Here is a 57671-nt window from a genome sequence, read left to right as displayed (position 1 = left end):
AAACTGCAACAAGCCAAAGCGGACTGGCAAAACAAGCTGTTCCCAAAAGTACCTGGAGACGATACGTACATTCCATTTCCATAGGAAATAGACAGACACCTTTATTTTAATGCATTACTTTTCAACATACTGTAAAATCATTTGACTTTTTGGCTTATCTTCGGGTTTGTAAAAAAACTAACTACGAATTGAAAACTACCATTTATCCGTTTTTAAACGACAACAAACGACTAATAAATGATTTTATAGTTGATTTTAAATCAATTAGTAGTTTTATTGAAATAAAAAATTAACATTTTAAAATATGCATATGACGCACAAAGTGCGTCATATGCACTTGTTGTATGCAATTTGAGAAACAAAAAAAATAATGAAAAACATTTGGCAATTATCAACCAAACCATTTGAAGTAATAAGTGAAAATAAGCTTATTTTTTTTACCTGGTTTTTATTCACAATACTAGCAGGACAAATTGGAGTTATCTCAAATTTTATTATTAGAGTAATTAACGGAAATTTAAGCTTCTCACAATCTTTATTTCTAGATAGTATAAATGGAAGTTTCTATACTTATTCAATAGCTTTACTTGCTTCTGTTTTAGGTCCTTTATTTGTTAACCTAATCGAAAATCATCCAACAAAATTTAAATCCATTAAAATTCTAACAATTATTGTTTCAATCTTTACATTATTTTTTGCTGGTGTTTTTTATTCTAGTTCACCTAATGACATAAATATTGAGAAATTAAAGAATCTTACTTACAATATCGATTGGTGGCAATTAACATTCTTATTACTTTCAATAATTATTTCTGTTTATTCCTTTAGTGTAATAAGATTGGAAAATAATTATGATAAATATAAAGAGTTAGATGACAATTTTGCTTCAAAAGATGATGCAAAAGTTGACGAAATGAACAACAAAACAGAAGATTTAAAAACCGATTCTAAAGGAAATAAAATATGATAGTAGCACCTTACATAGAAATAAATCAACCTATTGGGAGCTTCTATTTTAGTAAAATGAAAGCTACTGATTTAGGACAATTAGTACACGTCACACCTAGGTCTGCTAGTCCTAGTGCAATTCAGAGAGATGAATCAAGTCAAAGAATTAATGAAATAGCAAAATATTGTTCTGACCCTGATGCTACTTTTCCAACACCAATAATCATTAGCGTTTATGAAGATGCTAATATTACGCTAAACAACAATAACTTCGAGATACCCTTGAATAATAATAAAAAAATTGGGGAAGTTATTGATGGTCAACATAGATTAAAAGGAATTTTAAAATCTGATTTTAAAGATAGGTTTGAACTTCCTATAATTCTTATGTTCAACTTAACAGAAGAAGAAAAAGCTTATGTTTTTTCTATTATTAATAGTAAGCAAACAAAGGTTAGTATGAGTCTTATATATGATTTGTTTGCTTTATCAAAACATAGAAGTCCTCAAAAGACTGCACACGAAATTGCACGTGCTTTAAATAAAAATACTGAATCACCTTTTTACAATAGATTGAAAATGTTAGGTAAAAAGGAAGAAAGTCAAGATTTAGCAACTTTATCTCAAGGTACTTTTGTAAAGCATCTAATATTCTTGTTAACTAAAGATCCTGATTTGGACTATAGATTATCAAAAAGAAATGAAGAACTTCCTCAAGTTCCTTCACTTCCATTGAGGACATATTTTTTAAATAATGAAGACAGTGTAATTTTAAAGATATTTTTAAACGTATTTAATTCTTTAAGAGATACATTTCCTGAATATTGGGAATCACCTTTGGAGAATATTTTATGGAAAACAACTGGCTATGTTGCTATTTTAAATTCTTTCAATGCAATGTATGATTTAGGAGATAAACATAATGACTTGACATATAATCATTTTAAAAAATGTTTCACAAGCTTTAAAAACTATTTAGAAAAAGAAAATCTTGAATTAACTAGTAAAGATTTTCCTTCTAATGCTCAGCAACAAAACAGATTGAGTAAAATGATAATAGAATCAATAAAAACTGCATACAACAATGGCTATAAGTAATTGCTTGTTCTCGCCTACTTCTGAAAATCCTCGCGGATTTTCAGTTTGGTGTGTACTTGCAAAGTTAAGTGATAAACCACGCAACTACTCATAGCCGAGACCGTTAGGCACAATATCTTAATCAATGAAAAAATATCAGGTATTCGTTAGTTCAACTTATCAAGATTTAAAAAATGAAAGGAAAGAAGTAATTCAGGCTCTTTTAGAGTTAGATTGCATACCTGTTGGAATGGAACTCTTTCCGGCTACAGATGATGACCAATGGACACTCATTAAAGAACTTATTGACGAATCAGACTACTATATTTTAATAATCGGTGGAAGATATGGTTCTCTAAACTCAGAAGGTATCAGTTACACACAAATGGAATATGAATATGCTTTAAAAATTGGTATTCCAATTATTTCCTTTTTAATAAAATCAGTAGATGACATATCCGTTTCCAAAACAGATAAAAACGAAGAAAAAGCAAAACAACTTTTAACTTTTAGAGAATTAGCATCTAAAAAGCATATTAAATTTTGGCAAACTCCTGAGGAGTTAGGCTCGGTAGTTAGTAGAAGTCTTGTAAAATTGATAAAAACTAAACCAAGAACAGGTTGGGTCAAAGCTGATAGAATCAGCTCGACAGCAGCTAACGTCGAAATATTGAAATTAAAAGAAAAAATTAAAGAGTTAGAAGATGAGTTAAAGACCAGTGCTATTACAGATACTGATTCTTTATCTCAAGGAGACGATACATATAATGTTCAATACACTTATAAGAAAACTGAATATGGCGAACTATATAGAGACAGCTTAAAATTAACTTGGAATGAAATATTCTCGAAAACAGCAACTATATTAATCGACGAAGCTCCTGAAGAAGATTATCAAACTCAAATTAGTGATTACCTATATCACTTGCTTTCAAAAGAAGCGAGTCGTAAGCCAATAGGAGTAAGAATTATTATAGATAATTTTCGGTCTATCTTAATACAATTAAAAGCGTTAGGTTTAATTGAAAAAAGTATTAAAAAAAGATCCCTAAAAGACAATAATACATATTGGAAATTAACCCCCAAAGGAGATGATTTAATAACTAATTTACGAGCAATCAGAAAAAAAGAAAAAAAATAAAGTGCCTAACAAAGAACTGTGCTAAAAACCCAGTTATTTCCAATATTTTTTATGCTTTAAGGGCAAAAAATATTAGAATAACTGCTCAAGAGCTATATTCCTAATTTACTTCTATATGATTGATCAAATGGTATACCTGACTTTGCTATTGCAAATGCTTGTTTTAATAACTTATTACATATAGCAATCAATGCTAACTTTTTACTCTTTCCTTTTGCTACTATTCTGTCATACATCTGTTTGCATGATTTATTATGCTTGCAAGCAGTAAAGCTGCACATGAAGAGTAAATTTCTGAGTTTCCTGTTACCTACTTTACTTATTCGTGACTTACCTCTAACACTGCTCCCTGATTGCCTTATAGTAGGTGTTAAACCTGAATAACAGCATAATTGCTTGGCATTATCAAATCGATTAAACCCATCAGTTAGTACAATTAACATCATAGAAGTTTTACGCCCCATACCGGGTATGCTTTCTAATAATGTCAATAACTCTTGATGTTCACTTTTTACTAATTCAGTTAGTCTAGCCTCTAACTCTTTGATGAGCTTTTCTATATTTCTTTTGCTTTGTTGAAGTGACTTCATCACTAAACTACTTGGCTTTCCCAATACGTTCTCTCCATGAATTTTATTTTTTACTGCTGTGCTTTGTTTGAAGTATAAATCTAATAATCTGCTAATTTGCAGGCATTCCACTTGATTCTTAGAGTGACCCTCCCATAACCTCATTTCTACTTTTTGCGCATACTCGCATATCATTTTTGCATCTGATTTATCCGTCTTTACTTTTGATAACTTCATCTGTATAAAACGCTTTATTGATAGTGGATTTTCTACCGATACCTTTACTGCTGATTCTAATAAATAGTAGGCTAACTGATAATGATAATAACCTGTAGCCTCCATAACGCAATGAGAGTTGACACTCAGAGTTTTTACAAACTGCTTAAACCCCTTTACGTTATTCTCGTATTGAGAACTTTCTCCTGTACTATCGCAAACATCAAATACATCTTTGCTGATGTCTATACCATAATATTTTATATCTTTATTCATAATAAATTAGTTTTGGAAAGGACATTCTACTTTTAAATCAACAACTTAAAAACGAGATCTGTAGTCTCAAAGAACTGTACGAATTTTAAGTAGAGAAGAGAGGGGATTTTCAATGTTGACGAGATCTAGGTCTCTGCGTATATAATAACCTTAATCCTCTCTTTGTTCTTTCTATTAAATAATGTAAGTTAATTAAAGTACAAGCTTAAGTTGCAGGAATTGCAGACTTATTAGGTGCCTTGGGATTGATACTTCTTGCAGCATTACGCATTCAGCCAAAACTAACGACTCTTGCAGCTTACGGAGGTATTCTTCTTATGCTAGCAGGAATAGTCTTCCATCTATCAAGAGGTGAGGCAAATGTGATTGGCCTAAACTTCTTGTTAATCGCACTACTAAGTTTTGTTGTATGGGGACGCACAAAAAAAGTTCCTATTGAAGTCAAGTCTTAAAATAAATCTAAAACATGAACAGAAAAAACTTTCTAAAACACTCATTAATAATTGGTGGAGGACTATCTTTTGGTGGAGTTTACGCATTAAATCATATGAACAAATTAGCAGATCTTAAAAAGTACACAGATCTTTTACCCAAGCAAAGTAAAAAAATGCCTGTACTCTTTACTTCTCATGGAAATCCAATGGATATTCCTGTTGGCCGGGAGGAACGAGCATTTTGGATGAAATTATACCAATTGGGAAAGGAGTTGAAAGAAACATACGAAGTGAAGGCAGCGTTGGTCGTTTCTGCCCATTGGTGCACCAACAATCAAACATTAGTCAACAACTCTGTTCAACAAAAGCAGATTTATGATTACTATGGCTTTCCTGAACATTACTACGACCCCAAGTACAATGCACATGGTTCACCAGAAACAGCAAAAGAAATTAGTAAGTTAGTTACTACAATCGAAGAAACAGATGAGTGGGGTTTAGATCATGGCGCATGGCCAATGCTTATGCATTTGTTTCCAAAGGCTGATGTTCCTGTTTTTCAAATGAGCATTAATTATAATGCACAACCAGAATATCATTTTAATCTTGGTCGGCAGCTGAAATCTTTAAGAGAAAAGGGAGTTCTTGTAATTGGTAGCGGCTCATTGATTCACAATTTGAATCTTGTAATGCAAAAAATGCATTCGGGAGACAGATCAATCTTTGGTTGGGAAATTGAATATGATGCATGGCTTAAACAACAATTGGAGTCAAGAAACTTTAAAAACTTAACGAACTATTTAACAAGCCATAAACTTGGCAAAATGGCCTCACCTACTCCTGATCATTATGTGCCATTGCTCTATAGTTTAGGCATGATGGATTCTAAAGACCGACTCGAGTTCTTTTATGAGGAGGCACCATCTATACCTGCTTTTAGTGAACGAAGTTTTATAATAACACCAGAAAAAATTTAATAATGAAAATATTAATTATCGGTGCCTCAGGTATGATTGCACAAGAAACAATTAATGAATTAGCTAAAGCTGGAAATGAACTACGATTGTTCTCAAGAAATATTAAAGCAGAAAATTATCCAAACCACGATGTTACACCAGGTGATGTACTTAAAAAATCTGATCTTGAAAAAGCTATGAATGGCTACGATGCAGTACATATTACCATTAACACTCCTGATGAGTCAAAAGCTGTTGACAACATTGTGAGTATTGCGCAATCGCACAACATTAAACGAATAAGTTATGTAAGTGGAGCAACCGTTACAAAAAATAATAGTTGGTTCGAAATGGTAGGGAATAAATACAAGGCCGAACAAGTGCTTAAATCTAGTGGCATTCCATACATGATTTTTAGACCTACCTGGTTCATGGAATCCTTAGAGATGATGATTCAAAATGGAAAGGCAAACATTATGGGCAAACAACCACTGAAACTGCATTGGATTAGCTCAAAAGATTTTGCAAAACAATTAAGTAGAGCCTATGGTATGAATGAATCCCTGAATAAAGAATTCTACTCATATGGACCAGAATCTTTAACGCTAAAAGAAGCTTTAGAACAATATGTTCGGGTAAATCATCCTTATATTAAAAAAGTTGGGAATGCTCCATTTGGACTACTTAAATTCATTGCATTTATTAGCGGAAATAAGGAGTTAAAAAGCATAATTCCAATGTTTGAATACTTTGAAAAAACACCAGAAGCCGGAGATGCAAATGACATCAATAATCTTCTTGGAGCACCAAGTACAACATTGCGCGACTGGTTGAATTTAAAAGTGTAAAATCTAAGCACTCCATACTGCATTGTTAATTTTGAATAATGCAGTATGGTAAGTTTCTTCCTAATCTTCAATAATCTGTTTGTATACTTCGAAATAAACGATAAATCACAAAGTCACTTCGCGGCCTATTTCATTTATAAACAATATTCATGCTTTGTATAAACTCCTTGGTTGATTGGAAGATTTATCTTTTCGCAATTTAAATTTTTGGGTTAATTTAAAAAGTTAAATCCACTAAAATCACTCTTAATGAGCTCAATCCATCAATCAAGCATTATTTATGCTCATACATCATTAATTCTAAATAGTAAATATTATTATTTTATGAAATTGGTAAGCTAAAGACGATGGTCTACAGGCTAAAAATCAAAACAAATACTCTAAAAGATTGTAAACAATTCTTTTTGTGTTTTTAATAAAAAAGACAGATTTCTACTAACCGTTTCTTATCCAACCACCATCCTATACCCTACACCTCTTACGTTTATGATTTTGATACTGGAATCGGCTTCTAACTTTTTACGCAGTTTAGAGATAAAAACATCTAACGTTCTTCCTACATAATCACCCTCGTCGCCCCAAACAACTTTAAGAATATACTCTCTTTCTAGAGTTTCATTTTCATTGGTATACAGCAAATAAAGTAAATCCGTTTCTTTACTTGACAGTTCTATTGATTGGGCTTTAAGGTTCAACTTCATTCCTTTTTGATCAAATTGAAACTGACCGATTGTGATTAGATGATTATCAGCCTGAAGTCTCTTACGTCTTCTCCACCAGACCAATAAAAGGGTCAAGCCCACCACTCCTATTGGCACCATCCACCATACGCTGTTATTTTCTTCAGTGGTTGCATGAGAGGTTGAATTTTCTACTAGAGTAAAATAAAACACATAGCAGGCTATTGGAAGTGCTCGCATTTTGCAAGCAATACTCTCCTTATCTTTAAGAAGATTCGCTTCAAAGCTATGAATCACAATTGAGGTATCACATGATTCCACCTCTACAATGTATTGATCTATAATTTCAAATTCTTCCATCACTTTATAAGTCGAAAGAAACAAATTATCAGGCTCAAAAGAAAAGGACCTACCAAATTTTAAGGCATAGCGATTACCTACTTTTTCAATTGGCAATACAAGCGAAGTATCGTCATTAAGCTGCATTAAAAATTCATGCCCGATGCCTCGCAAGATGACTTTAAGTTGCTGTTCTTTAGTTTCAGCTGAAACTTGAATGGAAGCTATCAGTGAAAATAGCAGTAAAAAGAAAGTTTGAATCCGGTTCATGAAACAAATCTATTCGAATAGATGCGGTATTAAAATGGTTTTAGCAATAAATTACATCGATTTTACATTAATTTACATTAATTAAACCATTGCTTTAGTCCCTCCATTTACTTTTATGACCACAATCACAAAATACGAAAACATGAAAACTAAAGCATTAAATGGAATTGGAGCAATTGGCCTAGTCGTTTTGCTAGCATGCTCACCCAACAACAAAACCGCCAATAATCAAGAAGTAGAAAAAGTAAAGCCGGCTATTAAGAAAGTGAAAGTCCCATCTCACAGATATGGTGGATGGTATTGCCCAGATAATCTAAAAGGTTTTCCACCTGTTAATTTAGCCGATTGGAGAGATGTACCAGTAATCAATGGAAGGTTGGCAACAAAAGAAGAAACTCAAACCGAAGCTTCACTTATATTAGTAGATACTGAGAAATACCCTAATGCTAAACCATTGGATATAAAAATGCCGAGATTAGCAACATTTCAGAGTCCATACAGTAAAAGAGAAGAACTCATCATTGTCATCCAAGCATTAAATATTGACAATGACTCGGTGGTTGGTTTCCGATACTTAAATGGCGGAAATGGAAGTGCTCGTTTAGATGAAATTACTTTAATATCAGATGAAGAAACGACCAACTTAGAGGAAGCAAAATTTTATACACAGACCGTCAGTATTGATGCCTCTGCAGATGTAGTTAAAAAAATATTAATCAAGCCAGAGAATGTGATTCAATTTCAAAGCATATTAGAAAAATCCCTTCCTTTAAAATCAAATTGGAGAAACACGACCAACGTCAACTATCATTATCCTCATGCAGGAAAATTAACGGCTACCTATGCCGATGATTTATTTGGAAATTATTATGTACAAAACGATTATAGCCAATCCAATTTTACTGAAAAATTCCTAGTGTTGAGTAAAGAAGACTCCTCAACTACTGAACTACAAATCATGTGTGGTCCTTTTATAGAAGATTATGATACACAAAAGCTATTGCTAGACAATTGGGTAAAACAATTGAAAGTATTGAGCGAAAACGGTTAAACAATCATTCATTAATCTTCTTTTTTTCAAACGGCTGCAGTAAATACTTCAGCCGTTTTTTATTTGCTTTATCCTAACTTTGAGCAGAATTGATTATTTCAACTTATGCCTCATCGTCACTTCATCGTTAATAAGCCAGCGGGAATGATTAGCCAGTTTATCAACAACAGAACCCGTAAAAAGAAGCTGTTGAATGAATTACATGACTTCCCAAATGGCACTATGGCTATCGGTCGTTTAGATAGTAAGACAGAAGGACTATTATTACTCACCACCGATGGTAGAGAAAGCGCAAGAATTACAGGAGCTTCTATTGAAAAAGAATACTGGGCTCAATTAGATGGCATTATCACAGATGAGGCCATAGAAAGGTTAGAAAAAGGGGTTACAATAGGAATAGAAGGCACTCTGTACTCCACTAAAACTGCTAAAGCCAAGAGAATTTCAGACAGCAGTCAAATCCCCCATTCAGAATTCAAAATTAGATCAGAAAGGCATGGACCTACCTCATGGATAGCGATAACATTAACAGAAGGAAAATTTAAACAGGTGAGAAAGATGACCGCTGCAGTCGGTTTTCCCACTCTTCGATTAGTGAGAGTGAGAATTGGGAAATTGCATTTAGGAGATTTAAATGTAGGAGCAACACTTGAAGTGAATCAGTTAAAAGTTTAAATTAGCAATAATGCTGTATAAAGAAGTACAAAGGTTTACACAATGGTGGTTGTGGCTGATATTACTATCGATAGCTACTATTCCATTCATGGGGATATACCAACAGACTATTTTGGATCAATCCTTTGGAGATCAACCCATGAGTGATGGAGGACTGGTAACATTTGCCATTCTTACCCTCCTTTTACTCCTTTTTTTCGCCTTTATCCGCCTAACTACAACTATTACAGCAAAAGAAATCCAAATAAATTTTTCACCTTTCGTAAATAAGTCCATCAAATGGGAAGCCATTGAAAAAGTGGAAGTCCTTGATTATGGATTTGTTGGTGGTTGGGGAATTCGGCTGTTTACCTCATACGGTACTGTCTATAATATTAGAGGCCGTAAGGGCTTGGCCATAACATTAAAAAATGGCAATAAAATCTTAGTGGGTACTCAGCAACCTCAAGCTCTTAGTAATGCCGTTCACAAAATCGCATTCAAAAAATAATCGCTTTTCTAATATATTCTACAGCCTGTCCAATTGATTCAACGGTTTGCAACCAATAAGCACGCCCTATCCTACTATTTTCGTTTTGGAACATTCTTTTCTTTATCAAGGGAAACTAAAAAACGAAAACAAAATGAAAAATTTAAGCGAAAAGAAAGTAGCCATCCTTGTTACAGATGGTTTCGAACAATCCGAATTTACAGAACCAAAAAAAGCAGTAGAAACTGCAGGAGCAAAAGTTCATGTAGTAAGTTTAGAAAACGGTCCTATTAAATCATGGATCGATGGGAATTGGGGAAGTGAATTTCAAGTAGATAAAACACTAGATGAAGTTTCTGCATCAGATTACGATTCTTTAATTCTTCCTGGAGGAGTAATTAACCCAGACAAATTAAGGAGAAACAGCAAAGCAGTAAATTTTGTAAAGAGTTTCGTTGAACAAGAAAAACCTGTATCAGCAATTTGTCATGGCCCATGGCTTCTTGCAGAGGCTGGTGTACTCAAAGGGCGAAAAATCACCTCCTTCTCGAGCATTAAAACTGACTTAATAAACGCAGGAGCCCATTGGGTCGATGAAGAAGTAGTAGTAGATCATGGATTGACTACTTCAAGATCTCCAAATGATTTACCAGCATTCTGCAAAAAAGTAGTAGAAGAAATTGCAGAAGGTAAACATGCAAAAATGTCTGAATCAGCTTAATCAGCTACTGTATACAAAAAATACAACACATTATTAATTAAAACAATAGAAATCATGGAAACGATAAAAACATTAAATAACCTTTTAAGTAGAAATTACGATGCAGAAAAAGGGTTTCAGTTAGTGGCAGAAAAAACGAAAAACCCGGTATTGAAAAACTACTTTGAAAAGAACAGCAGAATGCACAATAAATTTGGTCATGAGCTGAAACAAGAAATTACTCATTTAGGTGGTAAAATCGACAAAGGAACTTCAATTGAAGGTGATTTGCACCGAGGATGGTTGAGTGTTAAGGCAGCAGTAGCTGGAAATACAGATGAGGCCTTAATTGAAGAGTGTGAAAGAGGTCAAACTACAGCCCTAGAAGATTATCAAAGTGCAGTAAATGAATTAAAAAGCAATCCATTATCAAGTAAACTAGCTACTCATAAGGCTGAAATTGTGGACGTGGTAAACGAACTAAAAACATTGGAGTTGACTGCATAAGTCTATCCATTAAAAATCAAAAGGAGAGTGGTGACATTCTCCTTTTTTTATGCTCATCTTTTCCATCTACGATTAGCACACATTGTTTAGATTTTATCAAATGTTTGTGAGACTTTCGTTCACATCAAACAAGCATCGCCCAACTGGATAAAATTAAGTTCAGTTAATCTATAATGTATAATTTTGGGGCTTTAAAAGAAAAATTATGGAAAATTCGAAAACCCTTCAATATATTCAAGATTTAATTCAAAACTTACCGACCGGCTGGTTGAATATTACCACACACCGATTAGACATATATAATGAAGAACTGGCAAAAACTGAATTTTTAGACCAGCTTGAGGGTTTATACCAAAAAAATGTAGTGACAGCTGAAGCCTTGAATGGACTGCCAACAGCATATGATTATATCCGTTTAGGTCACCCTCTTTCTTGTGTATTGGAATGGGGAATTGCAAAATTAAATGATATTCCTGCTAAAAATGTAATTGCGTTTTCTTCTCAGACAATGCCAATTATGGCGATACTCCGGACAAATGCGATGGAAAACAAAAACACTCAAATCTATTTTAACGGAGAACTTCCTGATAGCTTTGATCCAGATTTAATCCAAAAAATTTATGGATACCCATTTGAATTAATACAAGTTGATTCCTTGTCTTCGATTAAGCCATCCGAATTGAACAGCACCGTTTTTATCACGAACAGCGAAAAGATTGGTTGCTTTGATCTCAATCATCCAAATGCTCCCCATATTGACTTTTTTATCAGTCTGCACTGCGGCAATTATACAGGGGATTTAGGGAGTGTCCTTTTAGTTAATGGAGAAAAAAACGAAAGATATATCTCTAATATTCAACATGTCAGAAGAAGAGAGACCATTGCAATGACTCCTGCAAACAGCTTGACTGCCTTACAATTGCTTGTAAATACTCCTTACGAAATTTCAAACACTGATGACAAAAGAGAAAACAAAATCAAGGTTCAAAATCTAATTAATCTGATTACAGGAACCACTACCAAGTCGCTAGTTGCCTCTAGCGGACTATCTATACAATATGCTATATTGATGGGACTCATCCACGATGCAAAGGAAAAACATCAAGGAAAAGCGATTAAAATAATAGTTCCACCGAATTGTTATGGAGGTACAAACGATCAAGCTAGGCGTGTAGCTGCTTGTACTGAAAATGTATCCATCGTTGATTTACCAGTGGATGGTGGAAATGATATGGTGAAAAGTATTGATCAAGTACTGACAAAAATTGCATCAGAAGATGCGATACCATATATCATTGCAGAAATTCCAACTAACCCAAGAGTAGAAGTACCTAATCTTAATCAGTTAAAGGCTGTACTGAGTCAAGAGCGCAAAACTACTGGTGGACAAATTGCGATAGACCCTGTCTTTATTTTAGACCAAACTTTCTGTCCGAATGTACATTTCTTAGGCGAAGGAGAAGCGCTTTCAGCAATTAGAACCATTTCATTTGCAAGTGGCTCTAAGTTTCCTAGTGGTGGAAAATGTACCGCTGGCTATTGTGTTGGAAATAAAAATACTGTCAATTTGATGGATAAAATTGAGTTACATCTACACTTGTGTGACAATGAAGCTACGGAATTGCAATACGCCATTTTGGCAGAGCAATTACCATCAATGACCCAACGAATTATAGATGCATACAAAAACACTAGAGAATTCGTAAACTATATACATTCAACACTGCCTGATGCAAAAATTAACTTTGTTTCAGAAGAATTAGCGGCTCAAGGTTTCACTCCTTCTGTATTTTCATTGGATCTGCCTACACGAGGAAACACAGATGAAGAAAGGGAAATGTATAAACGTGCCCTTAACCTAAAGTTGATTAACCTCATGATTACTGAAATCCCAGAAGAAAGTAAATTCTGTGTGAGTTACGGTCAATTAAAAGGTTGTTATTGGACTATTCCTGCCACTTCTACGCAAGGAACTACAAAAGAAGGCGATAAAGATTATATCGTTAGGGCTTCACTTTCTGCAAATATGGATTTAGAAAAACATAAAAAAGTCTTTTTAGATTTTGTGAATAGTATTTAATAATAAGGGCGGTCAATATTGACCGCCCTTATTGTTTGCTCTCCTATTCTTTCTCAATTTGACTTATTGAAACCTCAATTCCATCAAATTAGATTTTTCTATCGCTGTAAATATATCTTCTACCATTTTAGTTTTGGAAGCAGCAATACTTGTTGAGTTCACTTCATAAAAACTAGAAACTTTTATGGTAGTTGGATTTATTTGAGTCACTGAGAAATTATAAATTCCATATTCATTTTCAATGTTTACGTTACTCTCGACTGAAGTCAATTGAACATCTTTAGAAAACTGGAAATAATAAACATAAGAATCTTTTGATTTAAAGTCTGCATAAAAGTCTAGCTGTCTGTCCTTCGCTTGAAAGTTCTCGTATATCACATGATTAAACCAGTTCTTCATATTTATCGTATAGTCATCTCCATCCTTTTTCATTAAATGCGCCCCAGAGTATTGAGCATTAATATTGGCTTGAAAAGGAAATTGGTTGTCCTTCATCACAAACTTTTCACTTTGAACTTCAATGTCCTTATCAAAGGACCAGAGTTTTTCATTATAAATTTTATTGACGTATTGGTTTTTTACGTTTTTTTGATAAATCCCTCTCGTAATAGTTGAAAATTGTCCTGTTAAATCAATTTTAGCTTGAAAAGCTAAACTTGATTTATCCAAATCAACTTTTACCAAAACATTTGCTCTTCTGATATTTTCATTTTCTGTACTTGAAAATATTCGAACTTCCTTTGCTTCTTCTTCTATCTGCCGATTCACCACCAAATAATCCAATGGCTGAATAAGTCTAGACTTCGCATTTTCAAAATAGAATGGAATTTCATTGATGTAATAACCAAAATTTGAATTCTTTGGATAAATGTATTGCAAATGATAATCCTTTAAAACTACAGCAATCAGATAATCACTGTGCAACATTGGGGTATAGAAATTTCCACTCAGCTCCCCAGTCCTAACATCACATAAATAGGAAGTGAAATAATGCAATCCTAACTTTCTGGTGATTGCTACATAATTAGAGTACCGATTGATTTCTCTTACAACGCCCTGGTCAATAAAGGCTCCTAACCGATCCTTTCGATTATCTATTCCGAATAAACTTTCTTTATCATTGTCATAGGTAAAACGATCTGTAATATCTGTATGAATTGATTTTAAAGATTGATATCCATTTTCATCATCGGGAAATTTACTAGAATGAGAATCAATGTAACTATAAAGCTTTCCCAAATCAGCGGTTCTCAACCCCTGATCAATTGACATTTTTGTAGTCATATGGGCATTTTCTCTTCTACTAGCAAAAAAGGCGTAGGTAGGAATGTATTTCTCTTTGAAAGAATCGGGCACTTTGTAGTATAAATCAATGGGTAAAATAGCCATCACAATAAATGGTAGTTGAGTATAAGCTCTCCCTCCTACCTCATCAATGCATCCTTTAAGATTTTTGCGACTCCATCTATAGGTATATTGATTCTCCAATTCATAAATACTATCTGGACTAGCACCATTCTTCTCTTCTACATTAATATTCAAAGATGGATGATGCGCCAATTCCAATGTATACTCCTTAATATCAATATTTTTATGAAAAAATATTCTGAACGAAATAAAATTGTAAAAATTGATGTCGAAGGGGACTGTATAAGAATAAACAATTTCTATTTCATCGCCTATATTAATTTCTGTGGTGGTATAGTCCCATAAATCATAACCTCCCGCTTGATCATCTCCCCTTTCCATCACAATTGCACGGTACTTATCTTTATAGTTGATTGGCAATTTAACCCCTGACTTAGTAATCTTATTGGCGCTAAATGAAAGTATTTTCACCTCAGACAATGCGTATTGATAATTCCTTATTTTAGAAAAATGCGCAAAATAAGTAGGATCAAATGTTTCTGGTAAGGAAATTTTAGAAAAACGTTCAACTCCTTTTAAATCGTTAATCTTTATCCTTACTTTCTTTGTAATTGAGATGGTTATAAAATTGGACTTCTTTCCAACTACGTCAATTCGATTCTCCTCTTTAAGTATGAAAGTTTCAGATAGGGATGTAGAAAAAAGTGGCGTTGTTAAACAAACAGCAAGCACCACAAGTATGCTGAATTGAATTCTTTTCATAAGTAGCTAATAGTTCAGAGATTAAAAATCCCCTAAACTACACCATTTTATTCTTATTTTATTATTTCGGAAAAAAAATAATCAACAAAATAAAAAGACATTTATATCATTACTAACCTTTTGCTCCAATTACATAACCAATTCAATGGTCATGCTCCCTACCTTTGATGGTTTTTCCTTGGAATTGTTCTTCTAATTCTTTGGCCTCTTTTTCCATCTGAGCAATATCTCTTTCTGACAATAATAATTCGTCTAAATCAGGTTCTCCAGCATTTACCCATGCCGTATACCACAGACTTCCAACAGCTATCACTGCTTTTCGCATTCTGCGCTCAACCATTCCGTCCAGCATCCTATTGTACTCCATCGAATAATTGGTAGAATATTGCTTCATAATAGAAGCTCCCCTATTTTCGTAAGTATATTTTTGATCTGTCGGAAATCTACTGTTCAACTCTCGTTCAAAAGACAACACGGAGTCTACTCCTGCGTGACTTGCCTTTACAGTTTCCCAGGCCAAATCAAGTGCACTTTTAACAAATACCGCACGTCCAACAAAATAGTCGTATTCATCCGCAGTTAACTCAGGAATTCGTGATTCCCAAAACCCGTGAATTCCACGTTGTCCTGTCATTTGTCCATTGTAATTCTTCGTCGTGTGCAAGGGAACATGTGCATCACCGATATAGTGTCCTAAATCAGCAGACAAGTATAAGATGCGTTCCGTATTCTTTTCTTTGAAGGCATCCGTCAAACGATACACCATCCGATTGATATGCCATGGTACAATACCATATGCTTGTAAAGTGTCTTCAGAATACTTGGCCACAGCATCGTTCCATCTTTTTGGAACTGCCTCAAAAGGATCAATGCTATCGTTTCCATAATGATCGATATCAATATAATGTCTTGGAGCTTCTACTGCTGAAGCATACCTTCGTTTATCTGGATCTACTGCATGTTCTGAAATGTAGTCGATGTAACGTTTGTAGAATCCAATCATTTCAGGTGGCAAAGTAAAAACTGCCATTTTATTGATCCGTATATGTCCAAAAAATCCCCATGAGTTGAGTGTTTGAATTGGAAAAACCAACAGCACACTAAATAACACTCCCCATATGGTAATCTTTGATTTCATCTATTATTTTACTGTTAATGCATTTCCCACTAATTCGGGCACATTAGAACTAATGTCTCGTTGGAGGCAATAAGCAATATCTTTTTCCAAATTTAAACGTGCTAATCGTCTTCTGTGCGATGTATTCTTTAAGTATTCATTAAGATCATCTTTCGCCACTTGGTATAAATGCATACTTGCGGTCGCACTATCTGCCAAATTTCCAAATAAAGGATCTTCAATTAATCCTTCTACCACTGCACCCGCAAATAAAGTATCTTCCATGTTAAACCTATCTCTCCACCCAGCACACAAGAGTAAAACGTCTTTTTTCTGCTCACGTAAATAATTGATTACCGCAGTTAAATTTAAAAAAGAACCAACAATCACTCGATCTGCTGCCTTCGCTCTATTCAAAGCTTTAGTCCCATTAGTCGTGGTTAAAACTACTGTTTGCCCTTTCAACTGATCTTGCATATAGCTAAATGGTGAATTACCGAAGTCAAACCCTTCAATAATTTCGCCTTTTCGCTCTGCTCCTACGAAGTAACCTTTCTCTTTGTATTCTTTAGCTTCTTCAATAGAACTTACAGGAATAATTTCCTTTATTCCATTATCGAAAGCCGTTACAATGGCAGAAGTAGCTCGAAAAACATCGATTACTACTACCACACAATTCTTATTGCTATAATATACTGGAAAAAGTGCAGGTGATAAACACACCTCCACTTTTCTTAAATGTGCTGCATCTGGATTTTCCAATCGCTAAAAATTTAAATTCTATTTATAAAAATGGAGTTTTGGTAACTACCGCTTTAGCTGCCTTATTTCTGATGTCAATATAGATTTCTGTATCGGCCTTTGCAAATTCAGTCTTAACATAAGCTAAACCCAAACCAACTTTCAATGAAGGAGAGCTCGTTCCCGATGTTACTTCACCAATCTCATTTCCATCAGCGTCCATTACCTTATAATGCTGACGAGGAATTCCCCTATCTTCCATTTTAAAGCCTACTAATTTCCTAGCAACGCCTTCTTCTTTTTGCTTTTTAAATGTTTCTGCATCGATAAAGTCTTTGGTGAACTTAGTTACCCATCCTAAACCTGCTTCTATCGGAGAAGTGGTATCGTCGATATCATTACCATATAGGCAAAAACCTTTTTCTAGTCTTAAAGTATCTCTACAACCTAATCCTGCTGGCACAATTCCTTCTCCGGCACCTGCTTTAAAAATGGCGTCCCAAACCTTATCTGCATGTTCGTTATCAAAATATAACTCAAAACCACCCGAACCTGTATATCCTGTTGCTGAAACAATGACATTATCACAACCTGCGAACTTTCCACGCTCAAAGGTGTAATAGACCATTTCAGACAGATTAATATCCGTCAATGACTGCAGAGCTGCTGCTGCTTTAGGACCTTGAACGGCCAACAATGTAGTTTTTTCTGAAATATCAATCATTTCTGCTCCAAAAGTATTTTGAGCCGAAATCCACTGCCAATCTTTCTCAATGTTAGAAGCATTTACGACTAGCAAATAGCTATCATCGCTTAACATATAGATCAATAAATCATCTACTATTCCACCTTTCCCATTGGGCATGCATGAATACTGTACTTTACCAGGTACTAACTTAGCCGCATCGTTAGTAGAAATTTTTTGGATCAACTCTAACGCTCCACTTCCTCTTACAATAAATTCTCCCATGTGAGACACGTCGAAAACGCCTACACTATTTCTTACTGCTAAATGCTCATCTGTCAGCCCAGTATACTGTAATGGCATATTATATCCTGCAAAAGGAACCATCTTAGCTCCTAATTCTATGTGTTTTTGTGTTAAAGCTGTTGTCTTCATTTATCTATTTTTTGTTCAGTTAGTTCATTAAAATAATTTAAGTAATTCAGTTGATAAGCCTTAACAGAGTAGCGTTGTTCTATCGTTTTCCGTGCTTCTTTACCTATCTGATTTCTCAAATCTTCATTTTCGATGAGCAAAGATAATGTTCTCATCCAATCTTCTGAAGTTTCTGCTAAAAAGCCGTTCTTTTCGTGTTCTATAATTTCTTTATTTACACCAACAGGTGATAAAATAGCAGCTGATTCCATGGCCATGTATTGCAAACCTTTGAATCCACACTTCCCTAAACTCCAAGCATCTTCGGTCAAAGGCATTACACCTATATCAATGGTATTCAACTGATCAATTTCTTTGGTCTTATTCCACTTTTCATTGACCAAATCAATTCCTTCAAGACTCCATGGTTGATCACAAATGATTTTAAAATAAATTTTGCGACCATACTTTTTCTGTAGCTCAATAAATATTGGTTTCAATGGGTCCAAGTATTTCAAAGTCGTTTGAGTTCCTGTCCAACCTATGCATATCCGATCTGAAGGGTTTTGGCTCTTCCGGATGTGATACGCCGTGTCTATCGTTGTTGGAATCACTTTTACATTCCGACAGTAATGTTTTGCAAATTTGGCCAAGTATGGGTTTCCTGCAAAAACCATATCTGCAAATCCAATGATAGATTCGGTTTTGGACGGCTTCTTTAATATTTGAAGCGCTTTATTTCCAGCTGATACATTAGGTAACCATATAGCATCATCAAAGTCAAAAATAACTTTTGCTTTTGATTGTCCAAATCGCTTTTCAAAATAGGAACTTCCAGTTAACAATGCTTCTCTAAACACAAAAATAAGATCGAAATCATCTGCTCTTTTGGCATCTTTCCATCGTTTCCACCACGATTTAAAAGCGATTAATGCTTTTTGAAAATACTTTCCTTTCTGATAAAGTATTTTATCGTCTTTTTCTGAAATGATATTTGACAGTTCCCAATCGTATCCATTTGCTTTTAAAAAATCTAAATACTGTTCAAAGCGAAATCGCTGACCAGGCGACCGATCCAAACGATGATTTGCGATAAACAATACTCTTTTTCTCATAACTGTCTATTACTTTTTCTGAGCTACGACATGCCAATAGGGCTCCCCTTCAGAAAATTGAAAATTATGCATTCCTGCTAGCTCTAGCATATCAGTAATCTGTTGCTTGGAAAAGCGTTGTTCCAATGGTGTTCCAAAGCGATCCAATGCATCATTTCGGATGATATTCCAACTTTTATCGCGGTAATAGGCCAAAGGTATTTTCATATACATTTTCCCTGGTATCAGCGCTTTGACCAATTTTGAAAGTCCGACAAAAGGTAAATAAATAAAAATAGCTAACAAATCGCACACAAAGTGTTTCAATCCTTTAGGAAGTGCTGAAACGACTCTACGAATTAATGTGCTTAGATTAAATATTAATCGGTATAAAAACCCTCGATTATCTAATGCGTAATACAAATAAATTAAGGCGAAGCCACCTGTTTTAACCTTCTTCATTAGCGTTGCCAAGGCCTTTGCAGTATCAGGTATATGGTGCAAAACACCTAATGAAATCACAAAATCAAAACTTTCATCTGCAAAAGGAATCGTATCAACGCCTGCTTGAGAAAAACGAACGTTCGGCAAATCGCCATAAACAGCCGCAGCACTAAAAACAGCCTCACTTGGATCTACTGCTTCTATAAAACCTGCTTTGTCGGCCATGTATTTGGTCCATCGTCCTGACCCACAACCTAAATCCAGCACTTTAGAACTAGAATTCAACATTTTACTACTAACAATATCGAAATACTGGTCTCCAGCATTTTTGATTTCTTCTGCTGAAAAAGCGTCAAACTTGAGCCATTCATCTCCAAAAGAAGCAACTGTAACAGTATCTATATTTTCTGTCCCTGCTCCGAAACAGGCAATGGGTTTTCCATTAATTTCTTTGGTTGTTTCAGCTTGCCGATTGTAGGGAACCATAGGGATGAATTTGGTGCAAAAAAACTAAAGATTTTTATAAACTGAATGATACTTTTCCACTGCTTTGTCAAGAGCAAAGTATTCGTTGGCTGCTGCACGAATAGTTGCTGCATTAGTAGTAAAACTCAACAACTCTTCTGCACTGTTTTTTAAAGATTGATCTGAATAATCTGGAGGAACAATTCCAGTATTTGTTTCCTTTAAAATCGTATCCGAATCACCCAAATTTGCATTGCATACTATAGGCAGACCTAAGCTCATAATTTCGCCTTGCTTGGTTGGACTGACTGCCTTTCCAGAAAATGAAGTTACAATAAAAAAAATGGATGCCTGACTAACAGCGATATAATTGGGTATTTCTCCATACGAGCAACTATCAATTATGATTTTATTGGTATTAATTTTTAGTTCATCGCAATATTTATAAATCTGAGAAGTATCACTTTTGGTAATAAATAAAAACTTAGACTTAGGCTCTAAAGTAAGTAAGTGCTTAAAAAACTGCAACATTTCCTTTAAACGGTATCGTGTTCCTAACGAGCCTACATAACTCAAAACAAAATCATCTGGTTGTACCCCCCATTTGGTTTTCAAATCACTTATCAGTGTCTGATTTAAATGATCGGGGTTAAAATGATCCAAATCTACCGCACATGGGACTACTTGGAAATTCTCCTTGGTTTTGAAGTGCTCTAAAACATGATTTTTAGCGTTCTCTGTCAAGGTAATAACTGCATCTGCTGTTTTAAAAAATTCCTTTTCCTTCTTTTTAAAATAGGTGTAAATGGCGTTGTACAATTTATTATCCAATTTCCATAAACCACCTTCAACCCGCTCGTCTGCCCAAAATCCTCTGATATCAAAAATGAGTTTTCCACCCAACTTTTTACGGACACTATCGCCTACCATAGTTGCTAAAATAGAACGACAATGAATAATATCAAAAGACTGTTTTTTAGCCAAATGAAAAGCCATTTTTCGCATACGTCTAACGCCAAAAGCTGTAGATACAACTGGAGGTTTATTGGAATAAAAGGTAAATTTCCACTGAATGTTGGCGGCTTCTAACTTCTCTTCCACTACCGCTTTATTCTCATGATAATTTTGTGGCTTTTCGTTGCTCAAAATCGTAATTCGGTAGCCTTTGTTAGAGAGTCCTGATAAATAGGGAATAATCTGAGATTGACCTAGCGGATCGGTTAATCCATCATATGAAATATATAAAACGCGTTTATGAGCCAACGAATAAGGTTTTAAAGCCTACAAAGATAGAATTCTAGAAGGAATCTGAAAGTAAAATAATATGGAGGTATATAGAATTAATCAGAAAATGAAAAGTGCAGTCCATTATGAATTGCATCTAAAATAAAACTATCCCTTTTAAACGGCTACAAAAACTTGGCATGCCTTCACGTTAAAAACTCCATTTGTCGGCGTACATCCCGAAAACATAGTCTAATTCAAATTTTGCGACAAAGTCTTCATCCTTGTCATATTCCTGATTAACATTGTATACATATACTTTAATTTCATTCTTTCTTAACTCTTCTAATAATTTCTCATTTGAGAGTATAAATTTTCTTGAAACCGCAGCATACCTAATTCCTGCTTGCTTCCATTTTATAACATCTTCTAATTTCAAGTTTTGTACGACGGTTTGGGAGGGCATTACCGAAAGTAGTCCTGCTTTTAATCCTTCACTTACAGATGTAGAATCAAACAACTCCATAATTAAGCGAGATCGATCAATAAAAAGACTAGAAAATGCTAATGGTTCGTTAACCTTATCGCTAACCAAAATAGCTTCAGGGTGATTTTGAAACCATAAGTTCACACTATCCATATCTAAAGGAGTAAAAATATCATAAATGGGGTGAGCTAGAAATTCTGAATGTGTAGGAGGAATAGTTCCAGTGTACTTGGCATGTTTTGCCCAGCTCTCCCAGTCATGAGCTGCAACGAATTTGTTATCCGAAGTTTTTAAGAAATCCAATTCAAACATCCTAAATCCCTTTTTATAAGATTGATCTAAAGCTTCTTTAGAATTGGTATAAAAATATCCGTTTATCTTCCCTCCTGCATGAGCGATAAATCGCATTGTATCTTTCTTATATTCTTCATACCGTTCTGATATTTTATGCGTTGACTTGTCTCCATATCGATAAATTCCATTTGTATTGATTTGAGTGATTAAATCCACATTTCTTTTTAAATATTCATTTTTATCCTCATCATGAGGAATATAATCAGAAAGAAACTTTAAATTATTCTCAACCTCTGCTCCATTTAGAATAATTCTTGGTAAATCAATTTGGTAAAGTTCATTTGTGGTATCAATCTTCAATTTTCTCTTTGAAGCGTTAGTTATTAAATACAATTCCCTTTTTCCTGTTCCATTAAACATTCTGGGATTACCCATCTTTAGGTGATCAGGAAATAGATATACCACCGTATTTTCTAAAACTCCTTCTTCCTCCAAAAAATCTATAAATTCAGCAATCATGTAATCCAAAGCAGCTACCATAAACTCTAATTCTGAGTCCTTTTCTCCAATTATACCTTCAAATCGATCATCATAAATCCCGTTTGGAAAATGGGTGTCTGTGGTTGAAATAATCAAGGCAAATGGCTCCTCTTCTTGCTTTAATTCCTTCACTTCATTTTTAGCTAAATCAAACAAATCCTTATCTCGCAACCCATAAAAACTAAACGTATGGTTACCCTCACTATTCTGTCGATCTATTACTTTATCGATATTTAAAGTGTTGAGTATTTCTTTTACACCAGAGTGATTAGCATCCCCATTCATATAGGTCATTGTATAATCTGCCTTCTCTAAAGCATAAGTAATGCTATTGATGTCAGACTTATATGCGGTCTCAAAAATTTCGTTAGCGTGTCCTCCAAAAAAAGCCGGAAACCCCGTTAAATAGGTATAAAGTGACCCACTAGTCCACTCACTGCCAAAATTTTGTTGTACAGGATAGAAATTCCAATACTTCATCAAACGTTGAAGATTCGGTGTTAAAGAAGCGAATTTTCCTTTAAGAAATCCCATTTCCAAAGATTCCATGGAAATAATAATAATATTCTTACCTTGTTTGGCTATGGTTTGGTCGGGTGTGATATAACCTTGAAAGTCATTTTTCTTCATGACTTCAGCAAATGAACTTTCTCTTGCCTTTAATATAGAAAGTAAGGGTTTGCTATCTGTTAAAAAACTACTTTTATTTAGCACTATAAACAATAATACAATCGACAAAAGGATTGCGTATAATTTTAAGTACTTAATTTTCAACTTTCTTAACCAATTATTTGATTGAATATAAGTGTAGACTGAAAAAATAAAAAGGACAACAGCAAGACTAATGTGAGCAATGAAAAATCCTTTAAAACCCTGAACTCCCCTAACATTGAAGTGCACAAAAAATTGATAACCAATAAAGGTTTGTGTGATGTAAAGCGAAGAAAGTTGCAGAATCAGGAATAATGAGGTAGTTATTGCAGTGATGGACCGAACTATTTTGGAAGAAATACTAGCATTCAGAAATAGAAAAGCTGTGTAGAACAAAAGGATATAGAATAGATTATAATTATCTCCAAACTGATCTATAAAAAAAGTAATTCTCTCAATCATTTATTTTAACTAAAAGTTGTGTGGTATAGAAAGTCTAAAAACTGAAAAATGCCAAAATAAGAGTATCCTGGCCTTTTAATTTTTAAAACAAGGGGACAAAGATAACTAAACTTGCCCATCTAGCTAATAACTACAAAAGCATACATGATAGCTATAAATGACTCACTTTTTTCCTGATCGAAAACCTTTAAACTGGTTTGACTATGATACTATATATCCCCATTGTATTGAGAAGTCTTTTTAATTGTCAAATTACCATTCAATTGTGTTGATAAAACAGATTTAACACTATTAAAAAGCCCTACAAGTATTTGTACTTGTAGGGCCAAACATTATCAAAGCAAATAAGATCTATTTCAATGGATTATAGGAAGACATTACCGAATTATATAATGGTTTTTTTGTAAGAGTATCCACCTTGTAAGAAGCTCCTCCACCTGGTACATAATTTTGAGGTTGAATGATTCCTTCAGTTGAATTACCTGAAAACTTATTCATACCAAATGTTGCCTGAGATCCGGATTTCATAGCAGTTTGATCTAAAAATTGGAACACGCAACGACCTACAAAATTTCCACTTGGAGAGGTATTGTTCAATTGATCCAAAACGTAATCAGCTTGCTCTTTTTCTGTGGTGACAGATGAGCCTGCCAAAATATCTATTCCCATTTCTGAAAAGAAAAAATAAGTATCAGGAAAAGCTTGAGGGAATGTATTGGCAATGTAATTATTAACAAAAGACCCACTGTTATTTGGATTTGTTGAAGCTACAAATCGTGTTTGCCAAAATGATTTACCAAGTTTAGAACTTGCTTCAATGGCAGTCTTTAGTGCTTTAACTCCCTCAATACCTGGCCCACTAGCACCTTTAAGCACTGCGAAAGAAACAGGAGATGTAACCGGTAGCAAATTAGCGGATTCTATTTTTTGTAATTTTTCAGCATCTACCAAATATTCCATTGCTGTCACCACATCGTCAACACCAAATTCAGACGAGGGAGCTAAATCATACTCATTTCCAATTCCCCACATTGCCGCTCCACCATAAGGAGTGGTGCCTCCATTATAGGCCTCATTCACCATTGCTGCAATTTGAGTTTTAACAGTTGAACCATTACCACTATGGATTTGCTCTAAAAAGTAATTAGAAATAGGAATAAACACATTAATCCCTTCATCGCCACACTTCTTCAGAAAAGTAGTATGAGATCGTTGATAACTACCTAAAGCTGCACCAGGTGCTGGAGGAACACTCCAATTGTACAAATGGATAAAATTAACACCCATGCTTGCTAGGTTCTTAATATCTCCTCTCCCACTATTTGCATCGTCCCAAAGTAACGGGAAACAAGAATTGGTAAAATCTGTATCGAAAAATTTTTGTGGTGGAGCAGGCGCATCATCGGATGGTGCTGGTGAGTAACAGATTCCTTTAATGTTTTTAAGACCTGGAATATTGTCTATTGCGTGTTTTGTTGACATAGCTTTAAGTTTAATTGATAGTTAATATTTTGATCAAAGCTAGACTCTATGAATTCGTAAAGAAATAGTACAAATACCCGTTTTAGTGAAAAGGGTATAAACACCTGATGGATAAAAATGAAGATAGTTAGATGTTTTTGGTTGAAGTTGAACTCAATCTCTAAACTAAAAAATCAGGAGAAGATAATCCTGATATAGACGCAAACAGACTACAAGTCCGATCGAATAGGTGCCATCCAATTGATTGAATACCGATAATAACCATCGATTAAAGATAATCACTCATTCTAAAAAAACTAATTTGATGGAGTTGCCGATCTTTTCCTAATTTCCTCTTCAACTTCATTCATAAGACCTTGATCCAACTTCGGTTTTACTTTGTCGCTATATGAAAATTCAATTCCTTCTAATAAATCTTCATGATAGGAAATGGGGTATTTGAAAAATAAATCTACTTGTTGGTTAATCTTATCTTGGAATTTTATCTGATCATTAGTCATGATTGCAGTAGAAATTCCCCAACCTATTCCCTGAATAAGCATTTGACTTTCTGCTTTATTGTCTTCAATAATTGCAATTAATTGATGCGGATCGTGTCCGAACTTTGTTCCTAAAACCCATCCTATTGCTTTTTTATTGATGACATCCACTGGTGGTTTTCTCATTGTAAACATTTGAATAGATTGAAAAAAAACGAAAACCAAAAAATGTGATCACCATCCACCTCTGTTTTAACGGGGCAAGACCATTAATAATTATTAACGCAATTAAAGGGAGTATATACGTCAGGTGTCGAAAAGAAATAAAATGAATCGATTTTTCTAAATGAAAAAATGGACTAAAAATATAGCTTAAAAGAAACAATATAACAACTCCACAGATGAAGTAAATACTCTGATTAATTATCTCCCTTTTATAGATGGCATAAAACCCAACTATTGACAAAACCCCATAGAGGTAATAAATTAAACGACTTGCCTTTACAGGGATTAAAGGATCTTCTAAAGCAATCCCTGAATTCGCTATTATTCTCGGAAGGCTAGTTAATCTATCAAGAAAATCAATTTCAGTCAGTGAAAATGACTCACCTCGTATGGACATCAATCCTATTTGACTTAAATGAAATCCTGCATCAAAAAATGCACGAACCATTAAATGAAATATAAGCACTCCTATTAAGCTAAGTAGTGCATAAAACAGGTTTCTGGTTTTATTCGGTTCAAACAGTTTGAAAATAAAAAAAGCAGGAATTAATATCAAATTGCTGTACGAAAACCATACTGTCAAACCAAGAAAAATTCCAGCGCACAGGTTCTGTTTTATACTTTGTTCCTTTTGGGAAAAAAAAAGAATAAGTAGAAAAGGAAAAACACTTGAAATAGAATGTAATCCAAAATTTAATACTCCCCAAGGAATGATGGTTGGCGTAGAAAAAATAGTCCAAACACCGAACAATAAGCCAATTGATTTCCCGAACACCTTCTCCACAACACTAATCTGCAAAAACCTAACTACAAAGTCTATTAAGATAGCCGAAATAGCTAGTGAGCTAAAGTCTGTAACAAATTCAACTAGGAGACTAATCAATGAAACAAGAATTGTTCCTCCTTCATGTGGATAATGAATAAGGTGGTCATAACGAAAAACACCTTTTTCTATGATTAACTCCCAAGCAGAATGATCAGGCGCTAGTAACCATGGCTCATACCTTAACCCATATATAATCCTGAAAAGTGAACCTAAAAAACATAGTATTAAGACACGTTTAACGTCAATAATTTTGAACATAAATAAGCAATTACATTGTAAAATAGTCGCTTAAAATGATTGATATTCATCTAATAAAAAAGCGTCTTAATTTCCTACTCCCGAAAATAAATAAAAATATTATCAATCAGTTCTTTATGCATTGAAAGTTTATCCCTTGCATGCTAGATCATATTTAGTGCTCAAACCAACCTCTATTGGTAAATGAGTATGTTTAGCGAAATATGGAGAAGCGTTTTGTTTGATCTCCAAATTGGAATACGACTACCGACCAACACATTATAAGCTAAAACGCTTCTATATAAAAAGTTAACTCACCCACCCATTTTTCATGAATTCGTTTTATTAATTTACAACCAACATTAGTTATTATCTATTGGATTATCTAATTTTGCACCCTCAAATAGATTTAGAATAAATAACAATAAAATGGCTACAAACAGAACATTTACAATGATTAAGCCTGATGCAGTTGAGAAGAACTACATCGGTGGAATTTTAGACAAAATTAATGCAGCAGGATTTAGAATCGTTGCAATGAAGTACACAAAACTTTCTAAAGAAGAAGCAGGTGAGTTTTACGCGGTTCACAGCGAGCGTCCTTTCTACGGCGAATTAGTAGATTACATGAGTAATGGTCCTATCGTTGCTGCTATTCTTGAAAAAGAAAATGCTGTTGCTGATTTTAGAACTTTAATTGGTGCTACTAATCCAGCTGAAGCTGCTGAAGGAACTATCCGTAAACTATATGCTGAGTCTATTTCTGCTAACGCAGTTCACGGTTCAGATAGCGATGAGAATGCTGCAATTGAAGGAAATTTCTTCTTTTCTAGTTTAGAGCGTTTCTAGTCATTGAAAATTAAAAATATTGAAAGCTCTTTCTCTGTTGAGAAAGGGCTTTTTTTGTTTTCAGCAATAGCATTAAATTAGTCTAAACTATACACCCAAAGCAACTTACTTCTTCTTTAATTAACCACAAAGGGCGCAAAGGATTTCGCAACGTACACAAAGAAAAAGATAGCTTACTAATTCAATAATAACTATCTAACATCTATAGTCTAATGTCTAGTATCTAAACTCTACTAGCGAAGCAGTCTAGCCTCTAACAGCAAAGTGGTCTAACGTCAAATAGCGAAGCGAACGATTCTTTATTAACTCTACCTAAGAAATTGGTATTTACTTTTTAATTCTGATTAACCCCCAATCCTATCGCTTTGGGTAAATTTGCAATTCATAAAATAAACAAGATGGCCATTCCAATCATTACCCTGAAGCATAAAAAAGAAGCATCAATTATTCGTAAACACCCGTGGATTTTTTCTGGTGCCATCGAACGTATTCTAATCGATGAGGATAAAGAAGATTTAATGGATGGTGAGATTGTAAAAGTGGTGGCTAATAATGGCAATTTTTTAGCATTAGGACACTACCACAATGGTTCTATTGCCGTACGAATCTTTAGTTTTGAAGATGTTACCCCATCGGCAAAGTTCTGGGAAGATAAAGTTAAAAATGCCATTGAATACCGTAAAACCATCGGTTTATTCGATTCTGAAGAAACCACCACTTACCGTTTAATTCACGGTGAAGGTGATGGTTTTAGTGGATTAATTATAGATGTATACGGAGATGTGGCCGTTTATCAAGCGCACTCTATCGGAATGCACAAAGTGCGAAATGAAATCGCTGCAGCGATTGTAAAAGCTTCCAAAGGAAAACTAAAAGCCATCTACGACAAAAGTGCTGAAACATTGCCTGCAGATTATGCAGCGACCATTGAAAATGGATACTTAATCGGTGAGCACGAAGGCAAACAATTGGTAAAAGAAAACGGAATGTCTTTTGAAATTGATTGGGTTAGCGGTCAAAAGACGGGTTTCTTCATCGATCAGCGAGAAAATAGAAAATTGTTGCAGAAATACGTCAATGGAAAAAAACTATTGAACACCTTCTGTTATTCAGGTGGATTTTCAGTTTATGCATTGGAAGCTGGTGCAAAAGAAGTGCATTCATTAGACAGTTCTGAAAAAGCAATTACACTGACAGATAGAAATATAGAAATCAATTTTGATAAAAAAATCAAGCATAAAAGCATTGTTGCTGATACCATCACTTTCTTAAACAAATGTGAAGAAGATTACGATGTAATCATCTTAGATCCTCCAGCTTATGCCAAGAATAAGAAGTCGCTTCACAATGCGATTCAAGGCTATAAACGACTAAATGCAAGAGCATTCAAAATGATGAAAAAGGGTGGTGTATTGTTTACTTTCTCTTGCTCCCAAGTGGTGGATCGTCAAACATTTTATAATACTATCATGGCAGCAGCGATAGAATCAGGGAGAAATGTGCGTGTGATGGAGCATTTATCACAACCAGCTGATCACCCAGTTAGCATGTATCATCCTGAAGGTGCCTATTTAAAAGGCCTTGTTGTATATGTCGATTAAAGCTCTCAATACCATATCCTTTAAAAACATTTGGTTGGTCAGTTTTCCAATTATTTTGAGCAATGTCGCACAGAATATTGTGAATGTAACTGATACAGCTTTTCTGGGTCATGTAGGAGAAATAGAACTAGGAGCTGCAGGAAATGCTGGTATTTTCTATTTCGTAATGGTGATGCTGGGTTTTGGGTTTTCTGTGGGTTGTCAGATTCTTATCGGCCGACGAAATGGAGAAGAGAATTTTACGGCCATTGGAAAGCTATTCAACGTTAGTCTTTTCGCTTCAGTAGGAATGGGAATTGTGATGTTTCTATTGCTCCGCTTTGGTTCTGGAGCTTTTTTGTCCAATTTTACCGCCTCTCCACGAATTCTTGAAAATGCCATTGCCTATCTCGATTATCGATCTATAGGGATTATTTTTGTGTATATCAATGTGTTATTCATGGCTTTCTTTACAGGAATCACCAAGACTAAAATATTGATTTTTATAACATTGGTACAATCAGTTGTCAACGTTTTTCTCGATTATGGATTAATATTCGGAAACTTTGGACTGCCAGAGTTAGGCATAGAGGGAGCCGCCATTGCTTCTGTAATTTCTGAGGCTTCAGCATCCCTGCTATTTGTTTTTTATACGTTAAAGTTCGTCGATTTAAAAAAATACGGATTATTTCAATTCAACCGATTAGAATTCTCAGCACTTAAAAGAGCATATAAAATTGCGAGTCCTATAATGCTCCAGAATACCATTTCATTGAGTTCATGGTTTATCTTTTTTTTGATTATTGAGCAAATGGGCGAACGAGAATTAGCCATTTCTCATATCGTTAGAAGCATCTACATGGTAATGATGATTCCTCTTTTTGGATTTAGCTCAGCAACCAGCTCTTTAGTGTCCAACGTTATTGGAGAAGGTGGTGTGAATCATGTATTTAAATTGGTCAGAAATATTATTATACTAAGTGTCAGCGCGACAGTTATAATGATGATAATCAACCTTAGTTTTCCTATTCAAATTTTATCAGTGTATACACAAGATGTTGATTTAATAAACGCATGCCTTCCTGTGTTGCGTGTCATCACAGCCACAATGTTTATGTTCAGCATTGCCTATATATTATTTAGTGCTGTTACAGGGACTGGCAATACGTTGCACTCCCTTGCGATTGAAGTGATAACAATTATTGCCTATTTATATGGAGCCTACCTGATTGGAGTTAAATACGACTTCTCTATCGCAACGGTATGGTGTTCTGAATTTATCTACTTCGGTGGAATGGGTCTTTTCTCTTTTATCTATCTATGGAAATACAATTGGCAACAAAAAACAATTTGACAATGAAACAAGATTTGAGAATTATATACATGGGAACGCCTGATTTTGCAGTGGCTCCATTAAAAGCATTGATTGAAGAAGGTTTCAATATTGTGGGAGTAATCACTTCGCCTGATAAACCAGCTGGAAGAGGTCAGAAAATTATGCAGTCTGCAGTAAAGCAATTTGCAGATCAATATGAACTAAAAACCTTACAACCAACTAATCTTAAGAACCCTGAGTTCATTGAGGAGTTAAAAGCGTTGAATGCTAATTTCCAAATTGTAGTGGCTTTCCGTATGTTGCCAGAAATAGTTTGGAACATGCCAGAGCATGGAACGATGAACTTGCATGCTTCTCTCCTGCCGCAATACAGAGGAGCGGCACCGATTAATTGGGCCATTATAAATGGAGAGAAAGAAACTGGAGTTTCTACCTTTTTATTGAAGCATGAAATTGATACTGGCGATTTATTGGAACAAGAAAAAGTAACGATTGATCCAAACATGACTGCCGGAGAGTTACACGATATTCTGATGGAAGTTGGTGCTCGATTAGTGGTACAATCTACCTCAGCTATTGCTAATGGAACCACTAATCCAAAACCACAACAAGACCTAAAGTTAAAGGCTGCTCCAAAAATTTTTAAAGCAGATTGTAAAATTGACTGGTCGCAACCCATTGATCAAATTCACAATTTTATAAGAGGATTAAGTCCTTACCCTGCGGCGTGGAGTACAATCCAAGCCAAAGAGGGCGGCAAAAAACTCACCTTCAAAATCCAAGAAGTCGATAAGATTATAGATCGTCATAATCTAGAAGTAGGGACCATTATCACTGATGATAAAACGGAAATTAAAATTGCAGTAAAAGGAGGCTTTATTCAATTGAATAAAATTCAGTTGGAAGGAAAAAAGGCGATGGAAACAAGAACATTGCTAAACGGATTTAAGATTAGCGAGTTTGAATTAGTATAAAACAACAAAGTCCCGATTGAAATTCAATCGGGACTTTGTTATATCTGTTAATCAGAGATTACATGATCACTACACCTGTAGCTTCAAAAGTAATTGCTTCTTCTGGTTCTGTAATTTTGGCAATTTCTTCAGGAGATTGTCCACCATCTTCAGCAAAATGCTTTAGGTCTTCCACTGAAGTAATTTCTTTTTTAGCAAACCCTTCAAAAACGATTTGCTTTCCTGCGATATCCTTTGGAACAAAAAATCCATAATCTTTGAAAGTGATTCTCATCTCTGTACTGTCATTCATTGCCACTTTCATCCAACAACCTTTCTTCGCACAAACATCAGTAGCTGTAGCTTTAACAGTAGCAGGAACTGAATCTGCAGTAGCCATCATTGTTGCTAATTCTTCAACTGAAATAGCTGCGTCCACATTAATACTTTCACCAAAAATATTGGTCTCAGTGCTTTCTTCAACAATTGTTGTATCTGCCATTGCAGTATCTTCAACTGCTTCACCAGACTTCTCTGGTTGAGAACATGCCATTAAAGCAGCAGCACCAACCAATACGAAATACATTTTTTTCATTTTTATAAATTTAATTTTTGCAAATATAGCAATTTGATTACTTGGAACGAATCACAAATTCAGTTCGTCTATTTTTTGCTCTTCCTTCCTCTGTAGCATTGCTAACTAATGGTTTAGATGCACCAAAACCTTTGTAAGCTAAACGTCCAGGATCTATCCCTTCTATAATCAAATAATCATTTACGGCTTTTGCTCTTTGTTCTGATAATTCTAGATTCCTTTTTGCATCTCCTTTGCTATCGGTATGCCCTTGAATAGAAACACTCACCGATGGGTTGCTTTCTAGAAAGTCTATAAACTCATCTAAAATCGTCATTACTTTCTGACTCAACAAGTAAGAATCGGTATCAAAAGTAATGTCATTGATACGATAAGTTTGACCTTCCTCAATTGGATTCACCTCTAAATCTCCCATTTTCATAGGTCGGCCAATTACATCCTTATCAGAATCAATGTATTGAGAAGTAAAGGCATAACCATCCTTTTTCGCCATCATCATCACTGGCTCTTTATCTTTGGCTGCAATAACGGCTACATATTCTCCGGTAGATTCATCAACCACCCCTTCCGTTACTTTATTGGTTTTCGTATTTTTTAATTCAATGGTCATTCCCTTAGCAGCGTCAGGTGATTTACTACTAATTTTTCCCCTTAAGAAAATAATCTCCTCAGGACGAGCTTCCTCATATAATTCGAAAGAATAAATATCAAGACTTTTGCCTCCCATATTGGAAGAAAAGTAGCCATATTTCCCATCAGAACTTACAATGAATCCGTGTTCATCCTTTTCAGTATTGATTGGGTAACCAATATTGGTCGGCTTCAAAAAATTTCCTTCTTGATCAATTTTAGCATAGTATATATCGAAACCACCTACTCCAACATGACCATCTGATGCGAAATAAAGGGTATAAGAATCAGAATGAACAAATGGACTTTTATCATTACCAGAGGTATTAATATTTTCTCCTAAATTGATTGGGTTAGACCAACTTCCGTCTGACTTTCGCTCCACTTTATATATATCCATCCCTCCGAAGTTATTCTCTCCACGGGCACTCGCAAAATACAAGGTTTTATTGTCTGCAGAAATACTCGGCTGACCTTCCCAAGTGGTTCTACCGTTAATGTTGGCTCCAATACTTTTCAAGTCTGTCCACCGTCCATCTTTCATTTCAGAGTAATAGATATCTGCATTCGCAAATCCTCTCCCTTGAATATTTTCCATTTGTACCACAGTCACAAACATCATTTTATTGTCCACTGACATACAGTTTCCACCCTGATATTCTCCTTGGTTAAATGGCTGTGGCATTGGTATTCCACGGCTAAAAGAGTCCAAAGTCATTTGAGAAGCTTGTGTTAATTGTTCTTTTATCTTTGGTCCAAAAGCGCTATTTCTATCATTAACCTCAGATTTTCTGGTAAAGAACAAATAGCGATTGTCAGGAGACAACATTGGTAAATATTCATCATCAGCAGTACCTGGTCCTTTCAATTGAATTGGATTAAACGGAACTGGTTCTTCCATCAACTTCAAATAGGAATTAATCGATTCTAAACGCTCCTTTGCCTTTGGTAATTCATTTCGTTTATTGGGATTGGCATTTTTAACATAACTCTCCAATAACGGTTGTGCTTCTTTGTATTGTTTCCGCACAAAATAATGATCTGCCAACAAATAGCTCACCTCATAGTTTCTAAAGGAAGGACATGCTTGAATGGCATTTAGCCAATATTTCAAGGCCTTATTTCCCTCTCCTTGATAACGTAAAGGGTCGTTCTTATATTTCTGCATATTAATGTCGGCCAACACAAAAAATGCATCTACATAATTTTCATCAATCTTAGTGGCCTCTACTAAATCGCCATAAGCTTCACTTCCTTTAAATCGGACTTGAGCAGCCTTTTCAAATAATTTTACTGCCTTTTTATTCGGCTCCGCACAACTCTCCGATTGGGCAGAAATAGTCTGAATATTTAAAACCCCAATAAAAAACACGAAAATCCCACAGTAAACACTGTTAAAATTGAATTTAAAATCCATCAATCAACTATTCTATTATTCTAAAAGGCGATAAAAATAAGGCTTTTAATGGAGTATTACTTGAATAATCCTTTCAACTTTTTAGCTGCATCTTCTTTCAGCTTATCCATTTCCTTTTTTCCTTTTTCTTCCAATTCCTTTTTGAGTTTGTCTGCCTCTTCTTTTGCTTTTGCTTCAGCTTCCTTTTTCAATCGTTCTGCTTCTTCCCTTGCTTTTCGCTCTAGTTCTTCTTTCTGTTTATCGATTTCTTTATTGATTTCCTCCTTGATTTGCTGCTTTGCATCCTGTACAGCATTACCGGCCATCTTTTTGAAATCTGTAGTGATTTTTGGATCATCCATTGTACCCACCACTTTAACATCAATGTTAATCGTTTCACTCATTCCAATGTTTAATCCATTTTTATTGGCTTGAGATAATAAGCCATCAATTGCTTTATTGGCTTCTCCACCTAACTCCTCTCTTGGAATAGCAAATGCCATTGTGTAATCTATTGTTTGATCCAATGAGCTACTACCTGCAATGGTGACTTTACTTTTATCCAATTTAATATCAAAAGGTTCAGTAAATACTTTTCCATTTACAACCGCAAATGAAACATTTACATCCTGCAGCTTCATTTTTCTGATTTTATCATACTTCAAAGCATCTGCTATTTTCTCTAAAGCTTTTACATCTTTTATTTCAATGTTATCAGTCGAAATTTTTCCCTTTCCATTTACAGTATTGTAGATGGGTTCCATTTTAGTATCTAAGTCACCTTGCAAATACATTTGAGCTGAGAACTTACCCACAGTTTTCTTAGCTAGGGGCATCAACTTATCGACTGTGGTAAACATTACTGCAGTTTTGTTCAGATCCAATTTATCTAGACCAAAGTCAATCGCATAAGTAGGTTTTAAAGAGTCGGTGGTTTCATAATATCCATCCATAGCCACATGGCCATCCAAGATATCTAAGCCCACCTTATTGAAGTCTAGTTTTTGGTCCTTTATCCCAAGACTGCCTTTAAAATTTCTCATATCTATGTCATCATAAATCATTTGCTTAACATCAACAGTCATCACAAAATCAATAAATTTGGGAATTAATGCTACTTCCATAGCAGCAGTATCAGTCGCTGTTGTACCTTCTGACGGAGTCTCAGCAACAGTTTCGGCTGAAGATGCGGCCTCTTCTTCACTACCCATCAGCTCTGTAATATCTAATTTATTTGAAATCACATTCAGTGAACCTTTTAATGTTTGGTTATCTGATAGGGCATACCCAACAAAATTGCTCAATTGTCCATTCATAGCTATGTCTGAACCTCCCAAAATCATATCTAAGCTTTTCAAACTAGCTGATTTGGTATCAAATACTAAGTTTCCGTTATTAATAGCTATTGGATAATCTGTGGCAGTTGTTTTGTAAACCAATTGACTCACCAACATCTTTCCACTCGCATTAAAGTTCTCGTAATCTTCTTTCTCTAAAGTTGATACTCTTCCTTTCAACTGAACATCCATGTCGATGGTTCCTGCGATCTCCTCTCCTTCCTCCATTGGAATCATATCCTTCACGTTATCCAAGATAATTTTACCTTTTGCTCCAGCATCGATATACGTATCCGTCATTGGATTCTTTATGTGAGCCGTCAAATCAAAAGGATTATTCGCCATTGAAAAGTGAAAACGATTTACATCAACAACCATATTATCAAGGTCGCCTCCGGTGCTAGCTACTTTTGTATCTATTTGAATGTCCTGAATAGATTCCGGCAAATCCGTGTATGAGAAACTACCATCTTGCATCAAAAGGTTCATTCCAAAAGCAGGATAGCTTTCGCCAATGTATTTACCTTTGAAAAATCCATCCAGTTGAACTTTACCAGTAGTTTTTATTCCTTCCATGTCTTTAGCAAACTCAGCAGGAATCAAAGAAATAATGGATCTGATATCTGTTTTAGTTAATGCAAATTTTAAATCCATATCCTGGCTTTCATCTTCCAGCATGGCCAGCCAGCCTTCCATTCCTAACTCAAGTTCATTCAGCGCAATATTTCCCTTATCGATGGTATATTTTGAATTAACCATATCAGCAGCAATTGCCAAAGCAGTAGTAAATTTAGCCTCTTTAATGTATTTGACACCGTCATAATCTATGGTAACTTTAGCAATTACACCATCTAAGGTGATAGTTGTTAGATCTTCAGATAAATCACCAGTCATTTCGAAATTAATATCTCTTAATTCCGTGAACATAGGAAAGGTAGCATCATCATAAATAATAGTTGAATTGATCAATTGCAATTGCTCCAAAGCCAATTGAAAACCACCTGACGTATCTGTTTCAACCACTTCTTCAGGAACTTCTTCCGCAGCTGAAGTATCAACTTTAGCTATGTCCCAGTTTGCTTTACCGTCTGCTAATACTTTGGCAGTCAAATTAGCTCTATCAATCTTTATCTTTTTCACTTTAATCGTCTCGCCATTGATGATACTCATGACATCAACCGTTAAAGCCACCTCGCCGATATCAGCTAAAGCCAATCCATCAAACTCATCAACTCCTATAACTTTAATATCCTGAATAGAAAAATAGAAATTGGGGAAACTCTTAATCAAACTGAGGTCAAAATCACCAAATTCTACTTTAGCATTGACATTTTCATTGGCCAAATCTTTAACCATTTTCACGATGTCATCTTTAAAAATAATTGGGATGGCAATCAATGCAGCAAAAATTAAAACGACAATTACTGCTAATACTTTCAATACTTTTTTCATGTCTTAATTCAATTTATTTTTCAATAGGATTGGGATTCAATTCTCCTTCCGTGTATGCAACGATTGTAGCTACAGTAGCATCTCCAGTTACGTTCACCACTGTTCTACACATGTCTAATGGTCGATCAACGGCAAATATCAAGCTAATTCCTTCTAATGGGACACCAACAGCTCCCAATACAATCGCCAACATAATAATCCCAGCACCTGGAACGGCAGCTGAACCAATAGAGGCTAATGTAGCGGTCATTACAATTGTCAACTGCGCCGACAATCCCAAATCCATGCCATAAACTTGAGCAATAAATACTGCTGCAATTGCTTGGTAGCAGGAAGTACCATCCATATTAATCGTTGCACCCAAAGGTAAAACAAAGGAGGCTACTTTATTAGAAACACCTAACTTTTCTTCACATCTTTCCATAGTGAGTGGCAATGTGGCAGCACTGGAACTGGTAGAAAAGGCCAATAACTGAGCAGGAGCTAATCCTTCGAAAAACTTACGGTAGGAAAATTTTGCATAAAACTTTAAAAACAAAGGATATACCGCAAAAATCATCACCGCCAAACCAATTATCACAGTAATGGCATATACAGCTAGTCCTTTTAGTATTTCAGCTGCAGCGGCAGGATTATCTCCGGCAAGATCAACCATAATGTTTCCTAAAAGCGCGAATACTCCAATTGGTGCATACAACATAATGATGTCTACCATTTTTAATATGACCTCATTGGCACCATCAAAAAAGTTCTTAATCCCCTCTACCTTAGTCGGATCAGGAACCATAATTAGCGCAATACCAAACAACAGTGCAAAGAATATGACTTGGAGCATATTTCCATTGTCACTAGCTGAATCAAATATATTCGAAGGGACCATATCCACTAAAAACTGTAGGGGGCCACTCTCCTTTTGAGCATTTGCACTTTGCTCTACTTGACTTGCTTTTTGCTGATTTTCAACAACCATTTGGTCTCTTGTTTCTTTGGAAAACGATTTTCCGGGTTGAATTAAATTGACCGCAACCAAACCAATAGAGACCGCAATAACGGTTGTTACCAAATAAATCCCAATGGTTTTCCCACCCATGGATGACAATTGCGAAATGTCTTTTAATCCAGAGACTCCATTGATCAGAGAAATTAAAACTAATGGCACAGCAATCATCTTTAACATATTTATAAAGATGGTTCCAAAAGGGGAGATCCAATCAGAAGTAAATGCTTGCAAGCCCGCGTTGGAGGCCAACAATCCATAAATAATTCCTAAAAACATCCCAATTAATATCTGCCAATGCAGCGCTAATTTCTTCATATTCAAACTTAAATTTTTGACGTTTTATTTCTTAATAAATGATCGACTAAGACCAAAGCAGCCATTGCCTCTACAATAACCACTGCTCTTGGTACCACACAAGGATCATGACGACCTTTCCCTTGCACTTCCGCTTGATTCCCATCTTTATCGATGGTCGATTGATTTTTCATTATGGTGGCTACCGGCTTAAAAGCGACTCTAAAATGGATGGGTGAGCCATTACTAATTCCACCTTGTATACCTCCTGAAAAATTGGTTCTGGTAGTCACTTGATTGTTTTCCTTTTCGAAAATATCATTGTGAGCTGAACCTCTCATACTTGCAGCGTTAAATCCAGAACCGTATTCGAACCCCTTTACAGCATTAATGCTCAACATGGATTTTCCTAAATCAGCATGTAATTTATCAAACACTGGTTCTCCTAACCCTGAAGGCACACCGGTAATGAATGCTGAAACCACTCCCCCCACGGTGTCTCCCTCTTTCCTAACCGCTTCAATTCGTTCAATCATCTTTGTTGCAGTGTCTAAATCAGGACAACGAACAATATTGCTTTCCGTTTTAGAAAAATCCAATTGCTCTGCAGGAATGGTCAATTGAATATCTTCTACTTGTGAAACATAAGCACGAATTACAACCCCTTCCTTTTTAAGCACCTGTTTAGCTATTGCTCCTGCCACTACTCTACATGCTGTTTCTCTGGCAGATGATCGTCCTCCACCTCTATAATCTCTATCACCAAATTTTTGGTCATACGTATAATCCGCATGAGACGGACGATACACATCTTTAACATGGGAATAATCCTTCGACTTTTGATCTTCATTGGGAATCATGAAGCCTATTGGTGTTCCTGTTGTTTTACCTTCAAAAATACCTGATAGAAATTGAACTTGATCGCTCTCTTTACGCTGCGTCGTAATTTTAGATTGCCCCGGTTTTCGGCGGTCCAAATCCACTTGAATAGCCTCCATATCCAGCTGCAAACCTGCAGGAACTCCATCAATAATACCACCAATAGCAGCACCATGACTCTCTCCAAACGTATGCAACTTGAACAATTGACCAATCGAATTTCCACGCATGTCAACAAAAATAATATTTCTAATTGGTGATTATTGGATTATTTACCAACAACAGTAATAAAAATCAGGATATTTGTAAACAACCAATCCTAAACTCAAAAGAAACGGACAGAAATGGAGATATTAATTCAAAACATCAAAGAACTTATTCAAACAAACACAACCAGTTCTCAACTTTTAAAAGGCAAAGAAATGGGCGAATTATCAAGTATTTTGAATGCTTGGGTAAAGATTAAGGATGGAACAATTGAAGACTTTGGTTCAATGAACACTCCCTATTCAGGAAACTTTGAAAATGTACAGCTGTTAGATGCAACAGGCAAAATGGTTTTTCCATCCTGGTGCGATTCTCACACGCATATCGTCTACGCTGGAAGCAGAGAAGCTGAGTTTGTCGATAAAATAAATGGATTAGGATATGAAGAGATTGCCGCAAATGGCGGTGGAATCTTAAATTCAGCCAAACGATTGCAAGATGCATCAGAAGAGGAATTATTCGAACAAGCTTCAGCTCGACTGGAAGAAATTATGCGAATGGGTACAGGAGCTGTAGAGATTAAAAGTGGTTATGGATTGACGGTAGATGCAGAAATAAAGATCCTCAGAGTCATCAAAAGATTAAAGGAAACAAGTCCGCTAAAAATCAAAGCAACTTTCCTTGGAGCTCACACCTACCCTTTGAAGTACAAAGAAAATCATCAAGGATACATTGATGAAATTATCCATGAAATGCTGCCTATAATCGAAAAAGAAAATTTAGCGGATTATATAGATGCTTTTTGTGAGAAGGTGGCATTTTCACCAGAAGAAACGGATCAAATTGTGAAGGCTGGAGCTAAAATCGGCTTAAAAGCTAAGATTCACACCAATCAGTTTAACTGCATGGGCGGCATAGAGATGAGTGTGGCCAACAATGCTGTATCGGTGGACCACCTAGAGGTGCTGACAGACGAAGAAATTGAATGTTTAAAAAATTCTTCAACCATCGCCACCTTGCTGCCAAGTGCACCTTTCTTTTTAAGAGACCACTATCCTCCGGCTCGTAAAATTATAGAAGCAGGTGTTCCTGTGGCCTTAGCAACGGATTATAATCCGGGTTCTACTCCTTCCGGGAAAATGTCGTTTGTGCTTTCATTGGCGTGTATTTACATGCGAATGACACCAGAAGAAGCAATTAATGCTGCAACAATCAATGGTGCTTTTGCAATGGAATTGGGTGAAAATTATGGTAGCATTGACAAAGGAAAAGTAGCCAATCTTTTCATTACCAAACCCATACCTTCTTATTCATACCTACCCTATTCTTTTGGTTCTGATCATGTAGAAACTGTCATCTTAAATGGAAAAGTTCAATAATATGGCATTTCAACTCATCACTTCAGAAGATATTCGCCAATTGACTGCTGAAAGAGCAGGAGAAACTAAAATTGGTGAAACCATTCAGTCTCTTTCGGACTTTTCAGTAGAAGCCATGAATGCTTCTTCTGCCCGATTTGTGACATTGGGCATAAAAGAAGATATTGGTCCGAGGGCTAACTTAGGAAGAGCAGGCGCTCATTCTGCATGGGAGGCCTTTTTACCGAAATTCTTAAACATGCAGTCCAACCGTTTTTTTAATGGCAGCGACTGTTTGATAGCAGGAAGTATAGATTTGAATGGATTTGCTAATTCCAATGAACTGGGTAACCTACGTGCGGCAACATCCAAAATCGATCAAATCCTAACCGAGATATTGAATACAATTCATCAGGCTAAAAAAATACCTATCGTCATAGGCGGGGGACACAACAACAGTTATAGCAACATAAAAGCAGCTGCTATTAACCATCCAAAAGGAAAAATTAATTGCATCAACATAGATCCACATGCCGATTTTAGACCTTTAGAAGGAAGACACAGCGGAAATGGATTTAGTTATGCTTTTGAAGAAGGTTACTTGAATAAATATGCTATTGTTGGTCTGCACGAAGGCTACAATTCCGAGAACATGTTGAATGCATTGGATGAAAAAAAAGTTTCCTTTACTACATTTGAGGATATTTTTATTCGAGAAAACATGGCTTTCATATCCGCAGTAGAGAAGGAATTAAGAGTGGTAAACGATGGTCAATATGGTATAGAAGTAGACCTGGATGCTGTAGAAAATATTGCATCTAGTGCGCAGACTCCAAGTGGCGTTTCAGTCACTAATGCTCGACAGTTTGTGCACCACTCAGGATCATCATCAAATGCTTGTTATTTGCACTTGTGTGAAGCAGCACCGAGCCTTTCTGCTCATCCAGATCAAGTTGGGAAACTGCTAGCTTATTTAGTTGCTGATTTTGTGAAATCTAGAAAGAACTATTAGGTATGGAACCCATCATTGAATGTGTACCCAATTTTAGTGAAGGACAGAACAATGAAACCATCAAAGCAATTGCTTCTGCCATCCGAAAGATAAAAGGAGTTCGTTTGCTACACGTCGATAGCGGATTTGCAGCCAACAGAACGGTATACACATTTGTTGGCAACCCTCTTAGTGTATTGGAAGCAGCATTTCAAGCCATAAAAGTTGCTGCTGAATTAATAGACATGAGAAGCCACAAAGGTGAGCATCCCAGAATGGGAGCTTGCGATGTTTGTCCGTTGATTCCCGTTAGTGGCATTTCGATGAATGAAGTGATTGATCTGTCTCATCAATTAGGAAAACGAGTTGGTGAGGAATTGAATATTCCTGTGTATTTGTATGAAAAAAGTGCTCAACAACCTGAGCGAGTTCAATTGGCCAATGTGCGCAAAGGTGAATACGAAGGACTACCTTTAAAAATGAGTTTACCCCATTGGCAACCGGATTATGGCCCGAATATATTGAATCCTAAAAGTGGTGCCACAATTTTGGGCGCAAGAAACTTCCTAATTGCCTATAATTTCAATTTGAATACCTCTAACATCACAATTGCTCGATCAATTGCAGAGCAGATAAGAGAAAGTGGAAAATACATCGGTAAGAACGAACAAGGAAAGAAATTATATACCCCAGGAAAATTCAAAGCTCTAAAGTCGATTGGATGGTTCATTAAAGATTTTGGAATTGCCCAAGTTTCTTGTAATTTTTCAGACTATCAATTAACTCCTCTCCATTTAGTGCATGAAATGGTGAAATTATTGGCTGCCGAACACGATTGCAAAGTAACTGGAGCAGAACTCATTGGACTTATTCCGAAAGAGGCGCTTTTGATGGCTGGTCAGTTTTACGAGCCCAACCAAACCGAAGAGGACAAATTGATAGCAACTGCCATTAAAGAGTTGGGATTGTCAGATTTAAATGAATTTCGCCCAAATGAAAGAATAATAGAGTTTATGCTTTAATTTTTGATATTTTTAAGGAATTAAAGCACCTCTATGAATCAACCAAGCAACCTTCAAAAATGGTTCTCACGAATCATTTATTTTTTCCCGCTACAGTTGGTTTTCGTGCATTTAAAAAAATCACAACAACTTCTCATCTTTTGGATTATCCTTTTTCTCACCATCTCCGGAAATTTTGGGCATAAATATGGTATTCCATTTTTACTCCTAGACCCAGAATATCTTGGGAAAGTCAATTTTATGAGCTACCTCATTTTGGGCTTTTCTTTTGGTGGATTTGTGATGGCTTACAATATCTCTAGCTATGTAAACAACGGCTTTAGGTTTCCATTTCTAGCGACTCAATCACGGCCCTTTTTAAAATACTGTATCAACAATTCGTTTATACCGCTCACCTTCTTGATCTACTATTGCTACTCTGTTGTAGATTTTAAAATGGAGGATCTACAGTTTAATAAAATCCAAATACTTTACGATGTCGTTGGTTTTCTGATAGGATACATCATTGTGATTTTAATCTCAATGTCCTATTTCATCAACACCAATAAAGACTATTTAAAGCTTTTTGGAACAGTAGGCGATCAGGCGGAGGATGATGAAGGCATTTACCGATTAGCATCCCATAAAAAGCATAAAACTTGGTTCAATGAGACCTTCAACAATAAAGCCTGGCATGTAGAATCTTATTTGATTAAGCCCTTAAAAATTAGATTGGCAAGAGATTTTTCTCACTATAACAAATCTCAATTGAATCAAGTATTTAAACAAAATAATTTCAATGCTTCAATTTTCGAAATTGTAGTGCTCATTTCCATTTTTGTTTTGGGTTTATTTAGAGAAGTAGATGTTTTTGTTATTCCTGCTGGAGCGAGCATTTTACTGCTTTTTACCATCTTAATCATGCTTACTTCTGCCATTCGATCTTGGCTTTATGGTTGGACGTTTGTTGCCTTTATTGGGCTTTTCATCTTAGTCAATTATTTATCTAAATTCGAAGAATTTACCTATGCCAATAAAGCTTATGGATTGGATTATGAGACCGAATCAGTGGATTATAATTTAGGAATAATTTCTCCGGACACCATTACGCAAGACTCCCTCTATCACATTCAAATTTTGGATCAATGGGCCAAGAAAAATAAACAACGAACAGGAAAACCCAAACTAGTCTTATTCAATGTAAGTGGAGGAGGTTCTCGCGCGTCCATGTGGGCATTTAGAGTTGTTCAATACTTAGATAGCATCAGCGAAGGAGAAAGCAGTAAACACATGCACTTGATAACAGGTTCATCCGGAGGAATGATAGGAGCAGCTTACTTTAGAGAATTGTTAAACCTCAAACAAGAAGGAAAAAAAATCAACCTTCATCATCCGAAATACATCTACGATTTAGGCAAGGACATTTTAAATCCAATAGTTTTTAGTTTAGCCGTAAATGACTATTTCATTCGTTTGCAAAAATTCGAGTATGATGGTCAGCAATATTGGAAAGATAGAGGTTATGCATTCGAGCAACGATTAAATCGAAATACTCGATACTTTATGGATAAGCCACTAGGAGCCTATCAGTTAAAAGAGTTTAATTCTGAACTTCCTATGATGATCCTGTCCCCTTCTATTATCAATGATGGAAAAATATTATTGACAGCTAATCATCCATTGGGGTTTATGTGCCAAAATGAATCGGCCGTTGAAAACCAAACCGTTGAGTTGGGTGAAAATGTAGAATATAGCCGACTTCTGAAAGGTCATCAACCATTGAATATTCGATTTTTAAGTGCTTTGAGAATGAGTGCTACTTTCCCATATATCATGCCCACGATTGAACTTCCAACTGAACCAAAGATAGAGTTGATTGACGCAGGCTTAAGAGACAATTATGGCGTAAAAACAAGTATCCGTTACCTTTACAGTTTTAGAGATTGGATTCAAAAAAACACCTCAGGTGTCGTAATCATACAAGTTCGTTATGGTAAGCAGCAGGCCAAACTGCCCACCAAAGATAATAACACCTCTATCTACCAAGACCTCACTGCTCCTTTTGGCAGTGTTTATGGCAATTTGTTCAATATCCAAGATTACAACAATTCATCATTGGTAGAATACGCCAATGGTTGGACTGGTAATAAAATTCAATTAGTTGACTTTGTGTTGAATTCAGACGAAGAAAAAAGCATCTCTTTAAGTTGGCATTTAACTGAGAGCGAGCGAGAAAAAGTAATGCAAGCCATCTATTTAGAAGAAAATAAAAAAGCTGTTAATAAAGTATTAGATTTGATAAAATAACCGACCATAACCATGAAAAAATATTTTCACTTCCCTATTGCTGTTTTTGCCTTATTATTAATGAGTTGTGCGGCTAAACAAGAAAAAGACCCTACTGTGGAAGCTTTAAAATTAGAGCTAACCGCCACTGAAGCCCAGTTACTGAATGTTAGCGCTGAATTGGCTAAGTGTAAAGGTGTAGAAGAAGAAGCCGACACTACCCAACTGCAGTTAGATAGTGTCAGTTCCAATTAATTTTTTGTAGAAACCTCTGCTAAAGATTCAATGGCATGAATCAACTCGTTTGTTGACTTCATTTGCCCTAGCTGTGTTTTGTTAAAAACAACCTTCAACTGATCGTCGTCTTCCATTACTACCACGGGGTAGTCGTAAGAAGTGCGGTAACGTTCTTCGAAGTCTCCAATGTGATGAAACACTAATTTGATAGCTGTTTGATCTACAAAATTTTTCCATTCCGGTTTTTCTTTAAAACTTCCATGTGTCAATGCACACAGTTCGCATTTATAAGTTTTCGGACTGACAATTTTATGTATAAAATCCAACGAGCTGCTAAAGAAATCTGAATTAGCGTTATAAACAAGAATGAGCTTCATTAATTGTTTAGAAAAGTTTTTTTGTATAATTCTATACTTTCATTAATGATCTCAAAAGCTTTCTCCTTTCCCAAGAAATCATCAACTTTCACCTCTTTGTTTTCCAACTTTTTATAATCTTCAAAGAAACGTTTGATCTCTTTTAAGTTGTGAGGAGGCAATTCTGAGATATCATTGACGTGGTTCACACTCATATCATTGGCAGCAACGGCAATAATTTTATCATCCGCCTCGCCATTATCTATCATTCGCATTACACCTACCACTTTTGCATTAAGCAAACACAATGGTGGAACTTCTATTGAAGTAATTACTAAAATGTCTAATGGATCATTGTCTTCACAGTACGTCTGTGGAATAAAACCATAATTGGCTGGATAATGTACGGACGAGAATAATACTCGGTCCAACATAATCAAGCCACTTTCTTTGTGCAATTCAAACTTTCCCTTACTTCCCTTTGATATTTCAATACATGCATTTACAACGTTAGGAACGTCGTCTCCAGGTATAATATCATGCCATGGATTTTTCATATTATTTATCTTAAATCTGTTTTCTCTATTTTTTTGGGGTGGCAAAAGTACGCATAAATAACACTTTAGAAAGTATCGATTGTGTAAAATCATTTTGAACTTTTTAACAACCAATTTTTAATTAATAATTGATTGACAAACAAAGAATGAACTAACTTTGTGCTTCATGAAAAAAGAGCACCTTTCTTTCGGTCTGGGAATATTCTTATTCTTCGTGGCCATTTTGTTTTCACCAGCTTCGTTGAAACAAGACTACCATGACCAACTTCCGACTTCCATTGTAAAAAGTGCACTTTTTCAAATGACACCTGCCGAGCAGCAGTTAGAGGGAAATTCTCTGCATCAATTATTGCAACGCAGCTGGGAGGTAATTAAAAACAATACCTCTTTTATTAGCTTTTACCGATATACCAAACAATTGAACCCTCAATTGTTACCCAACTATTGTTTTAATCAGTTTTTGAATGGCAAAGTATCCTTATCAATATGGGTGCAATGCTTTAGAAATTAGTAATACTTCATTTTCTTGCAATTGGTTGGTACACTAATACTAACCATCTTTTTAAAAGTGTTATTAATTTAATTCAATTTCAAATGAATACTGAAGTAAAAAATCAAAAGTCCATAAAAAAAGGGTTTGGTCCTGTTATTTTTTTTACTGGATTAGTCATAGTATTAGTGGTGATTCTTAAGGTTGTTTTTCACCTTTAATACAACATCATATAAGATTATGATAGGCTGTTCTATTGAGCAGCCTATTTTTTTGCTTCATTTTAAACAATTCTGTACATCACCAAAAGTGTGTTATTAAAACTTTCTAATTTGAAACTCTTAGAGGAATATATTCATAGGGAAATACATGGAAACTGAGACCGCCTCCTACCCTAACTAAAGAACTAATCCCATTTTATATGGTCTCAGAGTGAACTGATATACTTTACAATTTGTTGTAAGGAATAATTGAATTCCATTGAGCCTTGTTTACCTTTGTAGCCTTACAAAAAAAGAAGTTATGCTTTGTATCAAACACCAATCTACTGATCCTTATTTCAATATTGCCACCGATGAATATATCTTCAAAAATATTCAAGAAGATTGCTTTATGCTTTGGAGAAACGACAATGCCATTATCGTAGGAAAACATCAAAACACTTTAGCCGAAATAAATACCGACTATGTTGAAAAACAAGGTATAAAAGTGGTTAGACGACTTTCCGGTGGTGGGGCTGTTTATCACGATTTGGGTAACCTGAATTTTTCGTTTACCAGAACGGGAGAAGAATCCAATTTGGTAGATTTTAGGCGATATACTTTGCCCATTATAGAAGTGTTGCAAAAATTAGGAGTTGATGCCAAATTTGAAGGAAGAAATGACTTAACTATTGATGGTCGAAAATTTTCAGGAAATGCAGAACACGTATTTAAAAATAAAGTTTTGCATCATGGCACGCTATTGTTTTCTTCAGAAATGAAAAATGTAAGTGGAGGATTAAAAGTGAGTCCATTGAAATACAAAGACAGAGCCATCAAATCGATTCCTAAAAGAGTTACGAACATAACCGAGCATTTGAAAGAACCGCTTAGTTTGGATGCCTTTACGGATAAAATTATGGATCATATCCTTAGCACTTTTGAAGATGCGAAGCTTTATGAGTTCACTCCAGAAGATATTGCAGCCATTCAAAAATTGAGAGATGAAAAATACGCTACTTGGGAATGGAATTTTGGACATTCTCCAAACTATAACTTTAAGCAAGGAGTAAAAACAACAGGAGGCGTTATTGAAATGAATCTTGACGTAAAAAAAGGCATAATACAAGCTGCGAAAATAGAAGGAGATTTTTTCCATATCAACGATATTGACGCGGTAGAAAATGCATTGGTAGGCTGCGCTCACGACAAAAAAGCCATTGAGGCTAAACTAGATGAGCTTGATTTAAAATCCTATTTTAACAATGTTTCTAAAGAAGATTTATTGGCATCAATGTTTTAAGTTTTTATTAACTTGAGTGGAAAAGTAGAATTTATGAGCTGGAAAGAAGAAAACAATTCTCTAAAGAGAACATTTGAATTTAAAAACTTTATCGAAGCCTGGGCGTTTATGTCCAAGGTGGCGATAATTGCTGAAAAGCTAAATCATCACCCTGAGTGGAGCAATATTTACAACCAAGTGAACATAACGCTCACCACCCATGATGAAGGCAATACGATAACTGCGAAAGATCGCGAAATGGCTCAAAATATTGATGATCTCCTTTGACAAACAAAAAATGAAGCCTACTCATGCGATATATGCCGTAACGGATATAGAAACTACGGGAGGCAGTATTGCACACGGGCGAATTACAGAAATTGCTATCGTATTAACCGACGGGGAGCAAATAATTGATCGATTCTCAACTTTAGTTAATCCAGAGCAACTCATTCCGCCAAACATTACCCATTTAACTGGGATTACGAATGAAATGGTGGCTAATGCTCCCTTGTTTCACGAAATTATTCCTCAGATAGAATCCTTTACTCAAGGAGCTATTTTTGTAGCGCACAATGTGAATTTTGATTACGGATTTATTCGAGAATCATACAACAGAGCAGGTGAACGTTTTCAGCGTAAAAAACTCTGCACCGTTCGTTTGAGCCGAAAAATTATTCCTGGCTTTCCGTCATATAGCTTAGGCAAGATTTGCGGCCAACTAGGTATTCCATTGACAGACAGGCACCGAGCCTTGGGAGATGCCGATGCCACCGCTTTACTACTGCATTTGTTGGTTGAAAAGGACACCAAAGGCTTTATCAAAGAATCTTTGAATCCAAGATCAAAAGAAGCCATACTTCCCCCCCATTTGGATAAAGAAAAGTTTGAATCTATCCCCAATGAAATGGGCGTTTATTCATTTTATAATCAGAAAGGCAAAGTAATTTATGTAGGTAAAGCAATAGATTTAAAAAAGCGAGTGCATGCTCACTTTTCAGGAAATACGAATACCAAGAGTAAAAATAATTTTGCTGAAAATATTCACGACGTGTCTGTTGAAATTTGCAGCAATGAACTGATTATGATGCTAACTGAAGCTCATGCCATCAAAAAACACTGGCCGATTTATAATCGTTCGATGAAGAAAGTAACCCTTAATTATGGTTTGTATTCTTATATTGATCAGAATGGATATGGCCGCTTTACGTTGGGGAGAACGGGCAAACACGACCGCCCATTGATCAGTTTTAGATCTGCATATGAATCACGGAAGTATTTGGAAGTTTTATGTGCTCAGTTCGAATTGTGCCCAAAGTTATGCAGCCTTCAAACTCCGCAGCATACTAGCTGTTACAGTTACGAAGTGGATGAGTGCAAAGGAGCATGTGTAGAAGAAGAAAGTGTAACGGATTATAACCAACGGTTTGAAAAGGCGATACTAGAAACGGACAAAGAGAATAATTCATTTATCATAAGGGGAAAAGGACGTAACGATGAAGTAAACAGCATTGTATTGCTACAAAAGGGAAGATATAAAGGATATGGTGAGGCTCCTAAAGATGCCGTGATTACTTCTGTTGAGGAAGCGTTGGATTATATCAATTATGGCTACGACGACCAAGACATTCAAGTATTGATCAATGCATACGTGCGGAAGTGCGACGAGAATGAATTGGTTTGGATTACCCACTCTGAAACAGCCAATGCACACTTTGGCGGCTTATTGTTTGACTTATAATTGATTTATTTACTCATATATGCTTGCCACTGAACGATGAGGTATTTGTCTTTTAAATTTTCTTTCAGTGCTAAAAAACCATAATCGTATACAAACAAATAAATGTCTCCATTACTGTTTTTCCAGTAATGGGTGAAGTAGTTTGGATTAAAACCTTCCTTGATTAATTCTTCTTTCCGCAATGTGGTTTTACCTACTCGATTGTACTTTTTTAAGATTTTACGATTGGTTTTTAACTGGCGATCAATGCTGATAAAGAGTTTTTCTTCGACTTTTCTTTTTTCATAATCGGAAGCTCGCTTACATTCTAAGGAGCAGTATATTTTATCTGTTCTCCCAACTATTGGGTTGCTACAAATGGGGCACGACTGAATGGAATCCATCAGATAAAGATAAATATTTAATCGCTTAATAGTCGTCTATTAAGCGACTATTAGACTGCTGATTGTTTATATTATTACGAATTATGTCAAATGAATCCTTCTGTTCTATATAAAATAACCTTAAAACACTTGTTTATCAAGAATGAGAAGCAAATTGGTTTACAATTTTATCCCAATAAAGTGCTAAATGCGTTGGTAAAAGGGTTACCAAATGTGAGGTGGAGCAATCAATTTGGAATGGCGTACATTTTGAACACTGAAGCAAACATAGACCTCATATTCAATACATTTAGAGGTGTAGCTTGGGTTAATGGCAAGCATTTCTTCGGGAATGCAACAGGGTTTAACGATGAAATGATCACTCTATCAGACTTTAAGAATCGGCCGAAACGGTTTGGAGTGAAATATTGTCCCATAGCGTTTTATGATACACTTGAATTAAAAATGTATTCATTTGCTACTGCAAAATCATACATCTATCATTTTGAAAATTTTATCAATCATTTTGAAATCGACTACAATAAACTCTCTGAAAAGGAGATACATGAATACCTTTTAATGAAGCAACGGCAAGGAGCATCCAAAAGTTCCCTCAATCTGATTATCAATTCTATAAAATTCTACTACGAGGTGGTTATGGGCATGCCTAATCGGTTTTATTCGATCAATCGACCCAACAAAGAGCACAAACTCCCTACTGTATTGGCTTTAAAAGAGGTGGAGAACTTAATTTGGGCAACAGGAAACATTAAGCACAGGTGCATCATCAGTTTACTTTATTCAGCCGGATTAAGAAGGAGCGAATTAATTAACCTGCGGTTAGAAGACATTGATAGTAAGCGTCTATTGATAACTATAAAGCAATCAAAGGGTAACAAAGACCGAGTTTCGTTATTGAGTGAACGACTACTAAGTGATTTACGGACTTATTACAAAAGGTATCGACCTAAGAAGTATCTATTTGAGGGTCCTACGGGCTTACCGTATACCGGATCAAGTATCAATAAGTTAATAAAAAGAGCGGCATCTATAGCTGGTATTCGAAAAAACATAAGTGCTCATACATTGCGTCATTCATTTGCGACCCATTTATTAGAAAATGGAACTGATTTACGATCAATACAAGTATTGCTGGGGCACAATTCGAGTCAAACTACAGAAATATACACCCATATTGCTACAAATCATATTCATAAAATAAAAAGTCCAATTGAATTAATTAATTTAGGCCAAATTTAAAATATGGATATGACGCACAGAGTGCGTCATATCCACTTGTTGGCGTGCATTAGAAAAAAACTGTTGGAAATTGAGAATAGTAACTTGGAATTGTAATGGAGCATTTAGAAAAAAGTTCGACCAAATTGCGGAACTGAATGCTGATATTTATGTAATCCAAGAATGTGAAAACCCAACCGAATCAAAACACAAAGAATATCAAAATTGGGCGAAAAACTATATTTGGAACGGAGACACTAAAAATAAAGGACTTGCGATATTCGCTAAACCAGAAATAACATTAAAAAAGTTGAATTGGTCGAACGAATTTAAAGACCATAGAGTGAAACATTTTTTACCGTGCGAAATTAACAACGAATTTAACTTATTAGCTGTTTGGACTCACAGAAACAATTCACCGAATTTTGGATATATGGGACAATTTTGGAAATATCTTCAAGTTAATCGTAATAAAATGAAAAACATTCTATTAATTGGAGATTTCAATAGTAATACAATATGGGACGAATGGGATAGATGGTGGAATCATTCTGATGTCGTGAATGAACTTAAAGAAATTGGTATTGAAAGTTTTTACCATAAAGTTACAGGAGAAAAACAAGGAAAGGAAAGTAAACCAACTCTATATTTTCAAAGAAAACTTGAAAGAGCATACCATATTGATTATGTTTTTGGCTCATCAGAATTTGAAAACACATTGACAAAATTGGAAGTTGGAACTGCTGAAAATTGGTTGAGTGCCAGCGACCATATGCCAATAATAACTGAATATGAAAAAAAATAACGACACGCCAACAATGGCTATAAGTAATTGCTTGTTCTCGCCTACTTCTGAAAATCCTCGCGGATTTTCAGTTTGGTGTGTACTTGCAAAGTTGAGTGCTAACCCACGCAACTACTCATAGCCCAGACGTTAGGGCAAATTGTAAAACTATGGAAGATTACACTATATATACTGAAACATACAAACTCATACCAAATACGAATACTGTTAATGTATTTGATAAAGTTTCTAAAGTGAAAAGTCGCCATAAATATGTTAAATGCTATAAAAATAATAATAACTCAATAACTCTAATAGGTAACATTCAAAACATTAAATCGTTTATTTATGAGTTATCAGTTCGTGGAGTCGTTGGACTTCTTGACAGTGATTCTTAAACTATCTTTTTCGTTTAATAATAAATTATCTTTATCGGATAGTAAAGATTGTATTTGTAAACTAGATTTATTGAAAAAATCATCAATTAATTCATTAATACTTTCTGAATGTTCAGAAAAATGAAGACAATTATCTATTATTGCGCTTTCTTCTAATTTAGGAGTTAAAATTAAATCAAGAATTTCATCTCTTTCATATTTTAAGGAAATACCTATTTCAATACCTTTTTTTGAAAATTTGTCAATTAATAATTTCATTTCTTCCGACATAGAACAAAGCTCGCCATCTTTATCCCATTCAATTAACCTAAACATTTTCTCATTGTCATTGTATATTGACAAATCTTGATTCACTATTATTAGACCCATTTTAATATTCAATTTTTAAATAATTACAAGACACAAGATTTAAAACAAAACTTGCCCTAACATAATGTAAAATTCATTGGGGATATACAGGTGTTGTTTTTTCATCATTATTTAATGTCTCATAAAGGTTTATTATTACTATTTTTATCTACGCCCAACAAATCTTACATGGCNAAAGATAATAGCGGATTTAACTCCTATACTACATACACTAATTACTGCGGGAATCATACACCAAGATGTTCATACCCAAATTGCACTAATCATGCGAGCACAAATTATAGTGGAGGTTATCAAAAATATTGTAAAACACATAAATAACGAACTGCCAACAATGTATATACAAAATAGGCGAAATAGTAGTAAATTCAACGGTTGTAGCCCGCTTCAACTTCTCAACGTTTTGATAGTTTTGAAGCCCGCAATCGCCTACTTTGCATATACTAACCGTTAGCGGGCATTACTTAAAAAATTAAAATTTGAAAAAAGAGAGACAGCATTTTATCCCAAAGGTTTACTTGAAAAACTTTGCTTTTGACAAACAAGACGATAAAGCTTTCGTATCTGCTTATAATAAAATAGACGAGGAATATAAAGAATCCATTAGTATAAAAGATATTTGCGTAGATACTGACTTTTATACTTTAAAAAACCTTGAAGGTGATGAAAAGTACGCTGTAGAAAACTTCTTTGATAATTATATTGAGAAAAAATATTCATCAGTTTATAAACTTTTAGTTGAAGATAAAATTGAAGTTATTACTCCAAAGCAAAGGTTTGAAATACTATACACAATACTAAGTCTTCACTTTAGAACTCCTAAAAGATTAAATCAATTAGTAAGCTCATCAGTAAATATGATCGAAAGTCTTAAAGAGAATCCTGATGTTAATACCATCAACTTTATGGGACTTAATCTAGATTTAGAAGGTAAAAAACTTAAGGAAATTAAAAATGAAATAAGAGAACATAATAGAGTTGATTTTATAAAGACACAATTTGTTTTATTTCATCAATTTGTTGATTTAAGAAAATCGGATGCCATAAATATTATTCAACTAACGGGGGAGGATGAATATATAACAAGCGATAACCCTGTTCTAATAAGAAATACCAAAACAGAACTTGAACAATTATTTGATCCTTCAAACTCAATATATGTTCCGTTAGACCCTAAACACTCTTTATTTATCGCTCCAAAAATGGATGATGTAATTCTAAATCGTGTATTTTATCAAAAAGACAACTTTTTTGCTCATGGCGTTAGCAATCATAATGAATTCCATAATGCAGAAAGATGGATAATTGGAACAAAAGTAGGAGTTAAAAGATTTTTGGACAAAAAGCCTGAATATGATCAACCTGCATCTGAAAACCATCCGATTGTTAAAAAGGCTAAAGAAACATCTGAAGCCGCAGAAAAGTTATTGGAGTTATTAGAAAAAGACCCTAGTAATAATAATTCAGAGCTATTAACATTTCTGTCAGAATTAACAAATAGCCCACTTTATAAAGACAACCAAGCATTGATAGACATGGTTGAAAGACTTGAACCATTCAAGTTTAAATATTAAAAATAAAACGACCCGCTAACACTCTGTATAGTGCATTGTGGGTAAGGCAGCTTGGTAAGCTGAGTAGTTGTTTTCAATCTCGCAAAATCCGCTATCGGATTTTGTTTTGGAGAGCACTTAGCAAAAACCGCCAAGTGGTTTTTGCTAAGTGCTAAACTGAAATTGTATCTTTATCAAATCCACAACGCACCATACAGTAAACGTTACCATTCATTTCCACAAATGAAAACTTTATTAAAACTATTTATTCTTTTATTTTTCATATCATCTTCTAAAACAGATATTAAACAAAATAAAAATATAATTGTATACGATTCATCAGATACAATAAACTCTTCTCAAAATTTATCTCTTGACTCATTGAAAGAGAATACTGAGAAAACCATTTTTGACTATATATTTTCACAATTTGATGCTAGTGAATTTCTTGATGTTATGAATTTTGAAAATAGTGGAATTGGAAATACCAACTACTTACTAAAACCCGATACGTCAGGTTTTTTCTATTCATATTTCGTGTTTAAATCTGAGGATAAAAGTCAAGTTACTATGTCAATAGATGAAATGAGAGTAACAACTTATAAGTACGGTAATATTGTTGGCAATTATAACTCTAACGAAACTTTTAGAGAATTGATTTGTAAAACAAAGGATTCCAGATTGAAAAATTTAAATTTCGTTGGATCCAAACGTACAGACTTTGATATTTATAGAAATTATAAATCACAAACTGATTCAACAATTTTCTATCATAATCATCCAACTTTTCTACTATTAAAGTTTGACGTTGATACAGTTAAATGGTTTAAATTTGGTTATATAAATAAAGAATTAAACCAAACTCAAAAAGCTGATTTATTAAAATACAAGCTTTAAAGAACAATATAATTTGATATTTGTCAAAGACTATTTATCTCAGAATTTTAAACCCTGACAGTTACACAAAATAGCATCATCTCAATTCTGTTCTTATCGGTCGGACTAATGTTCAAGGCTGATATTTGATTTAAGCTAAACTGTTAACTAATCACACTTAATCAACTTATTGACTTATCTCAATACTCAAAAATGGACTTGTAATCTTTCTGCTAAACTGCAACAGTTATGCAAAACGTAACGGTTTGACTTATAACCAGACTAAATTTACAGACTGAAAACCAGACTGATAATAAAAAGAACGAATGGTAACAGACTGTATAGTTCATTGTGAGTTTGGCAGTTTGGTTAGCTCCTTCCCTATTTTTAAACTCCACAAAATACGCTTGCAGTTTTGTAGAAAATGAGAAATATACAAAGCCGCTGCGCGGCTTTTGTTATTTAGTAAATTGAAAGTGTTAATTTTATCTATCTCACAACAAACCATACAGGGGCGTTGGCAACCATTAAAAAAATGAAATCCAGATACATAGGAACATTAGTCGGACTTGGATTTGCAATTCCAGGACTTCTGACACTATTAAGTGTAGACATGATGGTTTTCATGTTCATTCCTATGCTCTCCTTCTTGCCTATTGCTCTTCCTTTAGAACTACTCGGAAGCGGACTTTTTGACGACTATGCGATAACAGCTCTTTTAGTTCTATTTGGACTAACAATCGCATTTGGACTTTCCTCGTACTATTTCTTCAAGCACCTCATTAAAGACAGACAAGAGAACAGAACCTTGAACATGGTAAGATTTTGGGGCTACTTTGGACTCCAACTAATAATAGTCCACCCTTTAGTTTTCTATGTATGGGCTTTCGACAATTCGGGAAGTTCAGGGGATGGACAATTCATATTTGGAGCTTTTGAAACATTTCCAATAAGCAGTGGACTATTCATAGTTCTCGGATTAATTATTGACTATTTAAAAAACAAAAAGTGACTAAGAGGAAGAACAAATACGCAACTCCTATAATAACAGGCATATTAATCATGGTATTCTTCATTGCCTTTCAACAACTATCGCCAATTCGAGGAGACGCAGGCAGATTATTCCAAGGGACTTTATCAATAATTCTGAGAGTAGTAGTCACCTTTTGGATTTCTAGTCTTGCAAAACAACAAGGACGAAAAAGCCTTCCATTCGTATTAATTGGAATAATTATTCCTGCGATTACTTTGATAATTATCGGTATAATAGGAGATAAAAAAGAAAAAACGGTTGCCAACAAAACCTAAGAAAACATGGGGAGAAACGTACTGAAAGCAAGCTTAGAACTTCGTAGTTTAGTTCGTCACGGGCGGACAGAAATGCACTTCGAAATTCCCACGTTTCTTAGCTAGAACGTTGGCAGCAACCAGAAAAAGAAAAATGAAAGCAGAGATACTAATACTATTAACATTTGGAATTTCAAGTTTGCTTTTTGGTCAAATCAAATCCGAAAGACAAGTGGAGTATTGGCTGCATAAAGAAGTAGAGAAAAGAGGTTTTCATAAAAACAACTCAAAAGATAGTTGCGTCATTTTTTGGGAAAAATATAATCGGAACGGAAAAGTTACGAAGGAATACGATTTTCCATCTGATAGATGTTGGAAGATAAATGGTCCTTGGGAACATCATTATTATTATGATGAGAAGGACAGAATAATTGAACACAGATTTTACGGTGGCAAGGAAGGAAATGAAAGAACCTTAATGAAGAATTTTTTCTATTCATATCCATACGCCAACGAACCAAACAGAGCGAATGAATTTTATTTCATTTATGATTATAGAGCCA

Annotated in this window: 55 protein-coding genes (2 of these 55 running past the window's edge); 33 read left to right on the top strand and 22 right to left on the bottom strand. The window is 35.1% G+C overall.

Annotated elements, in window-relative coordinates; translation table 11 throughout:
* The 4 genes from GQN54_RS15160 to GQN54_RS15145 all read left to right on the top strand — a co-directional run.
* A protein-coding gene (locus GQN54_RS15160) for a pirin family protein (RefSeq protein ID WP_317163997.1) crosses the window boundary here: on the top strand, positions 1–84 show its end. Its footprint begins 732 nt before the window's first position; only the last 84 of its 816 coding nucleotides appear in the window; its start codon lies beyond the left edge, outside the window; it ends in the stop codon at positions 82–84.
* Positions 85–370: 286 nt separating this feature from the next.
* Positions 371–967, top strand: a complete 597-nt coding sequence (locus GQN54_RS15155; RefSeq protein WP_160634407.1) for a hypothetical protein — start codon at positions 371–373, stop codon at positions 965–967.
* Positions 964–2046: a DGQHR domain-containing protein gene (locus tag GQN54_RS15150; protein WP_160634406.1), complete on the top strand. Its 1083-nt coding sequence runs from the start codon at positions 964–966 to the stop codon at positions 2044–2046. Before GQN54_RS15155 ends, GQN54_RS15150 begins: the two co-directional genes overlap by 4 nt.
* 124 nt (positions 2047–2170) lie before the next feature.
* Positions 2171–3166 (top strand): DUF4062 domain-containing protein, encoded by a 996-nt coding sequence (locus GQN54_RS15145; RefSeq protein ID WP_160634405.1) that lies wholly within the window; start codon positions 2171–2173, stop codon positions 3164–3166.
* A 92-nt stretch (positions 3167–3258) separates the two neighbouring features.
* On the opposite strand, the gene GQN54_RS15140 is transcribed toward GQN54_RS15145, so the two are convergent.
* The gene (locus GQN54_RS15140; RefSeq protein ID WP_160634404.1) at positions 3259–4227 is read right to left on the bottom strand and encodes an IS110 family RNA-guided transposase; all 969 of its coding nucleotides are present in this window, start codon (positions 4225–4227) and stop codon (positions 3259–3261) included.
* Between the two features lie 218 nt (positions 4228–4445).
* Here GQN54_RS15140 and GQN54_RS15650 point away from each other — a divergent pair, with 218 nt between their 5' ends.
* The 3 genes from GQN54_RS15650 to GQN54_RS15125 are packed head-to-tail and all read left to right on the top strand — an operon-like array spanning position 4446 to position 6465.
* A complete protein-coding gene (locus GQN54_RS15650) occupies positions 4446–4679 on the top strand; it encodes a DoxX family protein (RefSeq protein ID WP_160634443.1) in 234 nt (77 codons plus the stop codon).
* Positions 4680–4693: 14 nt separating this feature from the next.
* The gene (locus tag GQN54_RS15130) at positions 4694–5638 is read left to right on the top strand and encodes a dioxygenase family protein (RefSeq protein ID WP_160634403.1); all 945 of its coding nucleotides are present in this window, start codon (positions 4694–4696) and stop codon (positions 5636–5638) included.
* A 2-nt stretch (positions 5639–5640) separates the two neighbouring features.
* Positions 5641–6465, top strand: a complete 825-nt coding sequence (locus GQN54_RS15125) for an SDR family oxidoreductase (RefSeq protein WP_160634402.1) — start codon at positions 5641–5643, stop codon at positions 6463–6465.
* 446 nt (positions 6466–6911) lie between these two features.
* Here GQN54_RS15125 and GQN54_RS15120 read toward each other — a convergent pair whose 3' ends face one another.
* Entirely contained in the window at positions 6912–7754 is an 843-nt protein-coding gene (locus tag GQN54_RS15120; RefSeq protein WP_160634401.1) for a winged helix-turn-helix domain-containing protein, read from the bottom strand.
* A 142-nt stretch (positions 7755–7896) separates the two neighbouring features.
* Here GQN54_RS15120 and GQN54_RS15115 point away from each other — a divergent pair, with 142 nt between their 5' ends.
* The 6 genes from GQN54_RS15115 to GQN54_RS15090 all read left to right on the top strand — a co-directional run bounded on the left by GQN54_RS15115 (position 7897) and on the right by GQN54_RS15090 (position 13236).
* A complete protein-coding gene (locus tag GQN54_RS15115) occupies positions 7897–8805 on the top strand; it encodes a hypothetical protein (protein ID WP_160634400.1) in 909 nt (302 codons plus the stop codon).
* Between the two features lie 105 nt (positions 8806–8910).
* The gene (locus GQN54_RS15110) at positions 8911–9480 is read left to right on the top strand and encodes a pseudouridine synthase (protein WP_160634399.1); all 570 of its coding nucleotides are present in this window, start codon (positions 8911–8913) and stop codon (positions 9478–9480) included.
* A gap of 10 nt (positions 9481–9490) precedes the next feature.
* Positions 9491–9970, top strand: a complete 480-nt coding sequence (locus tag GQN54_RS15105) for a hypothetical protein (RefSeq protein WP_160634398.1) — start codon at positions 9491–9493, stop codon at positions 9968–9970.
* Positions 9971–10103: 133 nt separating this feature from the next.
* Complete coding sequence (locus tag GQN54_RS15100; RefSeq protein ID WP_160634397.1) at positions 10104–10670, top strand: type 1 glutamine amidotransferase domain-containing protein; 567 nt, start codon at positions 10104–10106, stop codon at positions 10668–10670.
* 54 nt (positions 10671–10724) lie between these two features.
* Positions 10725–11156 carry a ferritin-like domain-containing protein gene (locus GQN54_RS15095; protein WP_160634396.1) on the top strand — a complete coding sequence of 144 codons (432 nt, stop codon included), beginning with the start codon at positions 10725–10727 and terminating at the stop codon, positions 11154–11156.
* A 205-nt stretch (positions 11157–11361) separates the two neighbouring features.
* Entirely contained in the window at positions 11362–13236 is a 1875-nt protein-coding gene (locus GQN54_RS15090) for a PLP-dependent aminotransferase family protein (protein WP_160634395.1), read from the top strand.
* Between the two features lie 63 nt (positions 13237–13299).
* Here the strand turns inward: GQN54_RS15090 and GQN54_RS15085 are convergent, their stop codons facing one another.
* The 11 genes from GQN54_RS15085 to GQN54_RS15035 form a co-directional block, all read right to left on the bottom strand.
* Positions 13300–15366, bottom strand: a complete 2067-nt coding sequence (locus GQN54_RS15085) for a hypothetical protein (protein WP_160634394.1) — start codon at positions 15364–15366, stop codon at positions 13300–13302.
* A 142-nt stretch (positions 15367–15508) separates the two neighbouring features.
* Positions 15509–16504 (bottom strand): zinc dependent phospholipase C family protein, encoded by a 996-nt coding sequence (locus GQN54_RS15080; protein WP_160634393.1) that lies wholly within the window; start codon positions 16502–16504, stop codon positions 15509–15511.
* Between the two features lie 3 nt (positions 16505–16507).
* Complete coding sequence (locus GQN54_RS15075; RefSeq protein WP_160634392.1) at positions 16508–17245, bottom strand: 2-phosphosulfolactate phosphatase; 738 nt, start codon at positions 17243–17245, stop codon at positions 16508–16510.
* A gap of 22 nt (positions 17246–17267) precedes the next feature.
* Positions 17268–18344: a glycine cleavage system aminomethyltransferase GcvT gene (gene gcvT / locus GQN54_RS15070; RefSeq protein ID WP_160634391.1), complete on the bottom strand. Its 1077-nt coding sequence runs from the start codon at positions 18342–18344 to the stop codon at positions 17268–17270.
* The gene (locus GQN54_RS15065) at positions 18341–19438 is read right to left on the bottom strand and encodes a glycosyltransferase family 4 protein (protein ID WP_160634390.1); all 1098 of its coding nucleotides are present in this window, start codon (positions 19436–19438) and stop codon (positions 18341–18343) included. Before GQN54_RS15065 ends, gcvT begins: the two co-directional genes overlap by 4 nt.
* A 9-nt stretch (positions 19439–19447) precedes the next feature.
* Positions 19448–20347, bottom strand: coding sequence for a class I SAM-dependent methyltransferase (locus GQN54_RS15060; protein ID WP_160634389.1), 900 nt, complete (start codon positions 20345–20347; stop codon positions 19448–19450).
* A 24-nt stretch (positions 20348–20371) separates the two neighbouring features.
* Positions 20372–21589, bottom strand: coding sequence for a glycosyltransferase family 4 protein (locus GQN54_RS15055; RefSeq protein ID WP_160634388.1), 1218 nt, complete (start codon positions 21587–21589; stop codon positions 20372–20374).
* 172 nt (positions 21590–21761) lie between these two features.
* Complete coding sequence (locus tag GQN54_RS15050) at positions 21762–23984, bottom strand: sulfatase-like hydrolase/transferase (protein ID WP_160634387.1); 2223 nt, start codon at positions 23982–23984, stop codon at positions 21762–21764.
* 351 nt (positions 23985–24335) lie between these two features.
* The gene (locus GQN54_RS15045; protein ID WP_160634386.1) at positions 24336–25466 is read right to left on the bottom strand and encodes a hypothetical protein; all 1131 of its coding nucleotides are present in this window, start codon (positions 25464–25466) and stop codon (positions 24336–24338) included.
* Positions 25467–25762: 296 nt separating this feature from the next.
* Entirely contained in the window at positions 25763–26131 is a 369-nt protein-coding gene (locus GQN54_RS15040) for a hypothetical protein (RefSeq protein ID WP_160634385.1), read from the bottom strand.
* Positions 26100–27254: a hypothetical protein gene (locus tag GQN54_RS15035; RefSeq protein ID WP_160634384.1), complete on the bottom strand. Its 1155-nt coding sequence runs from the start codon at positions 27252–27254 to the stop codon at positions 26100–26102. Before GQN54_RS15035 ends, GQN54_RS15040 begins: the two co-directional genes overlap by 32 nt.
* Before the next feature lie 408 nt (positions 27255–27662).
* Between GQN54_RS15035 and GQN54_RS15030 the strand changes: the two genes are divergently transcribed.
* The 4 genes from GQN54_RS15030 to fmt all read left to right on the top strand — a co-directional run bounded on the left by GQN54_RS15030 (position 27663) and on the right by fmt (position 31972).
* Positions 27663–28082, top strand: a complete 420-nt coding sequence (locus GQN54_RS15030) for a nucleoside-diphosphate kinase (protein WP_160634383.1) — start codon at positions 27663–27665, stop codon at positions 28080–28082.
* A gap of 398 nt (positions 28083–28480) precedes the next feature.
* Positions 28481–29683, top strand: coding sequence for a class I SAM-dependent rRNA methyltransferase (locus GQN54_RS15025; RefSeq protein ID WP_160634382.1), 1203 nt, complete (start codon positions 28481–28483; stop codon positions 29681–29683).
* Positions 29673–31016 carry an MATE family efflux transporter gene (locus GQN54_RS15020; RefSeq protein WP_160634381.1) on the top strand — a complete coding sequence of 448 codons (1344 nt, stop codon included), beginning with the start codon at positions 29673–29675 and terminating at the stop codon, positions 31014–31016. The genes GQN54_RS15025 and GQN54_RS15020 overlap by 11 nt, the downstream gene beginning before the upstream one ends.
* Positions 31017–31018: 2 nt before the next feature.
* On the top strand, positions 31019–31972 hold the full coding sequence (fmt, locus tag GQN54_RS15015; RefSeq protein WP_207554926.1) for a methionyl-tRNA formyltransferase: 954 nt from the start codon (positions 31019–31021) through the stop codon (positions 31970–31972).
* A 58-nt stretch (positions 31973–32030) separates the two neighbouring features.
* Here fmt and GQN54_RS15010 read toward each other — a convergent pair whose 3' ends face one another.
* The 5 genes from GQN54_RS15010 to aroC are packed head-to-tail and all read right to left on the bottom strand — an operon-like array spanning position 32031 to position 39764.
* Complete coding sequence (locus GQN54_RS15010) at positions 32031–32546, bottom strand: DUF4920 domain-containing protein (protein WP_207554925.1); 516 nt, start codon at positions 32544–32546, stop codon at positions 32031–32033.
* A gap of 37 nt (positions 32547–32583) precedes the next feature.
* Positions 32584–34593 carry an OmpA family protein gene (locus GQN54_RS15005; protein ID WP_160634380.1) on the bottom strand — a complete coding sequence of 670 codons (2010 nt, stop codon included), beginning with the start codon at positions 34591–34593 and terminating at the stop codon, positions 32584–32586.
* A gap of 56 nt (positions 34594–34649) precedes the next feature.
* Positions 34650–37361, bottom strand: a complete 2712-nt coding sequence (locus GQN54_RS15000; RefSeq protein WP_160634379.1) for an AsmA family protein — start codon at positions 37359–37361, stop codon at positions 34650–34652.
* A gap of 13 nt (positions 37362–37374) precedes the next feature.
* Positions 37375–38676, bottom strand: coding sequence for a dicarboxylate/amino acid:cation symporter (locus GQN54_RS14995; RefSeq protein ID WP_160634378.1), 1302 nt, complete (start codon positions 38674–38676; stop codon positions 37375–37377).
* A gap of 8 nt (positions 38677–38684) precedes the next feature.
* Positions 38685–39764 carry a chorismate synthase gene (aroC, locus tag GQN54_RS14990; protein WP_160634377.1) on the bottom strand — a complete coding sequence of 360 codons (1080 nt, stop codon included), beginning with the start codon at positions 39762–39764 and terminating at the stop codon, positions 38685–38687.
* A gap of 114 nt (positions 39765–39878) precedes the next feature.
* Between aroC and hutI the strand changes: the two genes are divergently transcribed.
* The 5 genes from hutI to GQN54_RS14965 are packed head-to-tail and all read left to right on the top strand — an operon-like array spanning position 39879 to position 45632.
* A complete protein-coding gene (gene hutI, locus GQN54_RS14985) occupies positions 39879–41120 on the top strand; it encodes an imidazolonepropionase (RefSeq protein ID WP_160634376.1) in 1242 nt (413 codons plus the stop codon).
* A complete protein-coding gene (locus GQN54_RS14980; RefSeq protein WP_160634375.1) occupies positions 41104–42111 on the top strand; it encodes a formimidoylglutamase in 1008 nt (335 codons plus the stop codon). The genes hutI and GQN54_RS14980 overlap by 17 nt, the downstream gene beginning before the upstream one ends.
* A 2-nt stretch (positions 42112–42113) precedes the next feature.
* Positions 42114–43112, top strand: coding sequence for a glutamate formimidoyltransferase (gene ftcD / locus GQN54_RS14975; RefSeq protein WP_160634374.1), 999 nt, complete (start codon positions 42114–42116; stop codon positions 43110–43112).
* Positions 43113–43145: 33 nt separating this feature from the next.
* Positions 43146–45398, top strand: coding sequence for a patatin-like phospholipase family protein (locus GQN54_RS14970; protein WP_160634373.1), 2253 nt, complete (start codon positions 43146–43148; stop codon positions 45396–45398).
* A 12-nt stretch (positions 45399–45410) separates the two neighbouring features.
* On the top strand, positions 45411–45632 hold the full coding sequence (locus tag GQN54_RS14965) for a hypothetical protein (RefSeq protein WP_160634372.1): 222 nt from the start codon (positions 45411–45413) through the stop codon (positions 45630–45632).
* Here GQN54_RS14965 and GQN54_RS14960 read toward each other — a convergent pair.
* A complete protein-coding gene (locus tag GQN54_RS14960) occupies positions 45629–45991 on the bottom strand; it encodes a GTPase (RefSeq protein ID WP_160634371.1) in 363 nt (120 codons plus the stop codon). The two genes, GQN54_RS14965 and GQN54_RS14960, sit on opposite strands and share 4 nt — an antisense overlap.
* Entirely contained in the window at positions 45991–46527 is a 537-nt protein-coding gene (locus tag GQN54_RS14955; protein WP_160634370.1) for an inorganic diphosphatase, read from the bottom strand. The genes GQN54_RS14960 and GQN54_RS14955 overlap by 1 nt, the downstream gene beginning before the upstream one ends.
* A gap of 166 nt (positions 46528–46693) precedes the next feature.
* Between GQN54_RS14955 and GQN54_RS14950 the strand changes: the two genes are divergently transcribed.
* The 4 genes from GQN54_RS14950 to GQN54_RS14935 all read left to right on the top strand — a co-directional run bounded on the left by GQN54_RS14950 (position 46694) and on the right by GQN54_RS14935 (position 50240).
* Complete coding sequence (locus GQN54_RS14950) at positions 46694–47038, top strand: hypothetical protein (protein WP_160634369.1); 345 nt, start codon at positions 46694–46696, stop codon at positions 47036–47038.
* Between the two features lie 501 nt (positions 47039–47539).
* Positions 47540–48520, top strand: coding sequence for a lipoate--protein ligase (locus tag GQN54_RS14945; RefSeq protein WP_160634368.1), 981 nt, complete (start codon positions 47540–47542; stop codon positions 48518–48520).
* A gap of 33 nt (positions 48521–48553) precedes the next feature.
* A complete protein-coding gene (locus GQN54_RS14940; protein WP_160634367.1) occupies positions 48554–48787 on the top strand; it encodes a 4a-hydroxytetrahydrobiopterin dehydratase in 234 nt (77 codons plus the stop codon).
* A 10-nt stretch (positions 48788–48797) separates the two neighbouring features.
* The gene (locus GQN54_RS14935) at positions 48798–50240 is read left to right on the top strand and encodes an exonuclease domain-containing protein (protein ID WP_160634366.1); all 1443 of its coding nucleotides are present in this window, start codon (positions 48798–48800) and stop codon (positions 50238–50240) included.
* Between the two features lie 5 nt (positions 50241–50245).
* On the opposite strand, the gene GQN54_RS14930 is transcribed toward GQN54_RS14935, so the two are convergent.
* Positions 50246–50623, bottom strand: a complete 378-nt coding sequence (locus tag GQN54_RS14930) for a hypothetical protein (protein WP_160634365.1) — start codon at positions 50621–50623, stop codon at positions 50246–50248.
* Positions 50624–50713: 90 nt separating this feature from the next.
* On the opposite strand from GQN54_RS14930, the gene GQN54_RS14925 reads away from it, so the two are divergent.
* A complete protein-coding gene (locus GQN54_RS14925; protein WP_160634364.1) occupies positions 50714–51862 on the top strand; it encodes a tyrosine-type recombinase/integrase in 1149 nt (382 codons plus the stop codon).
* A gap of 70 nt (positions 51863–51932) precedes the next feature.
* Positions 51933–52646 carry an endonuclease/exonuclease/phosphatase family protein gene (locus GQN54_RS14920; protein ID WP_160634363.1) on the top strand — a complete coding sequence of 238 codons (714 nt, stop codon included), beginning with the start codon at positions 51933–51935 and terminating at the stop codon, positions 52644–52646.
* Between the two features lie 335 nt (positions 52647–52981).
* On the opposite strand, the gene GQN54_RS14915 is transcribed toward GQN54_RS14920, so the two are convergent.
* Complete coding sequence (locus tag GQN54_RS14915) at positions 52982–53392, bottom strand: hypothetical protein (protein WP_160634362.1); 411 nt, start codon at positions 53390–53392, stop codon at positions 52982–52984.
* Between the two features lie 479 nt (positions 53393–53871).
* Here GQN54_RS14915 and GQN54_RS14910 point away from each other — a divergent pair, with 479 nt between their 5' ends.
* From GQN54_RS14910 to GQN54_RS14890, 5 genes are all read left to right on the top strand, one after another.
* Positions 53872–54966: a DUF4238 domain-containing protein gene (locus GQN54_RS14910; protein WP_160634361.1), complete on the top strand. Its 1095-nt coding sequence runs from the start codon at positions 53872–53874 to the stop codon at positions 54964–54966.
* 222 nt (positions 54967–55188) lie between these two features.
* Positions 55189–55842, top strand: a complete 654-nt coding sequence (locus tag GQN54_RS14905) for a hypothetical protein (RefSeq protein WP_160634360.1) — start codon at positions 55189–55191, stop codon at positions 55840–55842.
* A gap of 514 nt (positions 55843–56356) precedes the next feature.
* Complete coding sequence (locus tag GQN54_RS14900; protein WP_160634359.1) at positions 56357–56833, top strand: hypothetical protein; 477 nt, start codon at positions 56357–56359, stop codon at positions 56831–56833.
* Positions 56830–57129 carry a hypothetical protein gene (locus GQN54_RS14895; protein WP_160634358.1) on the top strand — a complete coding sequence of 100 codons (300 nt, stop codon included), beginning with the start codon at positions 56830–56832 and terminating at the stop codon, positions 57127–57129. The genes GQN54_RS14900 and GQN54_RS14895 overlap by 4 nt, the downstream gene beginning before the upstream one ends.
* A 133-nt stretch (positions 57130–57262) precedes the next feature.
* Positions 57263–57671, top strand: partial view of a hypothetical protein gene (locus tag GQN54_RS14890; protein ID WP_160634357.1) — the beginning only. Its footprint extends 491 nt past the window's final position; only the first 409 of its 900 coding nucleotides appear in the window; the start codon lies at positions 57263–57265; the stop codon falls past the right edge of the window.

This window comes from Acidiluteibacter ferrifornacis (assembly GCF_009909615.1).
Lineage (GTDB): Bacteria > Bacteroidota > Bacteroidia > Flavobacteriales_E > Vicingaceae > Acidiluteibacter > Acidiluteibacter ferrifornacis.
Note: the sequence above shows the minus strand (reverse complement) of the source record. Positions and strands in the feature narration are given on the sequence as shown.

Excerpts from the sequence above, each read along its gene's own strand:
- GQN54_RS15155 (WP_160634407.1), top strand. The coding sequence starts at position 371 with ATGAAAAACATTTGGCAATTATCAACCAAACCATTTGAAGTAATAAGT.
- GQN54_RS15150 (WP_160634406.1), top strand. The coding sequence starts at position 964 with ATGATAGTAGCACCTTACATAGAAATAAATCAACCTATTGGGAGCTTC.
- GQN54_RS15145 (WP_160634405.1), top strand. The coding sequence starts at position 2,171 with ATGAAAAAATATCAGGTATTCGTTAGTTCAACTTATCAAGATTTAAAA.
- GQN54_RS15140 (WP_160634404.1), bottom strand. The coding sequence starts at position 4,227 with ATGAATAAAGATATAAAATATTATGGTATAGACATCAGCAAAGATGTA.
- GQN54_RS15130 (WP_160634403.1), top strand. The coding sequence starts at position 4,694 with ATGAACAGAAAAAACTTTCTAAAACACTCATTAATAATTGGTGGAGGA.
- GQN54_RS15125 (WP_160634402.1), top strand. The coding sequence starts at position 5,641 with ATGAAAATATTAATTATCGGTGCCTCAGGTATGATTGCACAAGAAACA.
- GQN54_RS15120 (WP_160634401.1), bottom strand. The coding sequence starts at position 7,754 with ATGAACCGGATTCAAACTTTCTTTTTACTGCTATTTTCACTGATAGCT.
- GQN54_RS15115 (WP_160634400.1), top strand. The coding sequence starts at position 7,897 with ATGAAAACTAAAGCATTAAATGGAATTGGAGCAATTGGCCTAGTCGTT.
- GQN54_RS15110 (WP_160634399.1), top strand. The coding sequence starts at position 8,911 with ATGCCTCATCGTCACTTCATCGTTAATAAGCCAGCGGGAATGATTAGC.
- GQN54_RS15105 (WP_160634398.1), top strand. The coding sequence starts at position 9,491 with ATGCTGTATAAAGAAGTACAAAGGTTTACACAATGGTGGTTGTGGCTG.
- GQN54_RS15100 (WP_160634397.1), top strand. The coding sequence starts at position 10,104 with ATGAAAAATTTAAGCGAAAAGAAAGTAGCCATCCTTGTTACAGATGGT.
- GQN54_RS15095 (WP_160634396.1), top strand. The coding sequence starts at position 10,725 with ATGGAAACGATAAAAACATTAAATAACCTTTTAAGTAGAAATTACGAT.
- GQN54_RS15090 (WP_160634395.1), top strand. The coding sequence starts at position 11,362 with ATGGAAAATTCGAAAACCCTTCAATATATTCAAGATTTAATTCAAAAC.
- GQN54_RS15085 (WP_160634394.1), bottom strand. The coding sequence starts at position 15,366 with ATGAAAAGAATTCAATTCAGCATACTTGTGGTGCTTGCTGTTTGTTTA.
- GQN54_RS15080 (WP_160634393.1), bottom strand. The coding sequence starts at position 16,504 with ATGAAATCAAAGATTACCATATGGGGAGTGTTATTTAGTGTGCTGTTG.
- gcvT (WP_160634391.1), bottom strand. The coding sequence starts at position 18,344 with ATGAAGACAACAGCTTTAACACAAAAACACATAGAATTAGGAGCTAAG.
- GQN54_RS15065 (WP_160634390.1), bottom strand. The coding sequence starts at position 19,438 with ATGAGAAAAAGAGTATTGTTTATCGCAAATCATCGTTTGGATCGGTCG.
- GQN54_RS15060 (WP_160634389.1), bottom strand. The coding sequence starts at position 20,347 with ATGGTTCCCTACAATCGGCAAGCTGAAACAACCAAAGAAATTAATGGA.
- GQN54_RS15050 (WP_160634387.1), bottom strand. The coding sequence starts at position 23,984 with ATGATTGAGAGAATTACTTTTTTTATAGATCAGTTTGGAGATAATTAT.
- GQN54_RS15045 (WP_160634386.1), bottom strand. The coding sequence starts at position 25,466 with ATGTCAACAAAACACGCAATAGACAATATTCCAGGTCTTAAAAACATT.
- GQN54_RS15040 (WP_160634385.1), bottom strand. The coding sequence starts at position 26,131 with ATGAGAAAACCACCAGTGGATGTCATCAATAAAAAAGCAATAGGATGG.
- GQN54_RS15035 (WP_160634384.1), bottom strand. The coding sequence starts at position 27,254 with ATGTTCAAAATTATTGACGTTAAACGTGTCTTAATACTATGTTTTTTA.
- GQN54_RS15030 (WP_160634383.1), top strand. The coding sequence starts at position 27,663 with ATGGCTACAAACAGAACATTTACAATGATTAAGCCTGATGCAGTTGAG.
- GQN54_RS15025 (WP_160634382.1), top strand. The coding sequence starts at position 28,481 with ATGGCCATTCCAATCATTACCCTGAAGCATAAAAAAGAAGCATCAATT.
- GQN54_RS15020 (WP_160634381.1), top strand. The coding sequence starts at position 29,673 with ATGTCGATTAAAGCTCTCAATACCATATCCTTTAAAAACATTTGGTTG.
- fmt (WP_207554926.1), top strand. The coding sequence starts at position 31,019 with ATGAAACAAGATTTGAGAATTATATACATGGGAACGCCTGATTTTGCA.
- GQN54_RS15010 (WP_207554925.1), bottom strand. The coding sequence starts at position 32,546 with ATGAAAAAAATGTATTTCGTATTGGTTGGTGCTGCTGCTTTAATGGCA.
- GQN54_RS15005 (WP_160634380.1), bottom strand. The coding sequence starts at position 34,593 with ATGGATTTTAAATTCAATTTTAACAGTGTTTACTGTGGGATTTTCGTG.
- GQN54_RS15000 (WP_160634379.1), bottom strand. The coding sequence starts at position 37,361 with ATGAAAAAAGTATTGAAAGTATTAGCAGTAATTGTCGTTTTAATTTTT.
- GQN54_RS14995 (WP_160634378.1), bottom strand. The coding sequence starts at position 38,676 with ATGAAGAAATTAGCGCTGCATTGGCAGATATTAATTGGGATGTTTTTA.
- aroC (WP_160634377.1), bottom strand. The coding sequence starts at position 39,764 with ATGCGTGGAAATTCGATTGGTCAATTGTTCAAGTTGCATACGTTTGGA.
- hutI (WP_160634376.1), top strand. The coding sequence starts at position 39,879 with ATGGAGATATTAATTCAAAACATCAAAGAACTTATTCAAACAAACACA.
- GQN54_RS14980 (WP_160634375.1), top strand. The coding sequence starts at position 41,104 with ATGGAAAAGTTCAATAATATGGCATTTCAACTCATCACTTCAGAAGAT.
- ftcD (WP_160634374.1), top strand. The coding sequence starts at position 42,114 with ATGGAACCCATCATTGAATGTGTACCCAATTTTAGTGAAGGACAGAAC.
- GQN54_RS14970 (WP_160634373.1), top strand. The coding sequence starts at position 43,146 with ATGAATCAACCAAGCAACCTTCAAAAATGGTTCTCACGAATCATTTAT.
- GQN54_RS14965 (WP_160634372.1), top strand. The coding sequence starts at position 45,411 with ATGAAAAAATATTTTCACTTCCCTATTGCTGTTTTTGCCTTATTATTA.
- GQN54_RS14960 (WP_160634371.1), bottom strand. The coding sequence starts at position 45,991 with ATGAAGCTCATTCTTGTTTATAACGCTAATTCAGATTTCTTTAGCAGC.
- GQN54_RS14955 (WP_160634370.1), bottom strand. The coding sequence starts at position 46,527 with ATGAAAAATCCATGGCATGATATTATACCTGGAGACGACGTTCCTAAC.
- GQN54_RS14950 (WP_160634369.1), top strand. The coding sequence starts at position 46,694 with ATGAAAAAAGAGCACCTTTCTTTCGGTCTGGGAATATTCTTATTCTTC.
- GQN54_RS14945 (WP_160634368.1), top strand. The coding sequence starts at position 47,540 with ATGCTTTGTATCAAACACCAATCTACTGATCCTTATTTCAATATTGCC.
- GQN54_RS14940 (WP_160634367.1), top strand. The coding sequence starts at position 48,554 with ATGAGCTGGAAAGAAGAAAACAATTCTCTAAAGAGAACATTTGAATTT.
- GQN54_RS14935 (WP_160634366.1), top strand. The coding sequence starts at position 48,798 with ATGAAGCCTACTCATGCGATATATGCCGTAACGGATATAGAAACTACG.
- GQN54_RS14930 (WP_160634365.1), bottom strand. The coding sequence starts at position 50,623 with ATGGATTCCATTCAGTCGTGCCCCATTTGTAGCAACCCAATAGTTGGG.
- GQN54_RS14925 (WP_160634364.1), top strand. The coding sequence starts at position 50,714 with ATGAATCCTTCTGTTCTATATAAAATAACCTTAAAACACTTGTTTATC.
- GQN54_RS14915 (WP_160634362.1), bottom strand. The coding sequence starts at position 53,392 with ATGGGTCTAATAATAGTGAATCAAGATTTGTCAATATACAATGACAAT.
- GQN54_RS14905 (WP_160634360.1), top strand. The coding sequence starts at position 55,189 with ATGAAAACTTTATTAAAACTATTTATTCTTTTATTTTTCATATCATCT.
- GQN54_RS14900 (WP_160634359.1), top strand. The coding sequence starts at position 56,357 with ATGAAATCCAGATACATAGGAACATTAGTCGGACTTGGATTTGCAATT.